The organism is Mesorhizobium sp. BR1-1-4 (assembly GCF_020165375.1).
Lineage (GTDB): Bacteria > Pseudomonadota > Alphaproteobacteria > Rhizobiales > Rhizobiaceae > Mesorhizobium > Mesorhizobium australicum.
The window spans coordinates 517,536-573,457 of record NZ_JAIUIB010000003.1 but is presented as its reverse complement, the minus strand read 5'-3'; the positions used below and the strand labels follow the sequence as shown (position 1 = coordinate 573,457).

Here is a 55,922-nt window from a genome sequence, read left to right as displayed (position 1 = left end):
AACATCGTTCCGCCCAACGCCGCTTCGAGAACATAATGCCGCGGCGCAGGCAATCTGCAGCGCGGCATTGTCACGAAAATACAAGCTCGCAATCCCGTCAAAGCGCCTTCCCATGCCGTTTACGCGAAACCGGCACGGTTTTGTTCGGCCTCCGCAGCCTATCTGATGGTTCAGAAGTAGCGGCGGCGGGTGCGGTTTTCCGTGAGTTCGCGGACCGCTTCGCGGAATTCACGCAGGCTGGCGCGAATCTCTTCGACCGATGCTTGTTCGCCACCCTCCTCGACCGGGGTCGGCCTCGCGGGCGGGGCGGCCGGTGGCTGCGCCGGAGGAGCGGGCGGCGGCGGATACGGCATCTGCGCCGCATAAGGTCCCGCTGAGCTTTGCGTGGAGGGATGGCCCGCTTGCGACCAGGGCTGCGCCTGGGGGTAGCCCAACGGCTGTGCATAGGGAGAGGACGGAAACGGGGGAGCCGGGTACGTTGCCTGTTGCGGCATTAGGGGCGAGCGCGAAGGCAAGGTCATCCTCCGCCCATACCCCGCATCGGGGCCCGGCTGGAAGGGTGACTGCGAATAATCCAGGCCGGCCGCCTGCCGAGGCCCGAAACCGGACTCCGGATGGCCAGGAAATAGCGGAGCGTTGACAGGCCGTCCGTTGTCGGCGAAGGCGGGCAGGCCGAACCCGCTGGAGATGTCGTCGTCGGCTTCGGCGGACGGCTTGCGGGACATGGCCTTGCGCATTCTCGACATAAGTGCGCCGATCCTCCCGGAGCTTTCGGCGGGAGCGGCCTCGGTCCGCGTGACCGGCGGCGGTGGTGCGGGCGGCGGCGGCACAGGCGCTGCCGCCATCGGTGGCTCTGGCGGAGGCTCCGCCCGGAATGCCTGCTCCTCGCGAGGCGCTCTCTGGTCAGCCAACTTGCGTTCGTCCACCTTGCGCTCGCGGCGTGAGCGCGCGCTTGCCGTCTCGCGCAGGCTGTCATAGGTGCCACGCAGAGCGCCAACGCCAACGCCGGCGGCAAGGCCAAGCAGCAGGCCGGCCAGCGCCACCAAGGCCCGTGAGGGTCCATTTGGCTCGAGTGGAGCCTGGGCGGGAGTGATCACATTGATGTTGGTCGTGTTGATGCCCGTCTGTTCACCAGTCTCCTTGGCGCGCAAGAGATATTGTTCGTAGACGGAACGCTTGGCGGTGGCCTCACGCTCCAGTTCCCGCAGGGCAACCAGGTCGCTGTTGACGTCGCCGCTTTGGACCTTTGCCTGGGCCAGCCGGGAAGCGAGGTCCTGTTCGAGCTGAACCGCGCGCTTCAAGTCGACCTGCAGCGAAGAGGCGATGCGGCGCAGTTCAGCCGCGATGCGCTCGCGCGCGCCGGCGATCTGGGCGTCGAGGGCCTGGAGTTCTGGATGACGCGGTCCCAGCCGGACCGCGGCACGATCGGCCTCCTGCTTCAGCGTTGCATATTGCGAGCGCAGATCGCTCATGGCGTTGGAGTTGATCTCTTCCGGCAACGTGCCGGTCAGAACGGAATTGACATCCAGCGAACGCGCCGACGCTGCCCGGGCATTGAGTTCCAGCGTGCGGGCGCGGGCGACCGAGAGCTGCTCGTTGAGCTTCAGCATTTGATCGTCGCTGATCAGATGGCCTTGCGCGTCGACCAGGCCATGCGTGGCCCTGAAATCCTCGACCTTGCGCTCGGCCGCCTCGACCCCCTTGCGCAGATCATCGAGCTTGGACGTCAATTCGTTCGTCGCGCGTCCGGCCATGTCGGACTGGTATTTGGCGGCTTCCTGCTGGAAGACGGTCCTCGTCGTATTGGCAATGAGCGCCGACTTGTCGCCGTTCTGGGTCACGGCGCTGACGGAAATGACAAAAGTCTTGCCGCTGCGTTCGACCGACAGGCTCTTGGCCAGATTGCCGACAGCCAGAGCCTGGCGGCGAACCTCATCGACGCCGCCAGGCCCATCGTTGCGCGACACGATCGAGCGGATGAGCGACATGACGCCGAGGCCGCCGGAGCCCTGGCCATTGAATTCCGGATCGTTGACGAGGTTGAGATTCTTGACGACCTGATCGAGAACGGTGCCCGAGGTGAGCATCTTGATCCGGGTTTCGACGACGGCCAGCGCGGCATCGGGCTGGCCTACCGGTTGGGTGAGATCGCGGTCGGAGAGCTTCAGGTCACCCGGCTCGATGATCAGTTCGGTCGTGGCTTCGTATTTCTTCGGCATCGACAAGGCGATGGCAACGCCAAGTCCAGCGCCCAGTATCGTGGTCGCAACGATCAGCAGCTTCGACCTGGCAACGCCGCGAACGACCAGCATCGGATCGATCAGCGGCTTCCACTGCTGACTGTCCGCCCCGCCATTGGAGGACGGGTCGGCTCTGCCCGCAGCGCGGGACCCGATTGCATCGTGGGCGCCACCCGTGCCCGAAGGTTCCTCGGGGGCGGGCCTTGCTTGCGGCATGTCGGGTGGCAAATCGCCGGTGCCGGTTTCCCCCCGCGAACGCCAGGCGCCCTCGGATACAAACGGCTGCTCCTCGTCCAGGCGAGACCGTTCGGCGTTATCGGCTGCCGACCGAGGCGGGCTCGCCTTCGTCTCGCGACGGGAACGAGCTAGGCGATGGCGCGTGGCGGCATCCTCGCGCCATGAGGGGTCCGCGCGGTCTCCTATCGACACCAGCGAAGCATCGTCCTCGCCACGCACGGCTTCGCCAAGCGCCAGCAAGGAGCGCTCGCGCTTCCAGTCTTCACGGTTTTCCCTGTCGACCATGTCGTGGAGCTTTACTCTTGGCCGCTTGGCAGCGGCGGTCGGCCATTCGTTAAGTCACGCTAAACAGGCATAGGAAACAAAAAGTTAATTTTCGAAAGAGGCGGCAAGAATTCACGCCATGGTTGCAACAATTTTCAACACTACTGAAAGCTTCAGAACGGCGCGTTAAACTTTCCAGCCTATGCATTTTCCTCGACGTATGACTGAGGCCAGCGACATACCGCAAAGGCGGACCTTCGCGCGGATCGGCACCTTGATGGCCGAACGGCGGGGGCTGGTGCGCGACTATTTTTCGGCGATCAGCGGCGCCGGCGGGCGACTGGTGTTTTCACTCGCCTATTTCATCGCGCTCGCCAATACGCTGTCGATCGCAGAGTTCGGCATGTTCGCCACCGCCTCGGCGGCCGGCGTCATGCTGTCGAGGCTTCTCGCCTTCGGTTTCATTTCGGCACTCTACCGCACCGCCACCATCCGCCCCAATCTGATCGGCACGTTCACAGCGGGTTTCCTGCTGCTCGGCGCCGTCTCGCTGCCGCTTTTGGTCCTGGCCTCGTTCGGCGTCTACCTGATCTTCTTTGCCGGCACTGTGCCGCTGTCGGTATTCACGGCCATCGTTTTTGCCGAGGCACTGCTGTGGCGGCCGGTGGAAGTGGCGCTGATCGTCAACAACGGGCTGGGCAAATTCGGCCGTGCAGCCGTGCTGGCGATCCTGGCCACCGCACTGCGGGCGCTTGGCGCGGTGTTGTTCATGGTCTCGCCACAGCATGGCATTTGGATGTGGTCGTGGTTCTACATAGGGGCCAACGCCGCCTCGCTGCTTTTGGCTTTCGGCTGGTTCTATCCACGCCAGCGGCTGCGGCTGCGCATCGAACTCTATCTGCGGCGGCTCGCCGATTCCATCTATGTGGCCGGCGCCGAGGTGTTGTTCTACCTGCAATCGGAATTCGACAAGCTGCTGGTGCTGGCGATCGGCGGCCCGCATTTGGCCGGCATCTATGCCATCATCATGCGGCTCGTCGACCTGACGGCGATCCCCATCCGTACTTTCTCCATGATGCTCGTGCAGCGCATGATGCGCGCGCCGGAGCTGCTGTCGCGCCTTGCGATAAAGAGCGGCATCGAGGGCGGCGTGTTCCTCGTTTCAACGCTGGCGCTGGCAGCGCTTGGCATCGTGCTGCATTTCTTTCCCAACGCGCTCGGCAGGAATGTTTCCGAGGCCGCACCCCTGGTGGCGCTGGCGATCTGCGTGCCTGGACTGCGCAACCTGGTCGAATATCAGGCCGAGCTTCTTTTCGCGCGCGGCCAGACGCTGGTGCGGGCGCTCAATCTCGGCCTGCTCGCCGCCCTCAAGGCGCTGCTGCTGACCTATGTGCTGACCACCATTTCCGAAACATCTGATCTGGTGCTGTCGCTCAACATTGTCTTCCTGCTGCTCTACCTCGCGTCCATGCTGCTGACCTATTCGGCGCTGCGCAGACCGGCCAAGGCAATCTAGGACAAATCAGCGATCAAGCCCGATCAGGCGTCGGATCCGGCCTATATCGGTGCCGATAAAGGACTGCATGCCGATCGCCACCTGCTCTGGCGCCATGCCGGCGACGAAGCGGCGGAACTCGTCGTCCGACAGCGCCTCGCCCGTCCAGTGGACGCGGCAGAATTCTTCCGAACCGTGGAAGTGGCCGGCTCCGTCCAGCAAATCGTCGACGTAGCGTCCGTAGATCATGCATTCGGAGAATTTGCGCGCCGAGCCGATGACCTCGACCCAGTCGCGGCCATGGACCTTTTCGATCCGGCCGCACATGGCAAGCACCGTGTCGCGGCGCCATGCGATCAGCGTCGAGATATAATCATGGACCGATGTCCGGGACGAATCGATGCCAAGCGCCGTTCCGGCATTGCGCGACCACAAGCGATGCTCGTCATGGCCGTCATCGGCGAGCACGCCATCCCGGCGAAACAAACGCGCCTTGCCATCGCGCCAGAAGGCACCGCAATCGAAGGCCTTCAGGAAAGCGACGTCGGAATCGCAGAAGATCAGCACGTCTTCCCCTGCGTGGGCCGATATGGCGATACGGCGCAGCTGCTGCACGTGCCAGCCACGCAGCGGCTGGGTCTTCAGGCTGAGCCAGACGCGGCGGCGAAACAGGCTGAGCGGATCGTCGAAGGCGCGCAGCCAGCGCGGCAGGAGATCCCGCTCATCGACGACCGAACGGCGGCTGGTCTGCAACTGGCGGAAAAGCGCAAGATCGCGATGTTCGACCAGAATGTAGTGGTGCGCGGCACCCGAGACATGCCGGTCAAGCGTTTCGCACAGCAGTCGGCAGCGTTCGAAATCCGGGGCGTAGCTTGCCGTCACAATCGCTGCTGTCGGCGCCTTCGGCAACAGGCCTGGGCCGGCCAGCGGGTCTGGGACGAACCGCTTGTTCAACGAAACTCTCCGGGAGCATCTGCGACGGCCTCGGCGCCGCGCGCCCATTTCTGTTTGACGACCCGCCACAGGAACAGGGGGTTGCCGACCACGTAGCGGCGCCAGAGCCGGCCGGGCTCGACGGCCAGCCGGAACAGCCATTCCAGCCTCAGGCGGCGCATCCACAGTGGCGCGCGCGGCACCGAGCCGCTCAGGAAATCGAGCAGCGCGCCGACCGCGATCGGCAGCGTGCAATGGCGTTCGTCGATGTGACGTTCAATCCACAATTCCTGGCGCGGCACGCCCATCGCGACCAGCAGCATATCAGGCCGTAGCTTTGCGATCCGGTCGATGATCTCCGATTCCTGCGCGGGGGAGAAATAACCGTCGTGAATGACCACGAAGTTGTGCTGTACGGCAAGCGCCGCCAGCTTCACGGACGCCGCCTCGGCGTTGACACGGGTCGCTCCGAGCAGCCCCACCGTCAGCGGCCTCTTGGAAGCCTGCAGGAAGGCCGGCACGAAGTCGGTGCCGTTGAGATTGTCGGGAAACGGCGCGCCGTAGAGAAGCTTCGCGGCGAGATCGACGCCGATGCCGTCCGGCAGGATGAGGAAATCGTCGAGCGCCTCGGCGAACACCGGGTCGGTGTGGGCGATATTGGCATTGTGGGCGTTGAGGAAACTAACCTTGGTGAAGCGCCGCTCGGCGATCAATCGGTTCAGCAAGGCAATCGCATCGTCCCAGCGGATCGCCAGCACCGGAATGCCGAGAATTGCCTTCAGGCTGTCAAAGCCGAACGCGGCACGGGCGGCGTGCATGTTCATGCAAACACCTCCTGCCGCACGGCGCCGATTTTTTCGAGACCGACACGAACCGCGGCGTCGAGCGCCTTGACCTGCCGGCGATGGAAGGTGCTGCCATCGACATCGTTGATGTCGGCCGCGGCTGCCTCCAGGGCCTTGGCGAAGCCGGCCGGATCGTCGGTGACGACGCAATTGTCGGGGCGATGACCGATACCGCGCAGCGACCGGCTGGTGGCGACCGAGGGCAGGCCAAGCTCGAAGGTCTCGATGGTCTTCAGCTGCACGCCGCTGCCCGCGGTGCTGATCAGCGGGATGACGGCCGCGCCGCGCACGAAAGCCCTGGCATCCGCGACACGGCCGACAAACTCGACGCCCGGATGCGCGGAGGTGACGCTGGAAGGCATGTGACCCGCTATGCGGATGCGGAAACCAGGCCGCAGATGCGGCACCACCTTACCCAGGAACCAGTCGAGGCCGATGCGGTTCGGCTGCCAGGTCCAGGTGCCGATCAGGGCCGCGTCACAGTCGATCGCGCGCCGGCCGTTCCGGACTGGCGCCGTGGCGCAGGTCACCAGCGGCAGCACCGCCGAACGATCATCCGAGGCGACGCCAAGTGCCCCGCGATCCTCCTCGGCCAACGTGAAGACAAAACGCGCGCGGCGGCAGAGGCGCTCTTCGACCAGTTTGAGCAGCCTTGCCTCGCGCCGAAACAGCAGGCGCTGGAAAATGCCGGCGGCGGCAACGGCGTTCTCCCGCGCCGAGAGATGCTCGACATTGTGGGCGACGAAAATCGAAGGCCGGTCTTCGAAGACCCGTTCGAAAGCACCGGCGAACTGCACGGAATTCAGCACATAGCCATCGAACGGACCGGCTCGTTCGAGGGCGGCCTGAACATCGTGGCTGGACACCGCACGCAACTTGACCGACGCGAAGGTCAGGCCTGAAAACATCGCCTTGCCGACCCAGACAAGCTTTTGCAGCGGCGAAGCACTTTCGGTGCGCACGTCGACCGCCCCCAGCACCACGGTATTTTCGGGATCGGCCGCGGCTTTTCCGGGCCAGGTGAAGCCGACGACCGTGACGCGCGCGCCGGCGCGCCGCAGGGCGGCGATAATCGCGGCGTTGGCTATCTCGTAGCCCGAGGCGAGAGCACCGTCGGGCACGATCGATGTGGCGAACAGCAGATGCATCTTACCTATCCTGTGGTGTAGCCGGTAGCAAAGCGCGGTGAACCCTTGATTAAACGAGCACGATCAACGCCCCAAAACCCACGTCTGGCGGGCCTCTCCGTGCAAGGTGATTAACGAAACCTTATCATCGTGGTGCTACCAGAACGCGACTCACGACGCGGCTGGACACGGATGATCCCTTTGCCATTGGACGGTTCGGTATCGATCGCGGGACGATCTCGCCTGCTCGACGTGGAGGCCGTCGAAGCGATCGTCACCTTGCCGACGTTCAAGCGGCCGCAACAGGTGCTGGAGACACTGGCGTCGCTTCGCGCGCAGCAAACCGACAGGCGCTTTGCCGTCATCCTCATCGAAAACGAGGCCGAGGCGCGGGAGGGCGCCAAGGCGGTGCTGCCGCTGTTCGAGCGCGGCGAGATACCGGGCATGGTCATCATCGCGCATGAGCGCGGCAATTGCAGCGCCTACAATGCCGGCTGGCAGACGGCGATCCTGCAGTTCCCAAACTTCAAGCATCTTCTGGTCATCGACGATGACGAGACCGCCGATCCGCAATGGCTGGAGCGGATGTGCCACGCCGCCGAAACGCTCGCCGCCGACATCGTCGGCGGCCCGCAGGTGCCCGTTTTTGCCGATCCTGCCCATGCCAAATGGGCCGAGCATCCCGTCTTCGCACCCCCCTACCGGGAGACGGGACGGGTGCCCGCGCTCTATTCGTCCGGCAATCTTCTGGTCGGGCGCAACGTGCTGACCGCGATGGGGCCGCCCTTCCTCGATCTCAGATTCAATTTCATGGGCGGCGGCGATTCCGACTTTCTCAGCCGGTCGGCGCAACGCGGCTTCGTGCTGGGCTGGTGCGCCGAAGCCAAGGTGCGGGAGACCGTTCCGGCCAGGCGGGTCGAGACCGACTGGATCCGCGCCCGCAGCCTGCGCAACGGTGTCATCTCGACACTGGTGGAAAAGAAGAGGCGCGCCGGCATGCCGTTCGCCGGCGCCAAGGTATTCGCCAGGAGCCTGGCGCTGCTTGCCGCCTCGCCGCTTCGCGGCATCATGCGGCTGGCGCGCACGGGATCCCCGGCGGTCGCCATCTACCCCGTCCATGTGGCGCTCGGCCGCGTGCTGGCCGAATTCGGATATGCCAATGAGCAATATCGCCAGCCTGAGAAGAACTGAGCGCGCGCCGCTCAGCGCCGCGTTCACGCGCGGGGGCGTGGCGACCGCGATCGCCGCGCTGCTGTTCACCGTCATCATGGTGTCCTTCCGCCCGTTCCAGCCGGCCGGCGCCGAACTCACCGGCGAAGGGGGCGACATCGTCAATCAGCTCGGCTTCGGCTCGCTCGGCGGGATTTCGATCTTCGCGCTGATGGCCTTCGCCGATCCGCGCGTCGTGCGCTCGCTGCTCAGCCCATCCTGGATACTGATGCTGGGCTTCTTCTTCCTGTCGGTGGTGCTGGCGACCGATCCGCCCTCGGCAATGCGCGCGGCGTCCTTCACCATGATCGGCATCCTGACGATGGCGACGATTCTGGCGCTACCCCGCGACGCGGAGTCCTTCTCCAGGGTCATCATCTTCACCGCGGTCGTGGTCATGGGCCTGTCCTATCTCGGCCTGATCGTCTTTCCGCACGAGGCGATGCACACGGCTGACTCGCAGGAGCCCGAACATGCCGGCTTGTGGCGCGGGGTGTTCACCCACAAGAACATCGCCGGCCCGATCATGGCCTGCTTCAGCTTCGCCGGGCTTTATCTCTACCGGCGCGGCCAGCGCTGGTGGGGCGCGGGTATCTTCTGCGCGGCGATGATCTTCATGCTGCACACCGGCTCCAAGACCACCGCCGGGCTGGTGCCGTTCTCGATCCTGATCGTGATGTTTCCGAGCCTGATGGGCATGCGGCTCGGTACGCCGATCCTGTTCATGCTGGCGATTATCGCCACGGCGGTCGGCACGCTGGGCATCGTCTTCCTGCCGCCGGTGAAGCATCTGGCGGCCATCTACTTCCCCGACCTCACCTATACCGGCCGGACGACACTGTGGGAGTTCGCCGGCTCGATGCTGGCGAAGAAGCCGTGGACCGGCTACGGTTATGAGAGCTTCTGGGGCACGCCGCTGCTGCTCAACCAGGACCAACCCTTCGATCGCCCGTGGGACATCAGGACCATCGTGCACGGCCATGACGGCTATCTCGACATCGCGGTGCTGATGGGCATCCCTGCCCTTTGCGTGGCGGTCTACACCTTCCTCATCGCACCATTGCGCGACTATATGCGCATTCCGCCGCGCAAGGAGAACATCTATCTCGGCGATTTCTTCATGATGGTGGTGCTGTTCACCGCACTCAACGCCTTTCTCGAGAGCTTCTTCTTCCATCGCGGTGATCCGGTCTGGCTGTTCTTCGTGCTCGGCGTGCTGGGCCTCAGGCAAGTGTCGTTGCGGCCGATCGCGGTGCGCACGCCTGTTCAGCGGTCCTGAGAGGGCTTCCCCACCGACCCGCGAGCGTCTATGTCATGGCCTTTCCTCGGAGGGCTCTCGATGACGATCAGGCTTGTTCTCGCCGGTTGCGGCAATATGGGTTACGCCATGCTCTCGGGCTGGCTGAAGTCCGGCAAGCTTGCACCCTCGGCGGTTTTAGTGGTCGAGCCCAATGCCGAGCTGCGCGATCGCGCAGTGGGGCTTGGCTGCGGCTCGGCAGCGGATGCCGGGGCCATTCCGGCGGATGCCGTGCCCGATCTGGTCGTCATCGCGGTGAAACCTCAGGTGATCCGCGACGTCACCGCCGCGTACAAGCGCTTCGGCGATGGACGCACCACTTTCGTCAGCATTGCCGCCGGCACGCCGTCCGCCACCTTCGAGGACATCCTCGGCAACCGCGCCCCCGTTGTGCGGTGCATGCCCAACACGCCGGCGGCCATCGGCAAGGGCATGATGGTGGTGTTTTCCAATCCCTTGGTTTCCGCCGACGCCAAGCGCTTCGTCGCCGACCTTCTGTCGGCCAGCGGCGAAGTGGCCACTATCGACGACGAGGGCCTTATGGATGCGGTGACCGCCGTGTCCGGATCGGGTCCGGCCTATATCTTCCATTTTATCGAAGCGCTGACGGTGGCCGCAGAGAAGGCCGGCCTGCCGGCGGCGACCGCCAGGCTGCTCGCCATGCAGACCGTCTACGGCGCGGCCTCGCTCGCCGCCGAAAGCCGCGAGGACCCGGCTATGCTGCGCAAGCAGGTGACCAGCCCCAACGGCACAACGGCGGCGGCGCTTGGCGTGCTGATGGGCGATGACCGGTTGACCAATCTCCTTACGCAAGCGGTGGAAGCGGCGCGGCTGCGGTCGATCGAACTAGGGAAATAGAGCAGACTCCCTAGGCCAGATCGGTATGCGAGAAGTCGTTGCCTTTGTAGAGCAGAGCAGAGCCGCGGCCCTTTGCGCAAGCATAGGACAGGCAATCGGCCAGGTTGAGTTGGGCGGGATGCCCGCGTCCTTTTCCATAGTCTGAAAAAGCTTGGACCGCGAGCTTGGCGTCGCCGGCGTCGATGGGAACGATTTCGATTTCGGCCTCGCGCAGAAAAGCCTCTATCGCCACTTCAGCGACGAGCGGCTCGACGGCCAGCATAGTTGAAAGCCGCATAGCCGCTTCGAGCACCACCAGCGCGGAAGTAATCCTGCGAGGTGCTACCGCGATGCGGTTGCTCCACTCGCCAGCATCTCCTTCTCCCGAAAGAATTGCGACGACCACCGAGGTGTCGACAAACATCAGGAGTGGCCCCACATCTCATCGATCTCATCCTTGTGTACGGGCCGGCCGCCCTGGCCAGCTCTGGCTTTGAGTTCATCGGCGATGGCAGCCAGCCGCTGCGCCAACGGAGCGCGTCCACTTTCCCGTTTCAGTTCGGACTCAAGAGCTTCGATCACCGCCTCGGTCATCGAAATCTTGCGTTTGGCGGCGAGCCGCTGTGCCAGTTCACGTGCACGCGGGTCCCTGATCTGGAGGTTCATTGGTCGATCCTCGGCGTCATCTGCCATTACAATATAGCGCATCTGTCATGACAGCGCCACAACGGGCTTGTTTCCGTACAGCATCTCGTCCTGCAGGCGGCGCAGCGCGAACAGACTGGTCGTCCGGTCAGGCGCTGCATTGTCGGTGGTCAGCAGTGCACCTTTCCTGACCGGCTTCAGCACCTTGCCGCCCTCAAGCAGGCCGACCGGCACGGCGCGCTGGGAACGCGCGTCGCCGACGGTCATGGTCCAGGAGCGATAGCAGGTCTCGCCGATCGCATCGAAGGTCTCGCCGGCGGCGAGATCGCGCTTGGCGACGGCGCAGACCTCGGCAACCGGCCGCGGCAGCGGCACCATGTCGGGCTTGCCGAACAGCACGATGCGAGCGGCCGTCAGCGGCACCTCCAGTGAGGTCAGATGGTAGGGCCGGAACAGGCTGTAATAGGGACCGCGGCCGATATGCAGGTCGTCCATGCGTTCGATGATGCGCGGATGCGTCGCCTCGACGATGACGAAGACACCGGGCGCCACACCCTTGCCGATGGTGTAGTCGACGACGCCTTTTTTCAGCAGGAGGCCACCATCCTCGCGCGGGATCAGCACCTTGACGAGGTCATCGCGGTCAGCCTTGGGACCATGCATGCCGGGCACGTCGGGCACCAGCCCGGTGGCATTGGCGATGGCGCACATCTCGACCATGGTCTTGGAACCGTCGACGAACTCGACCAGCATGCGCGGGTTCATGTTGCGGCGGGTCGCTTCCTCGCGATAGTCGTCGGGCACCGCGTTGTGATTGAGCGGGTTGTTCTTGCCCTTGCCGGCCGAGACGATGGTAAGGCCGAGTGCGGACGCGAACTCGATCAGTTCCATGCAGCTCGACGGCTCGTCGCCGGCGCCGACCGAATAAACCACGCCAAGCCGGTCGGCCTGCTGCTTGAGGTAACAGCCGATGGTGACGTCGGCCTCGACATTCATCATCACCAGGTGCTTGCCGTGCTCCATCGCCATCAGGTCGAAATCGGCGGCGACGCCCGGCTTGCCGGTGGCGTCGATGACGACATCGATCAGTGGGTTGGTGACCAGCATCTCGTTCGAGGTGATGGCTATTTTTCCAACCTCGATCGCCGCGGTGACTTTCGACGCGGTGTCGGCTTCGACCGCCATCGCCTCGTCACCGTAGGCGATGCGGATGGCGTCACGCGCGGTGTGCGGGCGCCGGGTCGAGACGGCGCAAACCGCAATGCCGGGCATCAGCATGCCTTGCGTGACGAGGTCAGTGCCCATTTCGCCGGAGCCGATGATGCCGATGCGCACCGGGCGGCCCTCGGCGGCACGTCTGGCGAGATCGCGGGCAAGCCCGGTCAAGGCGACATTGGTCATGCGGAATGTCCACAGCTTCTTGGTCTGGACGCGAATTAGCAGGGACCATTCCCCTGTGCCAACAAAACCGCTCGCGACCGGCGATTTCCAACGAAAATGACCCGTGACAAGCGTCGTCGCCTTGGCCGATTGGCCCAAAGGCTTGCCAATTGACATTGTCGCGAACAGTCTCAATAAAAACATTCGTTTGCCAACAAAGGCAAATGTTCATCGAGACAACCGCTCGGAGGGGCACTCGTCTCGCGGCATCTGGGGAGTGCCTTTGCGCTAAGGTGGCGGCAGAGGCTGAGAGAAAGGAGCACCGCGAAGCTTTAGGCTCGGGGCTCCAGGGGAGGAAGAATGGATACTCTACTCGCTGGCCTCAAGGGGGCCATCGACACGCTCGGCGCGACAATCCTGCTGCCGATCGTCATTTTCATCATTGCCGTGGTTTTGGGCGCCAAGGTCAGCAAGGCCTTTCGCGCCGCCGTCACCATCGGGGTCGCCTTCATCGGTATCAACCTTGTGCTTGGCCTGATGTTCACGTCGATCGGCGACGTCGCCAAGGCCATCGTCACCAACACCGGCATTCATCGCGACATTATCGACGTCGGCTGGCCCTCGGCGGCCGCCATCGCCTTTGGCTCCTCGGTCGGGCTTTGGGTCATCCCGGTCGGCATCCTGGTCAACATCGTGCTGTTGCTGACGCGCATGACGCGCACGCTCAATGTCGACGTCTGGAATTTCTGGCACTTCGCCTTCGTCGGCTCGCTCGTCGTCGCCGCCACCGACAATCTGGCCTACGGCATTGCCATCGCGGCCCTGGTTGCGGCGCTGTCGCTGCTGTTCGCCGATTGGTCGGCGCGCGCGGTGCAGCAATTCTACGGCGTTCCCGGCATTTCGGTGCCGCATCTCGCCTCGGCGCAAATCCTGCCGATCGCCATCATCCTGAACTGGATCATGGACCGCATTCCCGGCATCAACCGCATCAACATCAACACCGAAACCATCGAGCGCCGCTTCGGCGTGTTCGGCGAACCGGTCGTGCTCGGCCTGATCATCGGCCTCGTGCTCGGCGCCATCGCCTTCTACAATGCCGGCGATCCCGGCACGGTGCTGGCCAAGGTGCTGGGCACCGGTATGACACTTGCCGCGGTCATGCTGCTGCTGCCGCGCATGGTGAAGATCCTGATGGAGGGCCTGATCCCGGTTTCCGACGCGGCGCAAGAGTTCGTGCGCAAGCGCACCGGCGATCGCGAGCTTCTCGTCGGCCTCGATTCGGCGATCCTGATCGGCCATCCCGCCGCGATCTCGTCGTCGCTGATCCTGGTGCCGATTGCGATCATCCTGTCGGTGATCCTGCCGGGCAATCGCGTCATCCTGTTCGCCGATTTGGCGGTCATCCCGTTCATCGTCGCCATGACCGCGCCGCTGGTCAAAGGCAATGTGTTCCGCATGGTGGTGATCGGCACGGTGACCTTGGCGATCGGCTTCTATGTCGCCAACGCCCTGGCGCCGCTGTTCACCAGTGCGGCCGTCGCGTCGGGCTTCAAACTGCCGGCGGATGCTTTGCAGATCACCTCGGTGGTCGACGGCTTCCTGTGGGTGCCCTATGTGATCATCGAGGCGATCCAGGGACTTGGGCTCATCGGCATCATCGTGATCGCCGTGGTCATCGCGGCGCTGTTCGTGCTCTATCGCCGCAATCCGCTCGGCTGGGAACGGGCGGCGGGCGCCGAGGACGAGCCGGCCGAAGGCACGGCCTGAACGCAAGCGTGCCTTCATCTGAAACGATCGTGCGCCTTCGCCGGGCGCACGATTTATCGACGGAGCAAGACATGTCCGACGCCCTCATGCAGCTTCTGGATCCCGAGGCGATCGTACTCGGGTCGGACGCGTCGACCAATGAGGAGATCATCCGCGTCCTGGCGGGACGGCTCGAGGCCCTTGGCTATGTCAAGAGCTCCTATGCCGACGCGGTCGTGCGCCGCGAAATGACCGTCCCGACAGGATTGCCGCTGGAACGCGCCGACAATGTCGCGGTGCCCCACACCGATCCCGAGCATGTGCTGAAGCCCGGCATCGCAATGGGCACGCTGAGAAAGCCGGTGATCTTCGCCAATATGGAAGACCCCGACGAGAAGCTGCCGGTGGGTTTCGTCTTCCTGCTTGCCATCAATGACAAGGACAAGCAGATTGAAGCGCTGCAGTCCGTCATGGCAACGATCCAGAATCCAGATGCATTGGACGGCTTGAGGTCGGCCAGGACGCTTGACGACGTGCGCACCGTGCTCGGCTGCTAATCAAGGGAAAGCAAAGATGGCCAGACAGAAGACAATTCTCTTTGCCTGCGGCACCGGCATCGCCACCTCGACGGCGGTCAACGTCGCCGTTACCGAGGCGATGAAGATGCGCGGCCTTACCTTCAACGCGCAGCAGGCCAAGGCAACCGAAGTGCCGGGGCTCGCCGATAGCGTCGACTTCATCGTCGCCACCACGCCGATCTCGGCTTCGGTGACCAAGCCGGTCATCAAGGGCCTCGCCTTCCTCACCGGCATCGGCAAGGACAAGGTGCTCGACGAGATCGAGGCGCAACTGCGCAAGTAGGTCGCGGACAATGCGGCTTTCGGTGGGCTTGGCTCAGACCACTCTGACGTAACTCGTCATGCCCGATTTCTGGTGCTCGATGATGTGGCAATGCAGCAGCCAGTCGCCGGGATTGTCGGCGACGAAGCCAAGGCTCACCTTCTCGTTGGGCTGGATGAGATAGGTGTCTGAAATCAACGGCCGCACCGGCCGCGTCGAGGATGACAAAACCTTGAAGCTCATGCCGTGCAAATGCATCGGATGCGATTGCGGCGTCAGGTTCTCCATGTCGATGACATAGCTCCTGCCGAGCTTCAATTCGGCCAGCGGCGCGGTTGGATCGGGCGTATCGCCCGGCCACGGCACCTTGTTGATCGCCCAGAAACTGTAGCCGAGCGAACCGCAGATGCTGTCGCTCGGGACGTTCTCCGCCGTGGCGCTGAGCGACAGGGAGATATGCTGGGCCGAGCCGAGATCCACTTCCGCCACCGGATTCACTTCCAGCGGCGCAACGTCGCGAACGTCCCGCTTGAGCGAGTTGCCCGTCGCGCGCAGCGTCGCCAGCACCTTGGGCTTGGTGCCCCTGACGTCCCGCAGGCTGACGGTCGCGCCCTCATCGTCGGGCATGCGGATGGCGAGTTCCATGCGCTGTCCCGGTCCAAGCAGCAAGGCATCGGGCGCAAAGCGCTCCGGCACCGGATTGCCGTCCAGCGCCATCACCATCGCTTCGGCGCCGTCGACGCGAAAGGCATGGATGCGGGTGACATCGGTAATGGCGATGCGCAGCCGCACCAGCCCGCCGGCGGGCGCGTCATATTGCGGCTGATCGAGCCAGTTGGCGGTACGCACCGTGCCGTAAGTGCCGGTTCTCGCGGCATCGCGCGGCCGGAACTGGTCGATGAACTGGCCGTCGTCGCCAAGGCGCCAGTCGCGCAGGTTGAGGACAAACTCGGCGTCGAATTCCGGATCGTTCGGGTTTTCAACCACGATCACGCCGGTCAGGCCGTGCCCCATCTGCTCCAGCGTGTTGCAGTGCGGGTGATACCAGAAGGTGCCGGCGTCGGGCGGCGTGAAGGCATAGTCGAAATGATCGCCGGTGTAGACGTAAGGCTGCACCAGGAAAGGCACGCCATCCATCTTGTTCGGCAGGCGAATGCCGTGCCAGTGGATGGTCGTCGGATCATCGATGGCGTTGTCGAGGCGCGCGGCGAAGGGTTCGCCTTTTTTCATCCTGAGCACCGGCGGCATTCCCGCTTTGCCGTAAGTCAGCACATTGTTGGTCTGGCCGACATCCATCAGCTTCGCCTGGATTTTCGCCGTCCGCAGCACCACTGGCTCAGGCGCGGACGCCGCCCAGCCGCCAATCCTGCCCATGGCGGCAAGCCCGAGCCCGCTCGCACCGGCAACGGCGGCAGTTTTCAGCAGTCCGCGGCGTGTAAATACGGTCATGTCGCACTCCAACGGAAAAGCTGACTGCTCTCCGCAACTTTGCCGTCATAGCCGGACACGCATGCCTTGCCAACGGCCCAGTCGCGGCCGCCCTCCTCCTGTCAGTGCAATGAGGCCAGCAGGGCTGGACACATTCCGGTCGATGGCGGCTGGTCGGTGCCTTGCGGCGGGTCTATGCCTGATCCACGCTTTCCAGGAAGCGGGCGAAGATCGGGTTGAAGCGGCCGGGAGAATCCCAGAACGGCGCATGGCCCGATTTGTCGAGCAGATGCGCCTTGCCTTCCCACAGGTTGGAGAACTTGACCGCTGAGACAAAATCGGTGTTCACGAAAGGCTCGTCGATGCCATTGAGAACGGCTATCGGAGGCGTCTTGCCGGCGACGATCTCGCGCTGGTTGCGGCCTGTGCCGGCCGCGAATTTCTCGAACATCAGGCGCCGCGCCCGCCCGTCGGTGCGCGCCACCGTGTCGAGGAGGAACGGTTCGAACGGTTCCCCGCAAGTGCTGCGCGCATAGGCCTCGACATCAGCGGCGGTGAAGGCCTCTTGTCCGGCAAGATGCATATGCGGACTCGACTTGAACCCGTTGCCGACCTCCTCGGGCGCTACAGGCGGAGTGCCCGATATCATCAGGCCAAGCAGGCCAGGATAACGGTCGATCATCTCCAGCCCGATATGACCGCCGAGCGACCAGCCGAAGACGATGCCCTTGTCGATACCGAGCAGGCCGAGCACTTCGGTCATCGCATCGGCATAGCCTTCCATACTGTAGGAGCGGTCCGGATCGATCGCATTGCCGGAAGCGCCGTGGCCCGGCAGATCGGGGGCGATCATGTGGTAGCGCTCGCCCAGCGGGCTCTCGAGCTGGTTGCGGAAAACGGCACCGGAAGACGAATTGCCGTGGATCAGCAGGACGGCGGTGCCTTTGCCGCCGGTCTCGCGAACGGCGATCCTGCCGTGACTGGTTTCAAGGGTCTTCTGCGCGATCGTCATCTTTGGCTCCGTCTGGAATCGCCCTGTTTCGAAGCAGTTGCACAACAAAGCGCCGCCGCCTCCCCTAGCCCTGCCATAACATTTTCCCGGTCTCGTGCCGTTGAAAAATCCTTTTCAAATAACAACAATTGTGCGTAGATTGTCAATTATCCAACTCCCGATGAACGGGAGGAAAACAGGGAACGGCACGATGAAATCCAAATTCGCAGGCAACAGACTCCGCCATATGCTGATGACCACGGCCCTGATCGCGGCGTTTGCCACGGCAAGCGCCCCCGCTTTCGCCGATGTCGTCAAGATCGGCCTGCTGGCGCCGATCACGGGCCCTGCCGCGGCGGACGGCCAGGAATTCCAGCGCGGCGTGCAGATGGCAATCGATGAGGCGAATGCCGCCGGCGGCGTTGCCGGCAACACATTCGAACTGGTGGTCGGCGACGTCAAGGATCAGTCCGCCGGCAACGTCACCAGCGCGGTCGAGCGCCTGCTTGGCGATCCCGGCGTGCAATTCATGCTCACCGGCTACGCCAGCCTGACGAATTTCGAGATCGACAACATGGCCGAGGCCGAGATGCCCTACATGCTGGCGGCTACCTCGCAGCAGACCAGGGACATCATCGCGCCGAGCCCAGACAAGTACATGTGCTGTTGGTCGCTAACGCCGTCCTTCGACGCCTACAACACCGACGTCACCTTGTTCGTCGAGAAACTCGCGGCCGACGGCAAGATCACATTGCCGACCAAGAAGGTCGCCATCATCTCCTCCGACAACGCCTATTCGAAGACCATCTCGGAGGGCATGAAGAAGACTTTCAAGGAGAAGGGCTGGACTATCAGCGTCGATGAGATCGTGCCCTTCGGCGAAGTCACCGACTGGCGTTCGATCCTGGCCAAGGTGCGCGAGAATGTTCCCGATGTCGTCATCAACACCGATTATCTGCCGGGCAATTCGGCGGCTTTCCTGAACCAGTTCCTCGAACAGCCGACCAAGAGCCTTGTCTTCCTGCAATATGCGCCGAGTGTTCCGGAATTCGTCGAACTCACCGGCAAGAAGTCGAATGGCGTCATCTACAATCTCCTCGGCGGGGCGCTGACGACGCCGAAGAACCCGCGCGCCGATGAGGTGGCGGCCAAGTTCAAGGCCAAATATGGCGTCGAGAGCGGCACCTATGGCGTCGGCCTCTATGAAATGACCAACGTCTATTTCGACGCGGTCAAGAAAGTCGGCGGCGCATCCGACCACGCCGCGATCATGAAGGCGCTGTCGGAGACCGACAAGCAGGTCGCCGAGGGCCGGCTGAAATTCGATTCCGCCACGCATCTCGCCACGCAGGGCGACGACTATATCCCGATCACCTTCTTTCAGATCTGGGACGGCCAGCGCACGCTGATCTCGCCGGAAAAATACGCCACCGGTGCCTTCAAGCCGCAGCCTTGGATGCAGTGAGGCATGGCCCTGCTTGAACTGGACGACGTATCGAAGGCCTTCGGTTCGCTGAAGGCCGTCGATGGCGTGTCGTTCAAGGTCGAGGCCGGCGAGATCTTTGGCATCGCCGGCCCGAACGGCAGCGGCAAGAGCACGCTGTTCAACATCATCACCGGCATCCCGTTCGGGCCGGACAGAGGCCACATCCGCTTTGACGGGACCGCGATCAACGGCAAGTCTGGACATGCCATCGCGCGCCTCGGCCTTGCCCGCACCTTTCAGCGCGAAACCAGCTTCGACGGCCTGACCGTATTCGAGAACGCGCTGATCGGCGCCAGCTACGGCAGAAAGGAGAAAGCTGCAGCGGCAGCCGCCCGCGAGGCGGCCGCAGAGGCACTGGAGTTTGTCGGCTTGGGTTCAGTGTCCTTCGGGCGGCTGGCCGGCGAGCTTTCCGTCTTCGAGCGCAAATGCCTGATGCTTGCCACCGCGATCGCCATGCAGCCACGTATGCTGTTGCTCGACGAACCGGCATCGAGCTTGACCAAGCCCGAGATCGAGACGTCGATCGGTTTGATCCGCCGCACTGCCGAACGCGGCATCACCATCCTCCTGATCGAGCATGTGCTGACCTTCCTGATGAGCCTGTCGCAGCATCTGCTGGTGCTTAACAATGGCCGCGTGCTCGCCGCTGGCGAGCCGGCAAGCGTGATCGCCGACCAGCGCGTCATCGAGGCCTATCTCGGAACCAGGAGGGCGGTGGCGTGATTCCCATCCTCACCGTCGAAGGCGTCACCGCCGGCTATGGCCGCGTCACCGTGCTGCACGACATTTCGCTGGAAGCTGGCCGCTTCGGCAATGTCGGCCTGTTCGGACCCAACGGTCATGGCAAGACGACCCTGTTGCGCACCGTCTCCGGCCTGCTCCGGCCGAAGAACGGCCGCATCCAGTTCGACGGGCAAGACATAGCAGGCCTCAGCGCCCGCGCCATCGTCGGCGCCGGCCTGATCCACGTGCCGCAAGGCAACCGGCTGTTTCCCGACCTCTCCATCGCCGACTGCATGGCGCTGGGCGCCTATTCGCCGCGCGCCCGTCCGCATGAGGCGGAGAACCGCGAGAAGGTGATCAAACTGTTCCCGAAACTGGCGGAACGCTGGCGCCAGCGCGTGCGCACGCTGTCGGGCGGCGAGCGCCAGATGGTGTCGATCGGCACGGCGCTGATGAGCCATCCGCGCCTCCTGATCCTCGACGAGCCGACGCTTGGGCTGGCCCCCAAGATCAAGGACGAACTCTGCGCCTCCGTCATGGACATTTCGCGCGGCGGGGTGCCGCTGATCGTCGTCGAGCAGGATATCGAGTTCCTGCTGGAACTGACGCAGCAACTCTACCTCGTCAACCACGGCGCGGTGGCGACCGAGATCAAGCCGGGCGAGAGCCTCGACCACGGCGAGATCATGTCGATGTATTTTGGCCACTAGGAACTCGGTATGAGCGCATTGGCGGAAATCCTGTTCGGCGGCCTGTTCCAAGGTTCGCTCTACGCCATGATGGCGGTCGGGCTCGCTTTGGTCTGGACGACGATCGGCGTGTTCAACTTCAGCCATGGCGTGTTCATGATGCTGGGCGCCTATGTCGCCTGGCAATTGGTGGAACTCGGCCTGCCGGCGGCGGTGGCCTTTCCCGTCGCCGTGATCGTCATGGCCGGCGTCGGCTGGATCCTGCAGGCAAGCGTCGTGCGGCCGCTGATCGGCCGGCCCAATATCGTGCTGGTCGTCGTCATCACCACGCTTGCCGCCGGATCGCTGATCGAGAACGGAGCGCTCACCATCTGGGGGCCGCGCTCCAAGCAGATTCCGGCGCTGGTCGACGGCAACGCCATCATCGGCGGCGTCGGCGTTTCGCTGCACCAGATCGCCATCATCGTCATCACGCCGCTGATCCTGGCGGCGTTGTGGATGTTCCTCAACCGTTCGCGTCTCGGGCTGGCATTGCGTGCGGTCGCGCAGAACGAGGATGCCAGCCATCTGGTCGGTCTGAATGTCACCGCGCTCTACGGGCTGGCCTTCGCCATCGCCGCTTCGCTGGCGGGGCTCGCCGGCATCTTCATGGGCGGCTATCGCTTCATGTCGCCCGTGATGGGCTCAGACCCGCTGCTCAAGGCGCTGATCGTCGTCGTCTTCGGCGGCATATCGAGCATATCGGGACCGATCTTCGCCGCCTATCTGATCGGCTTTTTCGAGGCCGCCTGCAGCTATTATTTCGGGCTCTACTGGACGCCGGCATTGCTGTTCGGCGTGCTGATCCTGACCCTGATGGTGCGCCCCGAGGGCATTTTCGCCAGCCGCTCGCGAGGCCTCGCATGACCGACACGACCTCGCCGATCACCCAGATCCGCACAGCGGCGGCAACCCCGATCGCACCTGGCCGCACGCCGTGGAAGCACGAAGCCATCGGCTTCGTGCTCGGTTTCGCCGTGCTGGCGCTGCTGCCGCTCGTCTTCGGCGACACCTATGCCCGTCACATCCTGATCATGGCCTTCATCTACGCCATCGTGGCGTCGAATTGGGATCTCAGCCTCGGCTATGGCGGCGTCTTCAATTTCGGTCATCTGGCGCTCTTCGGCATCGGCGTCTACGCCTACAGCCTGCTGACCAAGCTGGCCGGGCTCGATCCGTGGATTGCGCTGTTTGCCAGCGGCATCATCGCCACGCTTGCCGCGATCGTGGTGACCATCCCGATCCTGCGCCTGAAGGGCATCTATATCATCCTGGTCACCTTCGGCTTCGCGCAATTGGTCATGCAAGTGATCCTCAGCCAGTCCGACATCACCGGCGGCACGCAAGGGATCGTGCGTATCCCCGGCCTCTACTGGTTCGACCACAATATGGTCCGCGACGCCAAATTCGCCTATTTCTACATCGCGCTGGCGCTGCTGGTGGCGAGCACGCTGTTCCTGCGTGTGTTCGTGCGCTCGCGCGCCGGCGCCAGCATCGTGGCGCTGCGCGACAATGAGGAATACGCCGTCAGCCGCGGTGTCTCGATCGTGCACCAGCGCATGCTGACGCTTGCGGCAAGCGCCTTCTTCACCGGCATTGCCGGCGCCTTCTATGCCGCCTACCAACGCAACGCCTCGATCGACGTGTTCGGCATGAGCCTGGCGACCATCATCCTGTCGATGGTGCTGCTGGGCGGCACCAGCACCATCTACGGCGCTATCGTCGCCTCTTTCGTGCTGACGGTTTTCGCCGAGTGGATGGCTGATTTCGGCGCATGGCGCCCGATGATCACGGCGGTTCTGATCATTGGCGTGATGCTGGCCTATCCCAGCGGACTGGCCGGCATGATCAAAGCGGCTTGGGGTGCCGTCGCCGGGCGGATCAACCGCCCGGCGTGACCGCCTGAAAAGCAAGCCCTCTTAGCGCACGCCGCACCAGTCGATGACGGATGCCGCGAGCACCTTGGCGGTCTCGACCACCGATTCCACTTCGACATATTCGTTGGCGCCATGGAAGCCGTCGCCCGACGGACCGAAAATGACACCGTCGACACCGGCGCCGGCATAGTGCGCTGCATCGCACACGGCGACGAAGCCGCTTGTCTGAGGCGCCTTGCCGATCGCCGCCTTGCGTTTCATCAGCGACGTCACCAGCGGATGGTTGACCGGCGTGTTCATCGGCGGGAAATGCAGCCCGCCGAGCTCCCACTGGATGACAGGCGGGTTGTCGCGCAACCAGGCGTCGGTTTGCGCGAAATGATGGACGAAATTCTCGAAATCGCGGCGATAGTCGGCTGAATTCTCATCCGGCAGAAACTTCATGTCGAGATCGAGCACGGCAACATCGGGAATGATGGCCGGATTGGTCATCACCGTCGGCAGGCCGTGTTCGCCAAGGCCCGTTCCGCCATGCATGACACCGATGTTGATCGTGTTCATGCCGACCGGTAGCAGCGGATGGGACTTTGCCCGTGTCCGGTCGAGCTCGTACTGGCGGACGGCGGCAATGAACCGCGCCGCGATCTCGATAGCGTTGACACCCGGCTTCAGCCGGTCCTTGTCGTGCCGTTGCGGGTAGATTTCGTTGTAACGCAGCGCCGAATGCGCGTTGCGACCACGGATCGTCACCCGCGCCCATTCGAGCCCGCCCTCGACCGGGAGGACATCGCCCCAGGTCGGCTCGGCGACAAGCACCGCCTTGGCGAGTTTGCCCTTCTTGACCGCATCCATGGCGCCGAAGCCACCAGCCTCCTCGTCGACGACGGAGTGGACGGCCAACCGGCCTTGCAGTGTGATACCCGCCTTGCGGATCGCGTGCGCGGCGGCGACGCAAGCCGCGACGCCGCCCTTCATGTCGACCGCACCCCGGCCATAGAGCCGGCCATTCGTGATCTCACCGCCAAACGGATCGACCGACCAGTCCTTCATCTCGCCGGCCGGCACGACATCGATATGCCCACACAGGATCAGGCTGCGCTCCTCGTTTCCAGCCCATTCGCCGACCAGATTGGGCCGGCCGGGCAAGGCGTCCCACTGTTCGGTCTTGAAGCCATCGTGCTTGAGGATCGGCTCCAGCAGAGCCTGGACATCCGCCTCGCGGTTGATCGCCGGATTGGCCTCGAATTTGGGATTGACCGAAGGGATGCGGACCATGTCGCGGACCAGCCCGATCAGCCAGTCGCGGTCTCTCTCGATTTCACCCTGCACGGCATCGATGATCGTTTGGGCGTCAGCCATGGTTACTCCTTCCTTGCACCGCCGCGCCGGGCGCATCGATGCTATTTCCTGATGGTTCTTGGTTTGGCGGTTTCGTTGTCGGACGGCGACAAGACGGCATCGAGAGTGACGGCATTGGCGCTGCGGATCTTCTCGATGTCCTCGATGCGCTTGCGCACCCCGGCGCCATGGCCTTCCAGCGCATGGGCGAAAACGGTCTCCATCTGGGCCACGGCGGTCGCCAGCGTGTCGAAGGGCGAGTTGGCGTCGATCGCCGCGACCATCGTCAGGTCGGCGATGTCAGAGATCGGCGACAGCCATACATCGGTGAACAGCAGTACGGAGACGCCGCGTTCCTTCGCCTGCCGCGCAAAGCTAACCACGTCCGACTGGTAGCGCCGATAGTCGAACACGACGAGAAGGTCGCGCTTGCCGAGGTCGATCAGCAAGTCGAAATCCGCCGGGCTCAACGAGCCGATGTCGCGCACGCCGGAGCGGAATTGCAGGAGATAGCCGGCGAGCATGGAGGCGATGTGGCGGCTGAAACGGCCGCCCAGCAGGACGACCTGGCCCTTGGTCTCGAGCAGCAAATTGACAGCGCGTGTATAGGCCTGCAGGGGGACCGCCGTGCGCGTGCGCTCCAGACTGTCGGAAACCGAATGGAAATAGGCCAGTGCCGTGCCCTCGCTGGAGCCGCCCGGGCGCTTGGCCTCCATCATCAGCAACGGCGAATGCAGTCTGGATTCGACTTCCGTCAGCAGCCGCGCCTGGAAATCGGCAAAGCCGACATATCCGAGCTTGCTCATCAGGCGGGTCACGCTCGGGTCGCTGACGCCGGCGCGTCGCGCCAGCCGGGTCGCCGTTCCCAGCCCCGACATCGGATAATCGGCGAGCAGGACCTGAACGATCTTTTCTTCCGCCGACGTGAAAGCCAAGGTGGTGTTGGCCAACTCTTCGCGGATCGACATGGTCATCGCCTCTCGCCAACGGAAAGACGATTATCTTACAATTTCATACAAGATTGTCAAATTTGGAAAATATCTTACAGACTTGCGCGTCGACCTATCTGAATCTGGCGATGGGCAGGAATTTCACAGCGGAGCCGGTGAAGCGGCGGTGATCGGACGTCTGTCCTCGTGGCTGGAAGCCATCGAGATAGACCTGCTCCGGCGCCGTGCGGATGAAATTGGCGGCAATGACGGTCGCCGCTGTCGAGCCGGTTCCGGTGATGCGGCGCCCGGTCTCAACCGATTGGCCGGTCGGCGCCGCTGGCAGAATGACGGCGGTGGCTTCGGGATCGAGACGTGGCTGGACACGGTCGGCCTTGGGGCTGGTCCTGACACGGTCTTCAGGTTTCGATGCAAGGACTGCAATCCGCTGTCCAGCCAGCGAATCGAGGCTGTCATCCACGTGATGCGTGGCCAGCAAGGCACCGATTGCATCGGCGGATTTGGCCGCCTCCGGTTGACGCGCGGGGCCCGTCTGGTCTTGCGGTCGCCATGTCGGGACAGGGATGTTGAGCGCCAGCATGTCCGGACCGGCAATCGCGGGGGCGGCATTCATCCTGGCCACGGGATTTTCGGCACCGGTCGCCGCCGGTTCAACCCGCGCGGTGGATGCGCTGCTGGCTACGCCGAACGGCACGGCTTGCGGGATTGGAATGGTGGCGGCGAACCCGGTGCGCGGTGCGAAAGCGGGTATCGGCACCGTGCCGGGCGGCATCGCCATGACGATCGCTTCAGGCGTCTTTGCAGACGTTTCTTCGGCCGGATCGGCGGGGTCGACCTGAACGTCCGCCCGCTGGGCTGCCTCCGGCGCCACGATAGCAATGCCCTGGCCAGCCGTCTTGGAGTCGCCAGGCATCTTGGGATCACCGGCCGTTTTAGGTTCAACTGACTTGGTCGGCTTGCGTGGCGCAGGCGCCGCTTCCGCGGCATCGTCGGCTTCATCCGCGCCGCGCCCGCCCAAAAGCGTCGCCAGCAGGCCGCGCGCTGGCCTGCGCTGGCCGCGGTCGGCGCTGGCCAGTTCGATGTTGGGCGTGCCGGCGGCCTTGCGTGACTCGTAGGCGGCAAACGCCTGCTCGTAGCCAGGCAACGGTTTGCCGTCGCTCGGCACATGCAGCGTGTTGCCGTTCGGGAAGACCCTGGCGAGCTCCAGGCGGCTGATGCCAGGCCAATGCCGCACATTGCCGACATCCATATGAATGAACGGCGAACCGGAGGTCGGATAATAGCCGACGCCGCCGCCCTGCATCTTCAGGCCGATGTCGCGCAACTTCTTCAGCGGCACGTCAGGCAGGAAGAAGTCCATGGCGCGGCCAACCATGTGCTGGCTTTCGCGGGCCACGCCCTTCGAACGACCGCGCAGCATGGCGTTGGTCGCCGGCGAGCGATAGGCGCTGACCACATGGATATAGGCCGTCGAGCCGCTGGCGCGGTAAGCCTGCCAGACCAGGTCGAGCAGGCGCGGGTCCATCCTGGTCGGCTCGTTGCGGCGCCAGTCGCGCAGCATGAAGTTGATCTTCTTCAGGCCCGCCTGATCGTAGCGCCCATCGCGCTTGAAGACGATCTCGGCCTTCTCGCCCGTATGAAGATGCTGAATCCGCAGGGCGCGCGTCTCGGCGAACGCATCGGTGACACACATGCAAAGCAACGCCATCGCAATGGCCGGCAACCATGTCCAACGACGGGAAGCGCCTAGCGGGTTTTGTTCGCTTTCAATCCCATTCATGCCTTGCACATCGTTCCTGTTTCAGGCGATTTGACGTCTTCGCTCAGATGAGGAGCTTTCGTTCGGCACTATCCCCGGCCATGACTTGAGCAGCCGGACAGGCAGCCGACCGACAACCCGTCATGTCGAAGAACAGCATCTTGGTTAACGAATCGTGTCATGCCGAGCATGCGTTCGACCATGAGGGCGCGCCACCGGCAAGCGCCATAGGCCTGTTCACATTGCCGGCAGCCATCGATTGGTGATGAAATTGTGCTGCCGCGCCTTGTCGGTCGGCCTCGCGGGGACGCCGACCGCGGTGCTCCCCGCCGGAATATTCCTGGTGACAACGGCGCCCGCGCCGATAAGCGAGCGGCTGCCGATCGTGACCTCCTCTACGATGCACACGTTCGGGCCAATACAGACCTCGTTCCCTATCGACGCGGATTTGCCAAGCGTCGCCCCGATCGTCACATACTGGGATATGTTGCAGTTGTTGCCGATCGTTGCCGTATGATGGACCAAGCACGGGCCGCCATGGCCGATGTAGAAGCCAAGGCCGATGCTGGTCTCCACGGGAATTTGTATGCCGAATTTCCTCATCTTCAGCGAGAGGAAGAGACGGGCTATCCGGCACACGACGGAATTGTCCGACTGCGCGATCCGGTGCCCGGCGCATGCCGTGACTTCATCGCCTGTCCGTGCCGGAAAGACGGTGTCACAGGCCGCGTTGTTTGCAGGGTGTCTGGTGCTGCGAGAGAGGATTGAACTCTCGACCTCTCCCTTACCAAGGGAGTGCTCTACCACTGAGCTACCGCAGCCGCTGATGGCGGGGCTTCTGCCATATCGAACCGGCAAGCGCAAGGCCAAGAACAACGCTTCTGTGAATGGCTTTGCCGGATAGCTTTTATTGACATGGCGGCGCCACAATGTTGGCTATCCCTGAAAGCGGGCTGGCTGGTCGCCAGCCGTGGCGGGACAATGAACTACAAGACAAATCAACCGAAGAACAGCGGAACAATCCGCAAGAACCGGCTCGCCGAGCAGTTGCGGGCCAACCTGCAGAAGCGCAAGGCGCAGTCGCGCTCGCGCCGGACAGGCGAGGCCGATCAGCGGCCCGACGGGCTCGGCGCGGCCAAGGAAATGAAGAAAGATTAACTCAAATCGGCCACTCTCAAGCCGGGGTGGGCGAAATCCTATTTCTTGAACCAAATTGGTCAATGGTCTAGACGGGCCGATACTCAAACGATTGAACCGGCCCTTTTCTGGCCGAGAGGGACAGTCTCCAATGGATCGCATCAGAATTGTCGGCGGCAACAAGCTTGCCGGAAGCATTCCGATCTCGGGCGCGAAAAACGCCGCCCTGCCGCTGATGATCGCCTCGCTTCTGACCGACGACACGCTGACGCTGGAAAACGTGCCGCATCTGGCCGATGTCGAGCAGTTGATCCGCATCCTCGGCAATCATGGCGTCGACTATTCGGTCAATGGCCGCCGCGAGAAGCAGAATGAGGGCTATTCGCGCACCATCAACTTCTCCGCCCGCAACATCGTCGACACCACGGCGCCTTACGAACTGGTGTCGAAAATGCGCGCCTCGTTCTGGGTGATCGGCCCGCTGCTGGCCCGCATGGGCGAGGCCAAGGTGTCGCTGCCCGGCGGCTGCGCCATCGGCACGCGCCCGGTCGATCTGTTCCTCGAAGGCCTGCAGGCACTGGGCGCCGACATCGATGTCGATACCGGCTACGTCATCGCCAAGACCCGGAACGGCCGCCTCGTCGGCAACCGCTATGTCTTCCCGAAAGTCTCGGTCGGCGCCACCCATGTGCTGATGATGGCGGCGTCGCTGGCCAAGGGCGAGACGGTGCTCGAGAACGCCGCCTGCGAGCCCGAGATCGTCAATCTCGCCGAATGCCTGAACGCCATGGGCGCCAGAATTTCCGGCGCCGGCACGCCGACCGTCACCATCGACGGCGTCGAAGCGCTTTCGGGCGCGCGCGTGCGTGTCATCCCCGACCGCATCGAGACCGGCACCTATGCCATGGCGGTGGCAATGACCGGCGGCGACGTCGTGCTGGAAGGCGCACGGCCGGAGCTGCTGCAGACGGCGCTCGACGTGATTTCCCAGACGGGCGCGGAGATCACCCAGACCAATTCCGGCATCCGCGTGAAGCGCAATGGCGCCGGCATTTCACCCGTCGACGTGACGACGGCCCCCTTCCCGGCCTTCCCGACCGATCTGCAGGCGCAGTTCATGGGCCTGATGACCATGGCCAAGGGCAAATCGCGCATCACCGAGACGATCTTCGAAAACCGCTTCATGCACGTCCAGGAACTGGCCCGCCTCGGCGCCCACATCACGCTTTCGGGCCAGACGGCGATCGTCGACGGCGTGGCGAAGCTGAAGGGCGCGCCAGTCATGGCGACCGATCTTCGCGCTTCCGTCTCGCTGGTCATCGCCGGCCTGGCGGCCGAAGGCGAAACCACGGTCAACCGTGTCTATCATCTCGACCGCGGTTTCGAGCGGCTGGAGGAAAAGCTATCCAACTGCGGCGCGGTGATCGAACGTATTTCCGCCTGACGATCGGACGGCGGTAGCTTCTGGAAAGGGCGGCTCACAGGGCCTCCGCCCATCTGCCCGCACCGCAAACCCGAGGCAATGCCTCGGGCGGACGTCGTGGGGTGGTTGCACCGGCCGGAAAGACCGCCTAACAGAGGCTGAAACCAACCTGTAGGTCGAAAATCCGGATGACCGCCCTCAAGCTTATCGCGCTCGACGACCAGGATCTGAGCATCGTCTCGGCCCATCTCCAGGACGCCGTGATGAAGGTCTCGGACCTCGAATTCCTGCCCAAGGCCAAACGCTTCGTCCTGACCATGAACCGTTTCGTGTGGGAGGCCAAATCCGGCCTGTTTCGCCAGCACAATGAACGACGGCAGGCCGTGCTGCATTTCGACCGGGTGCTGGGCGCCAAGACCAACGGTATCGCCCGCGACAAGCCCGCCGAAATTCTCTCCTTGCTGGCGATCAGCTTTATCGAGATCAGCAAGCCCGCGGGCATCGTCGAACTGATCTTTTCGGGCGGCGGCACGATCATGCTCGATGTCGAATGCATCGAGGCCCGCCTTGCCGATATTGGGGGCGCGTGGGAAGCCACGTCGCGCCCCATCCACAGGGCTTGAGCATACGATGGCCATCACGCTTGCCCAGTCCGACACCGATTTCGAGCAGCGTTTCGCCGCGTTTCTCACGACCAAGCGCGAGGTGTCGGCCGACGTCGACGCCGTGGTGCGAGACATCATCGCGCGCGTGCGTGCCGAGGGCGATGCGGCACTGATCGACTACACGAGGAAATTCGGCGGAGGCGACCTCGCCAAGCTCGGCATTGCCGTCTCGGCGGAAGATATCGCCGGCGCCTATGCCGAGGCCGATCCGGCCACGGTCGAGGCGCTGAAATTCGCACGCGACCGCATCCGGTCCCATCACCAGCGGCAAAAGCCTCAGGACGAACGCTACACGGATCCCGCCGGCGTCGAGCTCGGCTCGCGCTGGACGGCGATCGAGGCGGTCGGGCTCTATGTGCCGGGCGGCACGGCAAGCTATCCGAGCTCGGTGCTGATGAACGCCGTGCCGGCCAAGGTAGCCGGCGTCGAGCGCATCGTCATGGTCGTGCCGGCACCGCACGGCGTCGTCAACCCGCTGGTGCTGGTGGCGGCGGATATATCGGGCGTCTCCGAAATCTACCGCGTCGGCGGCGCGCAGGCGATCGCGGCACTCGCCTATGGTACGCAGACGATAAAGCCCGTCGCCAAGATCGTCGGTCCAGGCAATGCCTATGTCGCCGCAGCCAAGCGGCAGGTGTTCGGCACGGTCGGCATCGACATGATCGCCGGCCCTTCCGAAGTGCTCGTCGTGGCGGACGGCGACAACGATCCGGACTGGATCGCCGCCGATCTGCTCGCCCAGGCCGAACATGACGTGTCGGCGCAGTCGATCCTGATCACCGACGACCCGGCATTCGGCAAGGCGGTCGAACGGGCGGTCGAACGCCAGCTGCGGAGCCTGCCGCGCGCGGAAACGGCGGCCCAGAGCTGGCGCGATTTCGGCGCCGTCATCGTGGTTCCGACGGTCGAGGCCGCGCTGCCGCTGGTCGACCGCATCGCCGCCGAACATGTCGAGCTGGCCATCGAGGATGCCGAAGGCTTCCTGGCGAAGATGCGCAACGCGGGCGCGGTTTTTCTCGGCCGCCACACGCCCGAGGTCATCGGCGACTATGTCGGCGGCTCCAACCACGTGCTGCCGACGGCGCGCTCGGCGCGCTTCTCGTCGGGCCTGTCGGTGCTCGACTTCGTCAAGCGCACCTCGGTCCTCAAACTCGGACCGGAGCAGTTGCGCGTGCTGGCACCGGCGGCGATCGCACTCGCGCAGGCGGAAGGGCTTGACGCGCACGGCCGCTCCGTCGCCATACGGCTGAACATGTAGGCCGGTATGACGGGCTCCGGTCAAACCCGCGCAAAACTGATCGATGTCGAACTCGATGAGTCGATCGGCCGTTCGACGCCCGATGTCGAGCATGAGCGGGCGGTGGCGATCTTCGACCTGATCGAGGAGAATAGGTTTCAGCCTGTCAACGACAGCGGTGCGGGTCCCTACCGGCTGAAGCTGTCGCTGGCCGAGTCCCGCCTGGTCTTTGCCGTGGCGCGCGAGGACGGCACCGCCGTCGTCACCCACATCCTGTCGCTGACGCCGCTCAGGCGCATCGTCAAGGATTACTACATGATCTGCGAGAGCTATTACGACGCCATCCGCTCCTCGACGCCGAGCCGTATCGAGGCGATCGACATGGGCCGCCGTGGCCTGCACAATGAGGGCTCGCAGACGCTGATGGATCGGCTCTCCGGCAAGATCGACATCGACTTCGACACGGCGCGACGGCTGTTCACGCTGGTCTGCGTGCTGCACTGGCGGGGCTGATCCTGGCCCCCGGCGCCCTGCCCCGCTCGGTTCTGTTCCTGTGCGGCATGAATGCCGTCCGCTCGCCGATGGCCGAGCAGCTGGCGCGCCGCATGCTGCCCGCCACCGTCTTCGTCGCCTCGGCCGGCGTGCGCGCCGGCGAGCGCGACCCGTTCGTCGATGCCGTGCTTGCCGAGGACGGGCTGTCGCTGGGTGAGCGTCATCCAAGGACGCTGAACGATCTCGAGGACGACTATTTCGACCTGATCGTGACACTGGCGCCGGAGGCCCACCATGCCGCGCTCGAACTCACCCGCTCGCTTGCCGTCGAGGTGGAATACTGGCCGACGCCGGATCCGACCGATGCCGGCGGCACGCGCGAACACATCATGGCCAGCTATCGCGACGTGCGCGAGCGGCTGAAAGCCCGGATCTACAGCCGGTTCACCGTTCCGAGGCCTGGCGATTAAGCGTGTTCACAAGCGACAGATTATCATATAGGTTCCGCCGAAATTCCAGCCGGGGCGCTGGAACTGCCATCCAAGCAAAGGTATCGAATGCCGAAGGAAGAAGTCCTCGAGTTTCCGGGTATCGTCACGGAATTGTTGCCCAACGCGATGTTCAGGGTGAAGCTCGAAAACGAACACGAGATCATCGCCCATACCGCCGGCCGCATGCGCAAGAACCGCATCCGCGTGCTGACCGGCGACAAGGTTCTGGTCGAGATGACGCCATACGACCTGACCAAGGGCCGCATCACCTACCGCTTCAAGTAAGATCAAGACCCGGCCGGTAAAGCGATGAGCATTTTGCAAAAGCTGGTGCTTGCCTCGGGTTCGCCGCGCCGCATCGAACTCCTGCAGCAGGCCGGCATCGAGCCGGACCGCATCCTGCCAGCCGATATCGACGAAACGCCGCTGCGTGCCGAGCATCCGCGCTCGCTGGCCAAACGGCTGTCGAAGGAAAAGGCCGAGAAGGCGTTCGCGTCGCTGAAGTCCGAGACGGACCATGCGCCGAGCTTCGTGCTGGCGGCCGACACAGTGGTCGCCGTCGGGCGGCGCATCCTGCCCAAGGCCGAGACGCTGGATGACGCCGCCAACTGCCTCGGGCTGTTGTCCGGACGTTCGCACCGGGTCTATTCCGGCATCTGCCTGATCACGCCGGGCGGCAAACTGCGCCAGCGACTGGTCGAGACGCGGGTGCGTTTCAAGCGGCTGCCGCGCGAGGAGATCGACGCCTATGTTGCGTCCGGCGAATGGCGCGGAAAGGCCGGCGGCTATGCCGTGCAAGGATTGGCCGGCGCCTTCGTCGTCAAGCTCGTCGGCTCCTACACCAACATTGTCGGCCTGCCGCTCTACGAGACGGTGGCGCTGCTGTCGGGCGAAGGTTTCAAGACGCATCAAAACTGGTTGTCCGCGCGACCATGAGCCTCGACGACAAGGTCACGCCCCTGCGGCCCAAGCGCCCGTGCCCGGAATGCGGCAAGCCATCGGCGCGCGAGACCTATCCATTCTGCTCGACGCGCTGCAAGGACATCGACCTCAACCGCTGGCTGAAGGGTGCCTATGTCATCTCGGCCCGCGACGACGAGGAAGAACCGGACGCTGACGAGCCGAAGTAGACGAGCGCCGGTCAGGCGGCTTCGTTCTTCCGTTTGACGCGCGCCCAAGCCGGCAGCCAGTCGCCATGTGCGGCCAGGAGATCATCGACCAATGACCAGATCTGGTCGAGATCGAGTTCGGCCGCGGTGTGCGGATCCATCATCGCCGCGTGATAGATGTGTTCGCGGTTTTCGCTCATCAGCGCCCGCACCGTCAGTTCCTGTACGTTGATGTTGGTGCGGATCAGCGCCGTCAATTGCGGCGGCAGGTCGCCTATATAGGTCGGCTGGATGCCGGACGCATCGACCAGGCACGGCACTTCGGCGGCGCAATCACGCGGCAGCGAGGTGATGCAGCCATTGTTGCGCACATTGCCGTAGATGACCGACGGTTCGCCGGTCCAGACCGAATTCATGATCGAGGAGGCATATTCCTTCGACTCTTCGACCTCGATGCGCTGGGCCGAGCGGTAGGCCTGCGCCTGGTCCTTCCAACGCTCGATCTGCTCGACGCAGCGCTTGGGGTATTCATCGAGCGGAATGCCGTATTTCTCGATCAAATCGGGGCGGCCGTCCTTGATGAAATAGGGCGTGTATTCGGCGAAATGCTCCGAGCTCTCGGTGACGAAATAGCCCAGCCGCGTCAGCATCTCATAGCGCACCTTGTTCGGACAGCGCGGATTCCAGCCGGGTTTCGGCGCGCGGCCTTCGCGATAGGCCCGCACGAGATCGGGATAGAGGTCGCGATAGGATCCGTCCGGCTGGCGATGCTCGAACTGCAGGTAGAAGGCCATGTGGTTGATGCCGGCCGAGCGGTAGCGGATCTCGTCATAGGGAAGGTCGAGATCGTGTGCCAGCTCCATCGCCGTCCCTTGCACCGAATGGCACAGCCCGACCTGCCTGATCTCGGGATATTTCTCCGAGATCGCCCAGGTGTTGATCGCCATCGGGTTGACATATTGCAGCATGATGGCCCGCGGGCAGACGGCAAGCATGTCCTCGCAGATCTTCCACAGATGCGGCACGGTCCTGAGGCCGCGCATGATGCCGCCGACGCCGAGCGTGTCGGCGATGGTCTGGCGCAGGCCATATGTCTTCGGCACCTCGAAATCCGTGACGGTGCAGGGCTCATAGCCGCCGATCTGGAAGGCGACGACGACGAAATCGGCGTCCGCCAGCGCCTTGCGCTGGTCCGTGTAGGTCTCGGCCATCGCCTTGACGCCGAGTGTGGCGATCAGTTTGTTGACGACGACGGCGCTTTCTTCCAGCCGCTGCGGATTGATGTCCATCAGCGCGATCGTGGCGCCCGAAAGTGCCGGGCGCTGCAGCACGTCGCCGACGATGTTCTTCATGAACACCGTCGAGCCGGCGCCGATGAAAGTGATCCTGGGATGTCTTGCCACGTTAACCTCCGGCATCTGTTCAGGCCACGTCGAAAGCGGCCCTGACGAGCCGTTCGGTGTAGGCGGTCTTGGGATTGGTGAGGACCTGGTCGACGGGTCCCTGCTCGACGATCTTGCCGTGCTGCATGACGATGACGCGGTGGCACAGCGCGCGCACCACCTTGAGGTCGTGCGAGATGAAGAGATAGCTCAGGCCGCGCTCGTCCTGCAGCTTGCGCAGCAGGTCGATGATCTGCGCCTGGACGGAGAGATCCAGCGCCGACGTCGGCTCGTCGAGCAGGATGAATTCGGGTTCGAGCGCGATGGCCCGGGCGATGGCGATGCGCTGCCGCTGGCCGCCGGAAAATTCATGCGGAAACCGCGACAGGATATCGCCCGGCATGCCCGCGCTGACCAACGCCTCGCGCACCCGTTCGACCCGCTCGCGGCGCGTTGCGCCGATGCCGTTGACGACCAGCCCTTCCTCGATGATCTGGCCGATCGTCATGCGTGGGTTAAGCGAGGAGAACGGGTCCTGGAAGACGATCTGCATGCGCGACCGCAGCGGCCGCATCTGCGTTCGCGACAGGCCATGGATCGGCTGGCCATCGAAGCGGATCTCACCGCGTTTCGCTTCGGTCAGCCGGAGCAGCGCCTGGCCGAACGTGGTCTTGCCGGAGCCGGATTCGCCGACCAGCCCAAGCGTCTCATGGCGGCAAAGCTTGAGGTCGAGGTCGTCGACCGCGACCAGTTCACGCCAGTCCGGCTTCAAGAACGTGCCGTGGCGCAGCATGAAGCAGACGCGCACGCCATTCGCTTCGAGGATGGTGCCAGAGCCCGCGGGCAACGGTTGCGGCCGTCCTCTTGGTTCGGAAGCAAGCAATCGCCTGGTGTAGGGATGCCGCGGATCGGCGAACAAGCGTTCAGTGACGTTGTGCTCGCACATTTCGCCATGCTGCATCACATAGACGTAGTCGGAAAACTTGCGCACCACGGTGAGGTCGTGGGTGATCAGGATCACCGCCATCCGCAGCTCTTTCTGCAGATTGCGGATCAGGTTGAGGATCTGCGCCTGCACCGTGACGTCGAGCGCGGTCGTCGGCTCATCGGCGATCAGCACGTCGGGATCGTTGGCGAGCGCCATGGCGATCATCACGCGCTGCCGTTGCCCACCCGAGAGCTGGTGCGGATATTGCTTGAGCCGCGCCTCGGGCTCGGGAATCTGCACATGCCGCAGCAGTTCCAGCGCCCGCGCCCAGGCTTGCTTGCGGCTCACCTTGCGATGCACCCGGATTGCTTCGACGATCTGGCTGCCGACTGTGTAAATCGGGTTGAGCGAGCTCATCGGCTCCTGGAAGATCATCGAGATGCGGTTGCCGCGCAGCTTGCGCCGGGCGCTCTCGGGAAATTTCAGAATGTCCTGTCCGTCATAACAGATGCTCGATTTCGGTGACACCGTTGCGCGGCGCGACAGCAGGCCCATGACGGTGCGCGCCGTCACCGACTTGCCGGAACCGGATTCGCCGACGATCGCGATCGTCTCGCCGCGATAGAGCTGGAACGAGATGTCCTTGACCGCCTCGACGGTACCGTGCTCGACCTTGAAGGCGACCTCGATGTTGCGGGCGTCGATGACGGGCTCTCCCTGGCGCCCATCATGATCGAGGCGAAAGGCTGGTGCGAAGGGCTCGGCGAGTACGACGGTCATTCCTGTCCCCTCAATACGGATCGACGGCATCGCGCAGGCCGTCGCCGAGCGCGTTGAAGGCGAAGACGGTGACCAGCACGAAACCGACCGGCGACAGGATCCAGGGATAGGTACCGATGACGGAATAGGTCGCGGTGTCCTGAAGCATCAGCCCCCAGGAGATCAGGGGCGGCTTGACGGCAAAACCGAGGAAACCGAGGAAGGATTCGAGCAGCACAACCGTCGGGATGGCCAGCGTCACGGCGACGATCACGTGGCTCATCACATTGGGGAAGATGTGCTGCAGGATGATGCGCCGGTCGGTGGAGCCGACCGCCATGGCGGCGCGCACATATTCGATGCGCGCCAGCGCCAGTGTCTTGCCGCGCACCTCGCGCGACATCTGCGCCCAGCCCAACGCCGACATGACGATGATGACAAAGCCGAGGAACACATTGGTCGGCGCGGTGACAGGGATCAGCGTCGTCAGCGCCAGATAGAGCGGCAGTTGTGGGAAGGCGAGCACCAGTTCGACGAAGCGCTGCATCCAGACGTCGAACCGGCCGCCGAAATAGCCCGACACCATGCCGACAGTGGTACCGATGACCGTGATGATGAAGACCACCGTCAGCGCGATCATCAGCGAGACGCGCGAACCATGGATGGCGCGCGACAGCACGTCCCGGCCGAATTTGTCGGTGCCGAGGAAATGCACCGGCTGGCCGTCCGTCGAGGCGAACAAGTGCCGGTTCGCCGGGATCAGCCCGAAGAGCTTGTAGGGCGCGCCCTCGACGAAGAAGCCAAGCAGCCTCGGGTGGTCGTAGTCGGGGCCGACGATGGGCTGGAAGGTGACCGGATCGAGATCGGCCGAATCGGCCAGCGCATAGACCCTAGGCCGCGCGACGAAATTACCATCCTTGTCGTGGAAGGACGGCAGCTGCGGCGGGGCGAAGCCGACATCGGTCGCCTTCGGATCCATCGGGGCCAGGAATTCGGCGAACACGGCCATCACCAGCAGCAGCACGACCAGCCAAAGCCCAGCCATCCCGGTCCAGGAGCGCTTCAGCCGGCGCCAGACAAGCGCCATGTAGCTCTCATTGCCGCGTGCGGGCGCTACTGTGGCTCGCTCGGCCGGCAGTGGCGGTGGTGAAGGCTCTCGCGCCAGCATCTAGCCCTCCCCGAACTGGCGCACGCGCGGATCGAGCAGGACGAGCAGCATGTCGGCGATGATGTTGCCGACGATCAGCGTCGCCGACAGCACCATCATGAAGGTGGCTGTGACATAGACGTCGCCGACCGCCATCGAACCGACGATCGCCGGGCCGACGGTCGGCAGCGCGAAGATGATCGCCGTCTCGATCTCGCCCGTCAGCATGTATGGCAGCACCACGCCCTGGTACATGACGAGCGGATGCAAGGCATTGGGCACGGCGTGGCGCATGACGACGGCGCTGCCCGTCAGGCCCTTGGCCTTGGCTGTCTCGACATATTGCGCGTTGAGCGTGTCGAGCAGATTGCCGCGCATGACGCGCATATTGTAGGCGAGGCCGCCGAAGGTGGCGATCGCCACCACCGGCCAGACATGCTTGACCAGGTCGACGAATTTGGCCCACGACCATGGCGCGCCGCCATATTGCGGCGAGAAGAATGAGCCGATCTCCGACACGTTGAACTGGAAGACCAGGAGATAGACGATGATCAGCGCCATCAGGAAGCGCGGCACCGTCATGCCGAGAAAGGCGATGGCCGACAGCGTGGAATCGATCCAGGTGTATTGCCGGGTCGCGGCCCATATGCCGAAAGTGATGCCGAGCACCGAGGCGAGCAGATGGCAGACCAGCGCGAGCAGCAGCGTGCGCGGTAGGCGCTCGCCGACAACCTCGGCCACCGGCTTGTTGTAATAGAGGCTGTAGCCGAAATCGCCGCGGGTGACGATGCCGCCGATCCAGTTGAGATACTGGACGGGCAGCGGCTTATCGAGGCCGTGTTCGACGCGGTAGGCCTGGGCCTGCGCGTCGGCCTCCGCGAAGGAGGCTCCGCCCTGGTTGATCAGCTGCGAGCGGATGTAATCGGCATAATCGCCAGGCGGCGCCTGGATTATGGCAAAGGTGACGAGGCTCAAAATAGCGAGAACCGGGATTGCCGACGCTATGCGCGTGAGCAGGAATCGCAGCATGGACGGTCCGCTTCCTCATCTCGCCGGACGCTCCCTGGAGGGGCGTTCGGAGGGTTGGTTTGTCCCGGCCGCGCCATCGACGCGGCCGGGTGTCTCTCAGTCAGGGAGGGTAAACTTGCATCGGCCCTTAAACTTACATCGGGCCCTTGTCTCCAGGCTTGCCGGGAAGCTCTTCGGGGAACAATTCGTATTTCGCCTGTTTGTCGGCCGCGACGAAGACCCGTTCGCGGATGATCGAATCCTCCGCCCAGTTAAACATGAAGATCGGCGTGCCCTGCGGGATGTTGGAGAAGCGCTTGTTGACGATCAAGGCGCCGGGATATTCCGTCAGGCCGACATTGTAGACGTGCTCGGTCGAGACTTTCTGGAAGTCCCGCATCAGACTGGCGCGCTGGTTGTTATCCGCCGACGAGACGAACTTGTTGACGATGTCGACGAGGTCCTTCTCGAAAGGCATCAGGTCGACCTCGCCGCTTTCCGGCGCGCGGTGATCCCAGCTGGTCTTGGGGCCGACCGGAGCGAGTTGCACGGTGTTCTGCACCACGGAGGTCAGCTCCTGCTCATTGCGCCGGATCAGCCAGTCGAAGCGGCCTGAATATTGCGTGGCATCGCGCTGGGTGCCGTTAAGCCCGTTGAGCACGATCCGGAGGCCAAGCTTCTCCATCTGCGCGACCACGCCTTCGGCGAGGCTCTTGTCGGTCGTGTAGTCGTTGTTGACCAGCATCACGATTTCGACGTTCTTGCCGCCGGCGGTCGCGGCCGGAAAGTTGACGATGCCGTCGCCGTCTGTGTCCTTCAGACCGGCCTTGGCGAGTTCGGCCTTGGCGCCCTCGAGGTCGAAAGGATAGTAGACGGTGGATTTACGGTCATAGAAGCTGGTGCCCGAGGAGAGGCCGCCTGGATAGATCGCGGTGAACGGCCCCTTGACGAGGGAATCGCCCAACGCCTTGCGGTCAAGCGCCATGGTGACGGCCTTGCGGAAATCCTCGTTGCGGTTCAGTTCGCGGATCGCCTGGCCGCGCTCGTCCGGATTGCCCCAGCCATTGGCGGAGAAGTTCAGGCGCAGATTGTAGCCGATCAGCCGCGGGCCGAAGGCAAGGCGCGCCGGCGCGTTCGCCTCCGCCGCGCGCTTCAGCGAGGCGACGAAGTTTTCCGGCTGCTCGAGGTTGGAGAAGTCGCCGGCGCCGGCGACCGCCTGAACGTCGCGGTCGGCCCAGGTCGACAGTTTGTAATGCAGCTCGTTGAGATAGGGCAGCTGGTTGCCCTTCTCGTCCACCTTCCAATAGTAGGGATTGCGGCGCATGACGATGATGTCGTCGGCCCGATATTCGACCGGCACCCAGGCGCCCATGACAGGCATGTTCATATATTCCGGCGGGAAGGCGTTCTTGAACTGGTCGTAGGTGTTCTTCGAATATTTCGGGTGCTGCGGCTTCAAGATATGCGCGGGACCGGGGCAGAAGGTGCCATAGGCCATTGCATAGAGGTGCTGTTTCGGGAAGGCGTCCTTGAAGGTCCACTCGACGGTGTAGTCGTCGATCTTCTTCAGCGTCGTGCCGACGCCGAAGGTTTCCTGGGTGGCGCCATTGAGCGGCGAGACGTTGGGATCCATGACCTCGTCGTCCCAGTAGAACATGACGTCGTCGGCGTTGAATGGCACGCCGTCCGACCATTTGGCGCCTTCGACGAGATGCATGGTCAGCTTGTGGCCATCGGCTGACCAATCCCAGCTTTTGGCGAGATTGGGCAGCGGCTCGGTGTCCTTCGCCTCGACCTGGAACAGCGGCGCGGTGCGCGTCAGGCACTCGGAAAGGCCGATGTCGATGCCGCCCCACCCTTGGGTCTGGCCGGCGCCGTAGTTCCAGCCTTCGGGCCTTCCGCCGATGACATGGCGCATCGTATCGCCGTAGACGCCGACGCCGTCCGGCATGTTGGCGGTCTTGAAGACAAGCGGCTCTTTCGGCAGCCGATCTTTCACCGGCGGCAGCTTGCCGGCCTTGACGTATTTTTCCGTGACCCAATCGGGCTCGTGATAGTCGGGCAGCGCCTTGAACTCCAGGATGGAGTCGCGCGGCACGTACTTGATCTTGCCCTCGGCCGGAAACGTCGCCGGAACCGGTGGGACGGTCGGCTCGGAAGCGAAAGCGTCGAGCGCCGGAACGGAGACGCTCAGCGCCAGTCCGGCGGCGATGCCAATGCTGCGTAGGTTCCTCATTGTCTCCTCCCTCGTATTCAGACGTTTGCTGCTGCTCGTATTTGGCCTGGCGGCAGGCTGCGGTGGATCCGCCTCCCGTGGATCCGCCGCCGCGCCCGGTTCTCAGACGGCCTGTTTCAGCGCGGCCTTTTCGGCGCGCAGTTCCTCGATCGAGCGCACGCTTCGCCGCGCGGCACCGGCCCATTCCCGCGTCTTGACCGTGGATTTCGACAGCCTCTCCTTGGCTGCCGGAACCGCATGGGCATATTGCGGCAGCCATTGCGCCTGGGCGACGACCATTTCGTCGACCATCTGCCAGACCTCCTCCGGCGTCGACACCGCGCCGACCAGCGGATCATGCAGCACGGCAAGCTTCAGAAGATCGATGTCGCCAGATATGGCCGCGTGGACCGACATGCGCTGGACGTTGATCGAGGCCATGCAAGTAGCGGCACAGGCTTCCGGCAACGTGATGCCGGCGGCCATGTTGATGCCGAAACGATCGACGAAACCGGGTGACTCGATGATGGCGTCCCGTGGCAGATTGGTGATCACGCCGTCATTCCTGACGTTGAAGTGGCCACGATAGACGCGGTTGGTTTCCAGCGCCTCCAATATGTGGCTTGCATGCTCGTTCGAGCGCTTTGAAGCGTCTATCGGTTTCGACGCCGCTTCGAGGAATTGCGGATATTCGGTCTCGAACCAGTTGCGGGTTTCCGTGGAATAGCGGAGGTAGCCGCCGGTCTCGCCATGGATCCAGTCGGACATGTCGATCCAGCGCGTGATCTCGTCGGGGCGCTTGCGGTACCAAGGCAGATATTCGGAGAGATGGCCGTTGCTTTCGGTCGAATAGACGCCGAAGCGCTTCAGCACATCGATGCGCAGCTTTTCCTGCTGGGAATAGACCGGATGTGCCTCGAAGGCGGCAATTAGCTCATCCCTATCAATCTTGCGGCCGTTCAGCCGCAAATCGATGAACCAGGTCTGGTGGTTGATGCCGGAACAGACATAGTCGAGTTCCTGCGGCGATTTCGCGCCCAGCACCTCGGCGATCTGTTCGGCTCCGTGCTGGACGCCATGGCAGAGACCGACCGTGTCGACCTTGCCGTATTCGATCGCCGCCCAGGTGTTCATCGCCATCGGGTTGGCATAGTTGAGGAATTTGGCGTTGGTATCGGCGACTTCGCGGATGTCCTTGCAGAAATCCAGGATCACCGGAATGTTGCGCTGACCGTAGAGAATACCGCCGGCGCAGATCGTGTCGCCGACGCATTGGTCGATGCCGTATCTCAAGGGAATGCGGATATCATCGGCATAGGCTTCGAGGCCGCCGACCCGCACGCAGCTGATGATGTAGCGCGCGCCCTCGAGCGCCTTGCGGCGGTCGGTCGTCGCGGTCACCCTCGTTGGCAGATTGTTTGCCTCGACAATTCTGTCGAGGATCGCCTTGATCATCGCGAGATTGTGCTCGCTGACGTCGGTCAGCGCGAATTCAATGTCCTTGAATTCCGGCACGCACAATATGTCGGTGAACAGCTTCTTCGTGAAACCGACGCTGCCGGCGCCGATAATAGCGATTTTGAAACTCATCACCTTCACCTCGGTCCAATCGAATGCTAGGCAAGGAGCAGCAAGGGAAGAAAGATGGCCACACGCCTTTTGGGCGCATGCCATTCAAGCCGGAATCCGGCTTTTCTCTCCTCCCGCCCGCTCCTCGTTCGCGGGCTATTCGCGTTCGTCGAGGCGCGATTATGCGCTTATTCGCGGGCGCGACCAGAGAAGGATTATGCTTTCAGGGGTAATTTTGTGCTGCGGGATTTGATCGCCAACGGAGAGTCGATGCGGACCGTCTCGCTGCCGCGCGGCCGCCAGCGCCTGCATGCCATGCCGACGAGCACGGGCTATGAGGTGCGCGAGGACGTGACCTATGACTGGGACGGGCGAAAGCGCGGTCAGACACCGTTCACCGTCCTGCAGCATACGATCGGCGGTACCGGCCGGTTGCGCTACGAAAACCGCGATTACCGCCTGCAGACGAACGATACGCTGCTGGTGCTGGTGCCGCACAACCACCGCTACTGGCTGGCCAGGGGCGAGCGCTGGGAATATTTCTGGATCTCGATGAACGGTGAGGAAGCGTTGCGCGTCCACAAGTCGATCCTCGACGTGTCGGGACCGGTCTTTCGGCTACAGCCGGCGACGATCGATCATCTCGCCGATTGCAGTCTGCGTCTTATCAAAGGGGCCGCTTCTCCAGGCGCTGCTTCGGCCATCGCCTACGAGGCGGCGATGGCGCTCTACGACGATGTGTTCGGCTCGCACGCCTTTGCCGAAAAACAGAGTGCCATGCAGCCGGTCATCGATCATATCAACGCCAATCTCGACAAAGCCCTGCCGGTGGCGGACCTGGTCCAGATCAGCGGGCTGAGCCGGGCTCATTTTTCGCGCTGCTTCGCCGAAAGCGAAGGCCTGCCGCCCGCCGAGTTCGTGCTGCAGCAGCGGCTGCAGCGGGCGGCGAAATTGCTGACCAAGGCGGATTTCCTGCCGGTGAAGGAAGTGGCAATTCTATGCGGTTTCGAGGATGCGAATTATTTTTCGAAGGTCTTTCGCCGCCTCTACGGCACGACGCCCAGCCAGTTCCGCACCACCGGCATGTATGCCAGCTTGCGAACGCCGGCCAGGCGCGGCGCCAAGGTGTCGGACGACGAGACCTGACGCCGCTTGAGACCTAATCAGGCCGCGTGCAGGCTGCCGCCGTCCAGCCACTCGAGTTCGGCCGGCGAAAGCGCGATGTCCAGCGCCCGCAGGCTGTCGTCCAGTTCGCCCAGCGTGCGCGGCCCGATCAACGGGACCGATGGGAAAGGCTGGTTGAGGACATAGGCCAGCGCAATATGGATCGGGCTCTTGCGCAGCCTGGCGGCGAGTTCGATCGCCCGGTCGCGGCGGCCGAAATTGCGCTCGGAGTACCAGACCCGCACCAGTTCCTCGCTGTCCAGCCTGTCGCGCCCGGCGCGGTCGGTGAAGAAGCCGCGTCCCTGGCTCGACCAGGCGAAATTCGGCATCTGCCTGGATGTCAGCCAGGCTTTCCAGTCGTCGGTGGAGGAGGTGATGCAGCCGGCCCAGATCGGCTCCAGCATTTCGGCCAGCGAAAAATTGTTGGAGAGCGCGCCGGGCTTCTGCTTGCCAGTGCGCTCGGCATAGGCAATGGCCTCGTCCATGCGCTGCATCGTCCAGTTGGAGCCGCCGAAGGGACCGCGAATACGCCCGGCCTTGACCTCCGCGTCCATGGCGTCGACGAACTCGCCGACCGGCACGTCCGGATTGTCGCGATGCATGAAATAGATGTCGACATGGTCGGTCTGCAGACGGTCGAGCGACTGGGCAAGCTGCTTTGCGATCACGTCGGGATAGCAGAGCGGCGAGTGCGCGCCTTTGGCGATGATCACCGACTGCTCGCGCACGCCACGGTTTCTCAGCCATTGGCCGAGCAGCGTCTCGGTGTAGCCGCCGCCATAGACGTAGCCGGTGTCGAACAGATTGCCGCCAGCCTCGAAAAAGGCATCGAGCAGGATCGACCCGGAGGAGAAGGTGCGGAAATCCTCGAAGCCGAGCGCCACCACGGAGGTCGGTTTCGGCAGGCCCGGAATGGTGCGCTTGCCTATCGCGGTGCCGCCGGGCCGCAGAGGTCGGCCGGAGATGGTGTTGGTGCGCAGCGAGGCCTTCTCGATCTCGTACTCCAGCCCCACCGCCGCGCGCCATCTGTCTAGCACGCGCAAGGTGCCGAGGCTGTCGGCCCAGCCCATCCCCGGCCAGGCGAATTCCTGTCGCCCGGCGCGGATCGCCTCGCCGGCGGCATCGACCTCGAAGGAATAGACATGGCGCTTCTCGTTGACGCTGATGGTCTCTTGCGCGCCGTCGGCGCCGATCACGTCGATCCGGCCGAGGCCGACATCGCGGTCGCCGCCGGCGAACCAGAAGTCCGGCACCTCGATGCGGCCCTTGGTGCCGAAGATGCGCAGGACGTTGTCCTGGTTCAGCGAGATACTGCAGGAAACCTCGGCGACGATGCCACCGGGGAAATGCAGGACAGCGGAGGCCCATTCGTCGACGCCGGACTGGCCAAGGTGGGCGCCGCCCACCACCTTGTCGGGTTCGGCGAATGGCTTTCCCGCGGCAGCGCCGGCAATGAGGCGCACCATCGACACGGGATAGCCGCCGACGTCGAGGATGCCGCCGCCGGCGAGGTCGTTGGCATAGAGCCGGTGCTCCGGCATGAAATCAGGCATGGCGAAGCCGAAGCTCGACTTGATCATCCTGATCTCGCCGATGACGCCGGACTTGACCAGGCCCACCAGTTGCTGCGTCTGCGGGTGCAGACGGTACATGAAGGCCTCGCCGAGAAAAGTGCCGGCCTTCCGCGCCGCATGCATCATGGCGTCGGCCTCGAACGCGGTCAGCCCCAGCGGCTTTTCGCAAAGCACATGTTTTCCGGCTTCCGCCGCCCGGATCGCCCATTGCGCGTGGCCGGGATGCGGGACCGCGATATAGACCGCGTCGATTTCCGGATCGGCGAGAAGAGCGTCATAACCGTCGAGGATGCGGGCGCCGGGGAAGCTCTCGGCCAGACCCGGCTTGCCGGGGTTGCGCGCGCCGATGGCGACCAGTTTCCCGGTGCGGGAACCGGCGACGCCGCCGGCAAAGGCCTTGGCGATGCCGCCCGGCCCAAGAATCCCCCAGCGAATGGGCGTTGATGCAGTCATGTAATTCTCCTTGCGGGCTTGGAAAGGGGCGGCCGGTCAGCGCAGCCGCAGCCCCTTTTCGTCGAACAGGTAGGATTTGCGGATGGAAACGGTGACCTCCGAGGTGTCGGGAACCTTTGCCGCGTCGCGCTGGATCACCACATCCTCGCCATGGGTCGTTCGGGCATAGAGGAAGCTCGTGCCGCCGAGGTGCTCGACCACGTCGATGGCGGCGGTGAGGTCGGCGTCGCCTTCACCGGCGCTGCCAAAATGTTCCGGCCGCACGCCGACGATGACTTTGCTACCCAGTTCAGGCCCTGCGCATTTCAACGGTTGCGTGATGCGGGTTTTCTCCTCGCCGGCCAGCTCGACCACGACCCCTTTTTCATCACGCCCGACAATATGGGCCTTGATGAAATTCATCTTCGGCGAACCGACAAAGCCGGCCACGAACATATTGTCGGGATTGTCATAGAGCTCCAGCGGCCTGCCGATCTGCTCGATATGGCCGGCGCGCAGCACGACGATTCGGTCGGCCAGCGTCATCGCCTCGGTCTGGTCGTGGGTGACATAGACCATGGTGGCGCCGAGTTCCTTGTGGAGCCTTGAAATCTCGACCCGCATCTGGACACGCAGTTCGGCATCGAGATTGGAGAGCGGCTCGTCGAACAGGAACACTTGCGGCTCGCGCACGATGGCGCGGCCGATGGCGACACGCTGGCGCTGGCCACCAGAAAGTTTTTTCGGACGACGATCCATCAATTCGCTGATGCGCAGGATCTCGGCCGCGCGCTTCACCCGCCGCTCGGTGTCGGCCTTGGGGTTGCCGGTCATGCGCAGCCCGAAGGAGAGATTCTGCTCGACGCTCATATGCGGATAGAGCGCGTAGGACTGGAACACCATGGCGATGCCGCGGTCGGCCGGCTCGACATCGTTGACCACCTTGCCGTCGATGGCGATCTCGCCGCCGCTGATGTCCTCCAGCCCGGCGATCATCCTGAGCAGCGTGGACTTGCCGCAGCCCGACGGGCCGACGAAGACGACGAACTCGCCGTCGGCGATGTCGATGTTGGCGCCGTGGACGACTTCGAACGCGCCGAAGCGCTTGGCGACATTGGTGAGGATAACGGTTGCCATTCTGCCCCTTACTTGACCGCGCCGGCGGCGATGCCGGCGATGAAATGACGCTGCAGGAGCACGAAGACGACGAGCATCGGCACGGTCAGCATGACCGCGCCCGCCATGATGCCGCCCCACGACACTTTGGTCAGGCCGATCAGCGTGCCGAGCGCCACGGGTGCTGTCATCGAACCCGGCTGGCTGTTGATCAGAAGTGGCCACAGATAGTTGTTCCAGGAGGCGAGGAACAGGATGATGCAGAGCGCCGCCAGCATCGGCCGCGCCAGCGGCAGGGCGATGAAGACGAATATCCGCCACTCCTTGACGCCCTCGACGCGGGCGGCATCGAACAGATCGTCCGGCATCATCGAAAAACTCTGGCGCATGAACAGCACGCCCAGCGAATTGAACAGCGGCGGCACGATCAGCGCCACCCAGGTGTTGGCAAGCTTGAAGTCGCGCGCCACCATGATGAATTGCGGGATCAGCACCACCGCATAGGGCAGCGTGATGGTGCCCAGGATGATGGCCACGACCACGCTTTTACCGAAGAACTGGTAGCGGGCCAGCGCCCAGCCGGCCATCGAGGTCAACAGCACCGACAAGACGGTGTAGGTCACCGCCACGCAAACGGAAATGACGATGGCGCCGACGAAGTCTGTGTCGCGCTGCAGATTGTTGAAATTGTCGACGAAATTGCCGCGCGGCAGCAGTTCGATGCCCGGGCTGAATATGCCATTGTCGGGCATGGTCGAGAACACCACCATCATCCACAGCGGAAACAACCAGATCAGCGCCAGCGGCGTCAGGAAGAGGTGCAGTGCGATGCTTCGTTTCAGTCTTGCCGATGAGAGCGAGCTCATTTCGGTTCCCTCGTCAGCCATAGCTGCACCAGTGTGATGGCGATCGCCAGCCCGGCCATGGTGTAGGCGACGGCAGAGGCATAGCCGAAATTGAGCGAGCGGAAGCCCTGGCGGTAAAGCAGCAGACCGAGCGTCTCGGTGCCGCCGCCCGGCCCGCCGCGCTCGGTGATCAGGAACGGCTCGGTGAACAATTGCATGGTGCCGATGATCGACAGCACCGCGCAGAAGACGATGACCGGCTTCAACAGCGGCAGGGTGATGTAGAAGAATTGCTTGAGCTTGCTCACCCGGTCGAGCGTCGCTGCCTCGTAGACATCCTCGGGAATGGACTGCATGCCGGCCAGCAGGATGATGGCGTTGTAGCCGGCCCAGCGCCAGGTGACCGCGATCATGATCAGAGCCATGGCCGGCGTGACATTGGAAAACCAGTCGACCTTGGGCAGGCCGATGCTGTTCAGCAGCTTGTTGACGATCCCGAAATCGAGGCTGAACATCAGCCGGAACACCGCCGAATAAGCGACCTCGCCGACCACCACCGGGGCGAAGAAGGCGAAGCGGTAGAGGCCGCGCGCCTTGAGCAGCGGCGAATTCAGAAGCACCGCCATCACCATGGCCAGCGCGATCATCACCGGAACCTGAATGACGAGGATGAGCAGCGTGTTCTTCAGCGCGTTGAAGAAGGCGGGGTCGCCGACCAGCCGGCCCCAGTTGAAACCGGGCGCGAAGCGCCACGGCACGGTGCGCGTCGCCTGGAACGAGATCAGGAATGAGGAGATGATCGGCCACACCCAGAAGATGGCGAAGATCAGGAGATAGGGCGTAAGGAAGCGATAGGCCGTGGCATTGCGGGCGCGCATCTTTTGTCCTCCTTCATCCCTGGTGTTGAAAGCAAGCGTGCAAGCGGCGGGTCCAGGACGACATAGCTGCCGTCCCGGACCCCGTCCTGGGAGTTCAGGACTTGACAGGCAGCCCAGTCGCCGAGGCGATCTGGCTGGCGGCATCGTCGAGTGCCGCCTTGGCGTCGGGATATCCGCCAGCGAGGTATTTGGTCTGCACGGCGCGCACGATGATCTCGGCATCGCTCTGGAACTGCGTGCCGCGGCTCGGAACGACCTTGGGCAAGGTGCCCAGAATATCCTTCCACACCGCTTGGCCGCCCCAGTAGGGCTGGCCCTGGCTGACGTAAGGGTCGTTCAGGGCCGAGACCAGTGATGGGACGAGGCCGAACTCCTTCAGCATGGTGATCTGGCCTTCATTGGTGCCGAGCGTGTATTTCAAATACTCGTACGCCGCTTCCTTGTTCTTCGACGCCGAGGTGATGGCGAGCGACGAGCCGCCGAGATTGGCGGCATGCGGCCCGTCCGCGGTCAGGCTTGGCATCAGGTAGACGCCCCATTTGCCGTTTTCGCCGGCCGATTCGGTGCGGATGGTGCCTTCGTACCAGCCGCCATAGACCTGGGTGGCGACGGTTCCGGCGGTGTTGTTGGTGATCTTGGTGCCCCAATCGGCCGACGAGACGATGCCCGCGTCCTTCATCTCCTTGACCTTGGTCATGGCGTCGACGCATTTGGGCTGGTTGACCGTGATCGACTGGCCGTCCTCGGCGAAATAGGCGCAGCCCTGTTCGTTGGAGATCATGCGGAAGAATTCACTGTCGCCGTTGAAATCGGCATTGGTCATCGAGACCCCTGGATTGGCGGCCTGGATCTTCTTGCCGGCGGCGATGAAATCGTCCCAGGTCTTGATCGATGCCGGATCGACGCCAGCCTTTTCATAGAAGTCGCGGCGATAGAAGGCGGCGACCGGGCCGGAATCCCACGGCATGGCATAGGCCTTGTCGCCGACTTCGAGTTCGGTACGCTTGAAATCGGGGAATTTCTTCTGGTCTTCCGCCGTGTAGCCCAACGTGTGCAGGTCGACGAAACAGTCGGGGAACTGGCTCCAGTAATTCTCGGCCTCGCCGTTCTCGATGGTCACGATATCGGGCAGGCCGACGCCGCCGGCCGCGCACCCGGCGATCGACTTGTCATAGGTCGGCTGGTTGCCGAGATCCTGGACCGTGACCTTGATGTCGGGATGGACCTTGTTGAAACCGGCAACCGTTGCCTTCAGCGACGAGGCGGCGATGTTCCAGCTCCAGATGGTGATTTCGCCGGATTGCGCGAAGGCCGGGGCTGAGCCCAAGGCAAGCGCGAGCGCGGCGCAGGACAGTGTGATGCGCATTGAAATCCTCCCATTTCATTTGCTCTCTCTGCGAGCCTGGCTAGACTAGGCACCGGCAAAGGCCTGTCCCGGACAAAGGGAATACGAAATTGGCGGAAAGTAAGATGCCCGAACGGCCGTTTTACCAGCCTGGTGCCAGCAGTGTGGAAGGCCTGCCGCTGCTGTTGCAGATGTTCCACACCAATCCGCTGGTGATGCTGAAGCCGCATTGGCATGCCCAGGTCGAGGTGAATTTCATCGTCCGCGGCTCCGTCCACTACCGCATGAACGAGCACGAAATCTCGCTCTCGGCCGGCGAGATGTGCCTGTTCTGGGGCGGCCTGCCGCACCAGATGGACGATTTGAGCGACGACGCCGTCTATGCCGGCGCGCACCTGCCGCTGGTGCATTTCTTCCGGCTGCACCTGCCGGCGGATATACGCCACCGGCTGATGACGGGCGCGACGCTGGTGACCAGCGCCACCGATCAATCCGACAATGACAATTTCGCCCGCTGGAACCGCTACGCCCGTTCGGGCGACCCGGCCAAGACCGAGCATGCCGTCAACGAACTCCTGCTGCGGCTGGAGCGGGTGCGGTTCGAGCCCTATCGGCTGGTGCCGGAAAACGCCGCCGGGCAGGAGGCGGGCAGCCCCTTCGACCAGCAGTCCTCACGCAATGTCGGGCGCATGTGCGATTTCATCGCCGAAAATTTCCTCTACGAGATCGATTGCATGAACATAGCGGCCGCGGCCGATATCCACCCCAAATACGCCATGAGCCTGTTCAAGAAATCAACCGGCATGACGCTCAACGAATATGTCAACCTTTTGCGGCTGAGCTACGCGCAGGCGCTTCTGATGCATCAGGACGCCAATGTGCTGCGGGTCGCCATGGACTCGGGCTTCGGCTCGCTCAGCGCCTTCAACAAATCCTTCCGCAAGCTGGCCGGCATGACCCCATCCGACTTCCGCAAGGGGCTGCCAAGCGCCAGATAGGCGGGCGCACGACATGGAAACCGACCCATCGGGCGACATTTCTTTTCCTGCGGGAAATCCACATCTGGGCGCTGGACAGGCCGGATTCCCATGCTATAACCCACGCGCTTTCAAGGGGCGCCCACGGTGCCTTCATGAAATCCGGAGCGCGAGTTTTCGTTAGCCGGAACAGGCCCAGATAGCTCAGTTGGTAGAGCAGCGGACTGAAAATCCGCGTGTCGGTGGTTCGAATCCGCCTCTGGGCACCATTCCCCTCCCGGAAAGCCGTATTTCTCAACGATTTCAGCGCTTGGCGTTTCCTAGCGGTCCACATTCCGGTACACCGGAGGTCCACAATGGGGCTGATATTGAAGCACGTAGTCCAGACTAAGGCCGGCACTTGGCATTACCGGAGAAGGCTCCCACGAGACGTAGCTGCGCTCGTCGGGAAGAATGAGTTCAAGCGCCTGCTTGGCTCTACAGAGCGAGAGGCTCTCCGCAATTACCCGAAGGTCAATGCCGAATTTGAAAGAGTGGTGGGGGATGCGCGTAGGGGGGACAATTCGTCGTCCCCTGCCGGCGCTACGCCCCTTGAGGTGCACCGAAGGGCAGAGCTGCGGGCGAGAGAACTGTCGGCCATGACCGTCCACATCGGGGGCCGTTCGCTGCCCGGTAGCGACCCGGACGCCATCGACGTGATCCGAGAGAGCTTCCTGTCTAGGCGGAGTGACGAGGCAGGGGAGGAGGTCGAGGGCCGCGCCGTGGCTATCTTGTCCAGCGGCGGGATGCTGTCTCGCCCTGCCCCCACAATCGAGGATGCCAGGAAACTCTATCTGGAGGAGCGCGTCCGGGGTGACATAAACGAGACCGCGAAGACGGCCCGACTTAACCGCGCAATGGAGCATTTGGCCGGAGCGTCTATCGGCAAGGACCGGGCGTTGACGAGCCTAACCAGAGAGGACGCCCGAAACGTTAGGGACCACCTGGAGCGTGACCGCAACGTCAAGAAGGCGACGGTTCGTCGCTATATTAACGACCTTACCGCGCTCATCAATCTCGGCATGACAGAGTTCGGCCTTCGGGACGCCATGTCAAACCCGTTCCAGAACCTGTCCATTCGAGGGGTGGATGCAGCAGCGACAGCAGCCCGCGATGAGCGGAAGCCCGTACCGGAAGCGATGATCGCCCCACTCCGGAAACGCATTTCGGCACACGCTGGAGAGGACCTATGGCGCATATGGCGGATTCTCGAAGGGTCGGGATGCCGTCTTGGCGAGGTAACGGGACTTCTCCTTCCCGACGTGGTGTTGGACAATGCTGTCCCCCACATCAACCTTGTTCCGCATCCCCACAGGCGCCTCAAGACCGCCGGTTCGGTCCGATTGGTGCCATTGATCGGTGACGCGCTAAAGGCAGCACAAGAGGCCGTCAAAGCCGCTGGCAAGGGGCCTGCGCTGTTCTCCAGTTACGGCCGGTTGCGCGGCGCTGATACCGCGTCGGCCTCTCTTATGAAGCACGTCCGCGCGATCACCGACGATCCCAAGATCGTTGTCCACTCTCTCCGGCATCGCATGGAAGATCGCCTAACGCTTGCCGGCGTGAGTGAATTTGACCGGAACCTGATATTGGGGCATTCCAGCGGGGGCATGAGCGAACGCTACGGTGGCCTTGACGCTCGCCTCAAGGTAGCCGAACGCGGGCTCAAGGCCGCGCTCGGTGTTGCTGGCAAGCGCCGATAGCCGTTGTTCAATGTCCGGTGACGCGGTTTGAGTGGCGCTGCCGGATGGAGACCCGCTCAAACGCGATCGGATGGAACGCTCTTGTCATTCCGACGACGCCGCAGCGATAGGCTGATCTCCGAAAGGGTGCCCAGAGCAATAGAAAGCAGTAGGGCGAAAACAGCTCGGTCAATGACAGAGCCGGCCGACGAGCGGCCCGTGTACCGTGACAGCGCGTCGGGATTGTCAGCGAACGAGAACGCCACCGCGATCTGCATTACACCAAGCACCAAGGCGAGCACGGCCACGATCCGTGCCATATAAGTGAATAGCATTTTGAAACCCCTCTCCCACGAAACGCCTAGGGAAGGATAGCTGTCGCTAATGGAACAGTCTAGCATGGCTGCAAGCGGCTTGAAATGGATGCCTGCATGATGCCCCAGCACATCGCTGCGCCGGGGGCTGATACATACTACTCTTCGGGTGTTAGCCGCCTTGGGGCTGTTGCAGAGCTTGTACCGCAGCGGCATTAGCAAGCGCGTCGACCTCCTCGTTGTAAGGGTCACCGGCATGGCCTTTCACCCAATGCCAAGTGATCGTGCGGCCGGTGGCAAGCGCGGCAAGCTCCTCCCAAAGGTCCACGTTTTTGACAGGCTTCTTGGCCGCCGTTCGCCACCCTCGGGCAATCCAGCCCGAGAGCCATTCGTTCATCCCCTTGCTTACCATCTCGTTGTCGCAGAAGACTGCGACGGGGGTGCCATCGTTTTCCGGAAGTGCGCGGAGGGCTCCGATGGCTCCGCTCATTTCCATACGGACGTTGGTCGTCTTCGCCGGTTCCGACCCGACGACCTCTGTCCGGCTGATCTCCTGATCGCGGTCCATGAGTTTGATGGTTGCAGCCCAGCCACCTGGACCGGGGTTGCCAATACAGGCGCCGTCGCAATGGACGACGAGCCGGGGGCCTGAAGACCCCTCGGTAAAAGTGCTCATACGTTTACTCCTCGTGGGACATGTATTGAAGGTGTTGTGGGCTTGGGTAATATGTCTATGTACGTCACGCCTACCCACTCGGTGGTCTGATCTAGGCAGCAATCCGCTGCCACTCGTGCCACCTGTCTCGCTGGGCTTGCCGTATCCCGGCAAACTTGCTGACAAGCTGCTGACTGACTTCAACAATGGAAGCGATTTCCGACTGTGACAGAGACGGAAAGTGGTCAATCAACCAGCAGATTTCGTGCTGGGTTCTCATGGGGTATAACCGTCCGGCTTTGAACTGCTGAAGGGCATAAGCGGCCGACCCGCCCTCCCCCTCCAAGGTCTTGGCGTGAAGCTTGTCCACTGTCTCGACCCAGCGTTCAGCAATCCACTGTTGCGCTTCAGGACCGATTACGTCGAACGGGTATCGGCCTTTGGGCTCGTGTCGCTTCCCCCATCCACGTTGGACGACCCAACGTGCAAGGCGCTGTCTACAATGACCACCACGGTCTTCAATCTGTAGAACGCCCATCTCTCGGAGAATGGCTCGCGCTTTCCTCTTGCCAACTCCGAAGCTTGTCGCCATCTCGGTTATAGTGATCCATTCACCTTTGCTAATCCGGACAAGCTCTCCGGTCTTTCGGTCGAGTACCTCTTCAAAGTACTCCAACGCCTAGCTGTCCCTCCTACTTTCAATGGCAGTCACACCAGCTCCCGGAGGGCTTGGTTGATTTCGTCGGTCATTGCTTGTTTCCTTTCTTGGTCACGTTTTTCGAGTTCGGCGAGTTGTAATCCGGCGCCCCCGAAGGCGGCGGTCAGGTCACGGGCAACGATCATGCCCGCCTTGGGACTAAGCTCCCGGTAAACGCGCTCCTGCTTGCCCGTGCGGTGATCGTAGCGGAGCCCCGAGTGCCTACTGGAGAGCGACCGGACCCGCTTCACGAGCTGAAGGCGGAAGGCAGCGTCGGACAGGAACCGCTCCGGTCTCTCGCTCCAGAACAGGAACATCGCCATCGCAGTCACGGCTATGTCCCGTGCAGAGCATTCGGCGTCGAGGTTCAGCACCTCATGCGCCGCTTGCCGCTGGTATCGGCTCTGAACCCGGTTGCCAGCGGTGTTCTTTGCCGAGGTCGCCAGAGCAGCCCACCGGGCATCCAAGTGGCCCCAAAGGGGATTGTGGGCGTTCTTGGCGATGCGCTCCCGGACGAGGGAGACGTAGAGCGCAAGCTCACTCTGCCTGATGGCAGTCTGCTCGACATCGCCCTGGCGCCGCAGTCGGCTCTTGTGTCGCCGACAGTGCGGGCTGAAGCGGGAAGATGTAGGTGCGCCGCAATGTGCAGCGCGACATGTTCGCATTCAATTCTCCTAATATTTGTATCCGCCCCTAAGCACAGAGGGACGGAAGAGTTGAAAACGGCCGGGACTTCCCGACCATCGATTTGTTGATTGTGTCTTTGCCGCCGGGTGTCGTCCTGACCTGCCCGGTTCACGGCTCCCCCTCGGGGATGACCCCTTGGTTCCGCTTCCGCTCCGGGAGCTAATCCGGATTGGCGGCTGATGCGGTGCTTGCACGTCCGGCAGTGCGCCGGTCCCGTGTGCAAGTCCGCTGCCAGTCTATGGTTCGGCCGGGGATCATCGTCTTGCCCCGTACGGTCCCGCTACCGGCCCCTAGAGGCACGTCAGGCATGGCTGCAATCGACCGGGCTGTCAGGAAGGACAGCCGACTGGTTTTGGAAGGGAGGCTCTTGGGGCCGAATGGCCTTCGAGCGGGTTGGTCTTCGGGGTTCAGCGGTCAGGTCAAGCCCACCACTCGGGTATGCGTAAGGCGCATATCGGTCACCGCGACACTTGTGTCAACAGCCAGATTTCAGGTTACCTTTCAATGAGATAGGCACTAGATACCTAATCCAGTGCGAGGCCTTGTGGCTCAAGGCATTCCAAGGCATATGTGCCCGAGCTGTGCCTGAAAAAAGTTTTGGTGGCGAGGACGACTTGCGAGCAGTCTTGGGGATAGATGCCGCTTGGACGGCGGCCCAGCCGAGCGGTGTCGCGTTGGCCATCGAGGAGCGCGGAGGCTGGCGGTTGCGGGCGGCGGCATCCTCATACAGCGCCTTCTGTAGCCTTTCAGAGGCAACGGCGCGACCCGGCTTGACTGGCGGAGCTTCCGAAGCACTGGAGGCGGCCAATGCCTTGGTGGGCTTCTCAGTCGATCTGGTCGCGGTCGACATGCCGCTTTCGCGGACACCAATTGTAGCTCGCCGCGCCAGCGATGATGCGGTCTCTCGCGCGTATGGGCAGCGGTGGGCGGGGACACACACCCCGAGTGCCGTCCGTCCTGGGCGTGTAAGCGACAAGCTACGGGAGAGCTTCGAGTTGAAGGGCTACGAATTGCGAACCTCTGGGCGGGTTGTTAGGGGCCTTGTGGAGGTCTATCCACACCCAGCTCTGATTGAGTTCGCTTCAGCCGAGCGGCGTCTCCCCTACAAGTTCAGCAACCGGCGGAACTACTGGCCCCAAGAGCAGCCGAAGGTCCGGTCCCTGAATATCCTGCGGGAGATGAGGGCCATTGCTTCCCTGATGGAAAACGAAATCGCGGGCGTGGAAGCAGCTATGCCAGAACTCGATTGCGAGAGTGCGACTGGGCGAGAGTGGAAAGCCTACGAAGACATGCTTGACGCTGTCGTCTGTGCGGCGGTCGGCATTTGCGTATTGGAAGGTCGGGCGGTGCCCTTCGGTGACGACCAGTCGGCGATTTGGATACCAAAGCCGGGGTCTGCAAAGCACCAGGTCGAAATAGGCTAGTGTTTCCGATTATTTGAAGGCAATGGAGGAACGTGTGGGCAAGGTTCAAGTTCTCATTCTTGGATGGGTCGGCCTTTTGTTGGCGGGACTATTGATCCTCCAAGTTTTTCTGGGAGAACGCCATGGCGGCGGCTTCCTCTGGGCCGCGATGATCGGCTT

At 63.2% G+C, this 55,922-nt stretch carries 53 protein-coding genes and 2 tRNA genes (1 of these 55 only partly in view); 27 read left to right on the top strand and 28 right to left on the bottom strand.

Features of this window, described 5'->3' with window-relative positions; all coding sequences use genetic code 11:
* Positions 1-170 precede the first annotated feature (170 nt).
* Complete coding sequence (locus LB571_RS08960) at positions 171-2,762, bottom strand: GumC family protein (RefSeq protein ID WP_224593794.1); 2,592 nt, start codon at positions 2,760-2,762, stop codon at positions 171-173.
* 199 nt (positions 2,763-2,961) lie between these two features.
* Between LB571_RS08960 and LB571_RS08955 the strand changes: the two genes are divergently transcribed.
* Entirely contained in the window at positions 2,962-4,257 is a 1,296-nt protein-coding gene (locus LB571_RS08955) for a lipopolysaccharide biosynthesis protein (protein ID WP_015316293.1), read from the top strand.
* Positions 4,258-4,263: 6 nt separating this feature from the next.
* On the opposite strand, the gene LB571_RS08950 is transcribed toward LB571_RS08955, so the two are convergent.
* The 3 genes from LB571_RS08950 to LB571_RS08940 are packed head-to-tail and all read right to left on the bottom strand — an operon-like array spanning position 4,264 to position 7,162.
* Positions 4,264-5,190 (bottom strand): DUF6492 family protein, encoded by a 927-nt coding sequence (locus LB571_RS08950; RefSeq protein WP_015316292.1) that lies wholly within the window; start codon positions 5,188-5,190, stop codon positions 4,264-4,266.
* Complete coding sequence (locus tag LB571_RS08945; RefSeq protein WP_224593791.1) at positions 5,187-5,993, bottom strand: WecB/TagA/CpsF family glycosyltransferase; 807 nt, start codon at positions 5,991-5,993, stop codon at positions 5,187-5,189. Before LB571_RS08945 ends, LB571_RS08950 begins: the two co-directional genes overlap by 4 nt.
* A complete protein-coding gene (locus LB571_RS08940; RefSeq protein WP_015316290.1) occupies positions 5,990-7,162 on the bottom strand; it encodes a glycosyltransferase family 4 protein in 1,173 nt (390 codons plus the stop codon). The genes LB571_RS08945 and LB571_RS08940 overlap by 4 nt, the downstream gene beginning before the upstream one ends.
* Positions 7,163-7,333: 171 nt before the next feature.
* On the opposite strand from LB571_RS08940, the gene LB571_RS08935 reads away from it, so the two are divergent.
* Genes LB571_RS08935 through proC form a run of 3 tightly spaced genes read left to right on the top strand, consistent with a single transcriptional unit; the run spans position 7,334 to position 10,505 of the window.
* Positions 7,334-8,332 (top strand): glycosyltransferase family 2 protein, encoded by a 999-nt coding sequence (locus LB571_RS08935; RefSeq protein WP_224593789.1) that lies wholly within the window; start codon positions 7,334-7,336, stop codon positions 8,330-8,332.
* Positions 8,301-9,629, top strand: coding sequence for an O-antigen ligase family protein (locus LB571_RS08930; protein ID WP_224593788.1), 1,329 nt, complete (start codon positions 8,301-8,303; stop codon positions 9,627-9,629). Before LB571_RS08935 ends, LB571_RS08930 begins: the two co-directional genes overlap by 32 nt.
* Positions 9,630-9,689: 60 nt before the next feature.
* Positions 9,690-10,505 (top strand): pyrroline-5-carboxylate reductase, encoded by an 816-nt coding sequence (proC, locus tag LB571_RS08925; RefSeq protein ID WP_224593786.1) that lies wholly within the window; start codon positions 9,690-9,692, stop codon positions 10,503-10,505.
* A 10-nt stretch (positions 10,506-10,515) separates the two neighbouring features.
* Here proC and LB571_RS08920 read toward each other — a convergent pair whose 3' ends face one another.
* From LB571_RS08920 to LB571_RS08910, 3 genes are read right to left on the bottom strand one after another with little or no spacing between them, the layout of a single operon-like run.
* Positions 10,516-10,908, bottom strand: coding sequence for a type II toxin-antitoxin system VapC family toxin (locus LB571_RS08920; RefSeq protein WP_015316286.1), 393 nt, complete (start codon positions 10,906-10,908; stop codon positions 10,516-10,518).
* Positions 10,908-11,150: a type II toxin-antitoxin system VapB family antitoxin gene (locus tag LB571_RS08915; RefSeq protein ID WP_015316285.1), complete on the bottom strand. Its 243-nt coding sequence runs from the start codon at positions 11,148-11,150 to the stop codon at positions 10,908-10,910. The genes LB571_RS08920 and LB571_RS08915 overlap by 1 nt, the downstream gene beginning before the upstream one ends.
* Before the next feature lie 45 nt (positions 11,151-11,195).
* On the bottom strand, positions 11,196-12,530 hold the full coding sequence (locus LB571_RS08910) for an NAD(P)H-dependent oxidoreductase (protein WP_015316284.1): 1,335 nt from the start codon (positions 12,528-12,530) through the stop codon (positions 11,196-11,198).
* Between the two features lie 339 nt (positions 12,531-12,869).
* Here LB571_RS08910 and LB571_RS08905 point away from each other — a divergent pair, with 339 nt between their 5' ends.
* From LB571_RS08905 to LB571_RS08895, 3 genes are all read left to right on the top strand, one after another.
* Complete coding sequence (locus LB571_RS08905) at positions 12,870-14,276, top strand: PTS galactitol transporter subunit IIC (protein ID WP_015316283.1); 1,407 nt, start codon at positions 12,870-12,872, stop codon at positions 14,274-14,276.
* 71 nt (positions 14,277-14,347) lie between these two features.
* On the top strand, positions 14,348-14,812 hold the full coding sequence (locus tag LB571_RS08900) for a PTS sugar transporter subunit IIA (protein ID WP_224593785.1): 465 nt from the start codon (positions 14,348-14,350) through the stop codon (positions 14,810-14,812).
* A gap of 16 nt (positions 14,813-14,828) precedes the next feature.
* Positions 14,829-15,116 (top strand): PTS sugar transporter subunit IIB, encoded by a 288-nt coding sequence (locus LB571_RS08895; protein ID WP_015316281.1) that lies wholly within the window; start codon positions 14,829-14,831, stop codon positions 15,114-15,116.
* Positions 15,117-15,149: 33 nt separating this feature from the next.
* Here the strand turns inward: LB571_RS08895 and LB571_RS08890 are convergent, their stop codons facing one another.
* Both LB571_RS08890 and LB571_RS08885 read right to left on the bottom strand, forming a co-directional pair.
* The gene (locus tag LB571_RS08890; protein WP_224593784.1) at positions 15,150-16,544 is read right to left on the bottom strand and encodes a multicopper oxidase family protein; all 1,395 of its coding nucleotides are present in this window, start codon (positions 16,542-16,544) and stop codon (positions 15,150-15,152) included.
* 172 nt (positions 16,545-16,716) lie between these two features.
* Positions 16,717-17,535, bottom strand: coding sequence for an alpha/beta fold hydrolase (locus LB571_RS08885; RefSeq protein WP_041163341.1), 819 nt, complete (start codon positions 17,533-17,535; stop codon positions 16,717-16,719).
* A gap of 190 nt (positions 17,536-17,725) precedes the next feature.
* Between LB571_RS08885 and LB571_RS08880 the strand changes: the two genes are divergently transcribed.
* Genes LB571_RS08880 through LB571_RS08860 form a run of 5 tightly spaced genes read left to right on the top strand, consistent with a single transcriptional unit; the run spans position 17,726 to position 22,349 of the window.
* Positions 17,726-18,979: an ABC transporter substrate-binding protein gene (locus LB571_RS08880; RefSeq protein ID WP_224593782.1), complete on the top strand. Its 1,254-nt coding sequence runs from the start codon at positions 17,726-17,728 to the stop codon at positions 18,977-18,979.
* Between the two features lie 3 nt (positions 18,980-18,982).
* On the top strand, positions 18,983-19,723 hold the full coding sequence (locus tag LB571_RS08875) for an ABC transporter ATP-binding protein (protein WP_140614675.1): 741 nt from the start codon (positions 18,983-18,985) through the stop codon (positions 19,721-19,723).
* Positions 19,720-20,433 carry an ABC transporter ATP-binding protein gene (locus LB571_RS08870; protein WP_140614676.1) on the top strand — a complete coding sequence of 238 codons (714 nt, stop codon included), beginning with the start codon at positions 19,720-19,722 and terminating at the stop codon, positions 20,431-20,433. Before LB571_RS08875 ends, LB571_RS08870 begins: the two co-directional genes overlap by 4 nt.
* 9 nt (positions 20,434-20,442) lie before the next feature.
* Positions 20,443-21,318, top strand: coding sequence for a branched-chain amino acid ABC transporter permease (locus LB571_RS08865; protein ID WP_140614677.1), 876 nt, complete (start codon positions 20,443-20,445; stop codon positions 21,316-21,318).
* Positions 21,315-22,349 (top strand): branched-chain amino acid ABC transporter permease, encoded by a 1,035-nt coding sequence (locus LB571_RS08860; protein ID WP_224593769.1) that lies wholly within the window; start codon positions 21,315-21,317, stop codon positions 22,347-22,349. The genes LB571_RS08865 and LB571_RS08860 overlap by 4 nt, the downstream gene beginning before the upstream one ends.
* 21 nt (positions 22,350-22,370) lie before the next feature.
* Here LB571_RS08860 and LB571_RS08855 read toward each other — a convergent pair whose 3' ends face one another.
* From LB571_RS08855 to LB571_RS08835, 5 genes are all read right to left on the bottom strand, one after another.
* Complete coding sequence (locus tag LB571_RS08855) at positions 22,371-23,687, bottom strand: M20 family metallopeptidase (protein ID WP_224593766.1); 1,317 nt, start codon at positions 23,685-23,687, stop codon at positions 22,371-22,373.
* Between the two features lie 41 nt (positions 23,688-23,728).
* Positions 23,729-24,634, bottom strand: coding sequence for a MurR/RpiR family transcriptional regulator (locus LB571_RS08850; RefSeq protein WP_224593762.1), 906 nt, complete (start codon positions 24,632-24,634; stop codon positions 23,729-23,731).
* Positions 24,635-24,728: 94 nt separating this feature from the next.
* Positions 24,729-26,396, bottom strand: a complete 1,668-nt coding sequence (locus LB571_RS08845; protein WP_224593759.1) for a DUF882 domain-containing protein — start codon at positions 26,394-26,396, stop codon at positions 24,729-24,731.
* Positions 26,397-26,612: 216 nt separating this feature from the next.
* Positions 26,613-27,014, bottom strand: coding sequence for a serine acetyltransferase (locus LB571_RS08840; RefSeq protein WP_224593755.1), 402 nt, complete (start codon positions 27,012-27,014; stop codon positions 26,613-26,615).
* 107 nt (positions 27,015-27,121) lie between these two features.
* Positions 27,122-27,196: transfer RNA gene (locus LB571_RS08835), tRNA-Thr, on the bottom strand.
* A gap of 160 nt (positions 27,197-27,356) precedes the next feature.
* On the opposite strand from LB571_RS08835, the gene LB571_RS08830 reads away from it, so the two are divergent.
* The 9 genes from LB571_RS08830 to yacG all read left to right on the top strand — a co-directional run bounded on the left by LB571_RS08830 (position 27,357) and on the right by yacG (position 32,950).
* Positions 27,357-27,533: a hypothetical protein gene (locus LB571_RS08830; protein ID WP_224593750.1), complete on the top strand. Its 177-nt coding sequence runs from the start codon at positions 27,357-27,359 to the stop codon at positions 27,531-27,533.
* Positions 27,534-27,663: 130 nt separating this feature from the next.
* Positions 27,664-28,956, top strand: a complete 1,293-nt coding sequence (gene murA / locus LB571_RS08825) for a UDP-N-acetylglucosamine 1-carboxyvinyltransferase (protein WP_023772782.1) — start codon at positions 27,664-27,666, stop codon at positions 28,954-28,956.
* Between the two features lie 167 nt (positions 28,957-29,123).
* Positions 29,124-29,558, top strand: coding sequence for a DUF2948 family protein (locus LB571_RS08820; protein ID WP_015316268.1), 435 nt, complete (start codon positions 29,124-29,126; stop codon positions 29,556-29,558).
* A 7-nt stretch (positions 29,559-29,565) separates the two neighbouring features.
* Positions 29,566-30,858 carry a histidinol dehydrogenase gene (gene hisD / locus LB571_RS08815; protein WP_224593747.1) on the top strand — a complete coding sequence of 431 codons (1,293 nt, stop codon included), beginning with the start codon at positions 29,566-29,568 and terminating at the stop codon, positions 30,856-30,858.
* A 6-nt stretch (positions 30,859-30,864) separates the two neighbouring features.
* Positions 30,865-31,350: a UPF0262 family protein gene (locus LB571_RS08810; RefSeq protein ID WP_224593744.1), complete on the top strand. Its 486-nt coding sequence runs from the start codon at positions 30,865-30,867 to the stop codon at positions 31,348-31,350.
* Positions 31,338-31,799 (top strand): low molecular weight phosphatase family protein, encoded by a 462-nt coding sequence (locus LB571_RS08805; RefSeq protein WP_140614683.1) that lies wholly within the window; start codon positions 31,338-31,340, stop codon positions 31,797-31,799. Before LB571_RS08810 ends, LB571_RS08805 begins: the two co-directional genes overlap by 13 nt.
* 87 nt (positions 31,800-31,886) lie before the next feature.
* On the top strand, positions 31,887-32,105 hold the full coding sequence (gene infA, locus LB571_RS08800; RefSeq protein WP_006329283.1) for a translation initiation factor IF-1: 219 nt from the start codon (positions 31,887-31,889) through the stop codon (positions 32,103-32,105).
* A gap of 24 nt (positions 32,106-32,129) precedes the next feature.
* On the top strand, positions 32,130-32,756 hold the full coding sequence (locus tag LB571_RS08795) for a Maf-like protein (RefSeq protein WP_015316264.1): 627 nt from the start codon (positions 32,130-32,132) through the stop codon (positions 32,754-32,756).
* A complete protein-coding gene (gene yacG, locus LB571_RS08790) occupies positions 32,753-32,950 on the top strand; it encodes a DNA gyrase inhibitor YacG (protein WP_023772777.1) in 198 nt (65 codons plus the stop codon). Before LB571_RS08795 ends, yacG begins: the two co-directional genes overlap by 4 nt.
* A gap of 11 nt (positions 32,951-32,961) precedes the next feature.
* On the opposite strand, the gene LB571_RS08785 is transcribed toward yacG, so the two are convergent.
* From LB571_RS08785 to LB571_RS08760, 6 genes are all read right to left on the bottom strand, one after another.
* Positions 32,962-34,332, bottom strand: a complete 1,371-nt coding sequence (locus LB571_RS08785) for an alpha-glucosidase/alpha-galactosidase (RefSeq protein WP_140790436.1) — start codon at positions 34,330-34,332, stop codon at positions 32,962-32,964.
* Positions 34,333-34,351: 19 nt separating this feature from the next.
* On the bottom strand, positions 34,352-36,019 hold the full coding sequence (locus LB571_RS08780) for an ABC transporter ATP-binding protein (RefSeq protein ID WP_140876797.1): 1,668 nt from the start codon (positions 36,017-36,019) through the stop codon (positions 34,352-34,354).
* Between the two features lie 10 nt (positions 36,020-36,029).
* Positions 36,030-37,166 (bottom strand): ABC transporter permease, encoded by a 1,137-nt coding sequence (locus tag LB571_RS08775; RefSeq protein ID WP_015316260.1) that lies wholly within the window; start codon positions 37,164-37,166, stop codon positions 36,030-36,032.
* A complete protein-coding gene (locus tag LB571_RS08770; protein WP_140876799.1) occupies positions 37,167-38,174 on the bottom strand; it encodes an ABC transporter permease in 1,008 nt (335 codons plus the stop codon).
* A 133-nt stretch (positions 38,175-38,307) separates the two neighbouring features.
* Positions 38,308-40,389, bottom strand: a complete 2,082-nt coding sequence (locus tag LB571_RS08765; protein ID WP_224593742.1) for an ABC transporter substrate-binding protein — start codon at positions 40,387-40,389, stop codon at positions 38,308-38,310.
* Between the two features lie 102 nt (positions 40,390-40,491).
* A complete protein-coding gene (locus tag LB571_RS08760) occupies positions 40,492-41,958 on the bottom strand; it encodes an alpha-glucosidase/alpha-galactosidase (RefSeq protein ID WP_224593739.1) in 1,467 nt (488 codons plus the stop codon).
* A 249-nt stretch (positions 41,959-42,207) separates the two neighbouring features.
* Here LB571_RS08760 and LB571_RS08755 point away from each other — a divergent pair, with 249 nt between their 5' ends.
* Entirely contained in the window at positions 42,208-43,083 is an 876-nt protein-coding gene (locus tag LB571_RS08755) for an AraC family transcriptional regulator (RefSeq protein ID WP_140614689.1), read from the top strand.
* 17 nt (positions 43,084-43,100) lie between these two features.
* Here the strand turns inward: LB571_RS08755 and LB571_RS08750 are convergent, their stop codons facing one another.
* From LB571_RS08750 to LB571_RS08730, 5 genes are all read right to left on the bottom strand, one after another.
* On the bottom strand, positions 43,101-45,128 hold the full coding sequence (locus tag LB571_RS08750; protein ID WP_140790426.1) for an aldo/keto reductase: 2,028 nt from the start codon (positions 45,126-45,128) through the stop codon (positions 43,101-43,103).
* A gap of 36 nt (positions 45,129-45,164) precedes the next feature.
* Positions 45,165-46,244: an ABC transporter ATP-binding protein gene (locus tag LB571_RS08745; protein ID WP_224593736.1), complete on the bottom strand. Its 1,080-nt coding sequence runs from the start codon at positions 46,242-46,244 to the stop codon at positions 45,165-45,167.
* An 8-nt stretch (positions 46,245-46,252) separates the two neighbouring features.
* Positions 46,253-47,089, bottom strand: coding sequence for a carbohydrate ABC transporter permease (locus tag LB571_RS08740; protein WP_015316253.1), 837 nt, complete (start codon positions 47,087-47,089; stop codon positions 46,253-46,255).
* Positions 47,086-47,946 (bottom strand): carbohydrate ABC transporter permease, encoded by an 861-nt coding sequence (locus LB571_RS08735; RefSeq protein ID WP_015316252.1) that lies wholly within the window; start codon positions 47,944-47,946, stop codon positions 47,086-47,088. Before LB571_RS08735 ends, LB571_RS08740 begins: the two co-directional genes overlap by 4 nt.
* Before the next feature lie 94 nt (positions 47,947-48,040).
* On the bottom strand, positions 48,041-49,312 hold the full coding sequence (locus LB571_RS08730; RefSeq protein WP_140660714.1) for an ABC transporter substrate-binding protein: 1,272 nt from the start codon (positions 49,310-49,312) through the stop codon (positions 48,041-48,043).
* A 104-nt stretch (positions 49,313-49,416) separates the two neighbouring features.
* Here LB571_RS08730 and LB571_RS08725 point away from each other — a divergent pair, with 104 nt between their 5' ends.
* From LB571_RS08725 to LB571_RS28865, 3 genes are all read left to right on the top strand, one after another.
* Positions 49,417-50,289, top strand: coding sequence for a helix-turn-helix domain-containing protein (locus LB571_RS08725; protein ID WP_224593732.1), 873 nt, complete (start codon positions 49,417-49,419; stop codon positions 50,287-50,289).
* 172 nt (positions 50,290-50,461) lie between these two features.
* Positions 50,462-50,537: transfer RNA gene (locus LB571_RS08720), tRNA-Phe, on the top strand.
* A gap of 87 nt (positions 50,538-50,624) precedes the next feature.
* The gene (locus LB571_RS28865; protein ID WP_411969685.1) at positions 50,625-52,007 is read left to right on the top strand and encodes a DUF6538 domain-containing protein; all 1,383 of its coding nucleotides are present in this window, start codon (positions 50,625-50,627) and stop codon (positions 52,005-52,007) included.
* 56 nt (positions 52,008-52,063) lie between these two features.
* On the opposite strand, the gene LB571_RS08705 is transcribed toward LB571_RS28865, so the two are convergent.
* From LB571_RS08705 to LB571_RS08695, 3 genes are all read right to left on the bottom strand, one after another.
* Complete coding sequence (locus LB571_RS08705) at positions 52,064-52,321, bottom strand: hypothetical protein (protein WP_224593729.1); 258 nt, start codon at positions 52,319-52,321, stop codon at positions 52,064-52,066.
* 151 nt (positions 52,322-52,472) lie between these two features.
* The gene (rnhA, locus tag LB571_RS08700; protein WP_224593727.1) at positions 52,473-52,976 is read right to left on the bottom strand and encodes a ribonuclease HI; all 504 of its coding nucleotides are present in this window, start codon (positions 52,974-52,976) and stop codon (positions 52,473-52,475) included.
* Between the two features lie 687 nt (positions 52,977-53,663).
* The gene (locus LB571_RS08695) at positions 53,664-54,317 is read right to left on the bottom strand and encodes a hypothetical protein (RefSeq protein WP_224593724.1); all 654 of its coding nucleotides are present in this window, start codon (positions 54,315-54,317) and stop codon (positions 53,664-53,666) included.
* Positions 54,318-54,920: 603 nt separating this feature from the next.
* Here LB571_RS08695 and LB571_RS08690 point away from each other — a divergent pair.
* Positions 54,921-55,763 (top strand): DUF429 domain-containing protein, encoded by an 843-nt coding sequence (locus LB571_RS08690; RefSeq protein ID WP_224593887.1) that lies wholly within the window; start codon positions 54,921-54,923, stop codon positions 55,761-55,763.
* A 34-nt stretch (positions 55,764-55,797) separates the two neighbouring features.
* Positions 55,798-55,922, top strand: partial view of a hypothetical protein gene (locus tag LB571_RS08685; protein WP_224593722.1) — the 5' portion only. The gene runs 88 nt beyond the window's last position; 125 of the gene's 213 nt are visible here — the first part of the coding sequence; the start codon lies at positions 55,798-55,800; its stop codon lies beyond the right edge, outside the window.

Bases quoted from the DNA above. Each gene is read 5' to 3' on its own strand.
- LB571_RS08960 (WP_224593794.1), bottom strand. From the start codon at position 2,762: ATGGTCGACAGGGAAAACCGTGAAGACTGGAAGCGCGAGCGCTCCTTG.
- LB571_RS08955 (WP_015316293.1), top strand. From the start codon at position 2,962: ATGACTGAGGCCAGCGACATACCGCAAAGGCGGACCTTCGCGCGGATC.
- LB571_RS08945 (WP_224593791.1), bottom strand. From the start codon at position 5,993: ATGAACATGCACGCCGCCCGTGCCGCGTTCGGCTTTGACAGCCTGAAG.
- LB571_RS08940 (WP_015316290.1), bottom strand. From the start codon at position 7,162: ATGCATCTGCTGTTCGCCACATCGATCGTGCCCGACGGTGCTCTCGCC.
- LB571_RS08935 (WP_224593789.1), top strand. From the start codon at position 7,334: ATGATCCCTTTGCCATTGGACGGTTCGGTATCGATCGCGGGACGATCT.
- LB571_RS08930 (WP_224593788.1), top strand. From the start codon at position 8,301: ATGAGCAATATCGCCAGCCTGAGAAGAACTGAGCGCGCGCCGCTCAGC.
- proC (WP_224593786.1), top strand. From the start codon at position 9,690: ATGACGATCAGGCTTGTTCTCGCCGGTTGCGGCAATATGGGTTACGCC.
- LB571_RS08920 (WP_015316286.1), bottom strand. From the start codon at position 10,908: ATGTTTGTCGACACCTCGGTGGTCGTCGCAATTCTTTCGGGAGAAGGA.
- LB571_RS08915 (WP_015316285.1), bottom strand. From the start codon at position 11,150: ATGAACCTCCAGATCAGGGACCCGCGTGCACGTGAACTGGCACAGCGG.
- LB571_RS08910 (WP_015316284.1), bottom strand. From the start codon at position 12,530: ATGACCAATGTCGCCTTGACCGGGCTTGCCCGCGATCTCGCCAGACGT.
- LB571_RS08905 (WP_015316283.1), top strand. From the start codon at position 12,870: ATGGATACTCTACTCGCTGGCCTCAAGGGGGCCATCGACACGCTCGGC.
- LB571_RS08900 (WP_224593785.1), top strand. From the start codon at position 14,348: ATGTCCGACGCCCTCATGCAGCTTCTGGATCCCGAGGCGATCGTACTC.
- LB571_RS08895 (WP_015316281.1), top strand. From the start codon at position 14,829: ATGGCCAGACAGAAGACAATTCTCTTTGCCTGCGGCACCGGCATCGCC.
- LB571_RS08890 (WP_224593784.1), bottom strand. From the start codon at position 16,544: ATGACCGTATTTACACGCCGCGGACTGCTGAAAACTGCCGCCGTTGCC.
- LB571_RS08885 (WP_041163341.1), bottom strand. From the start codon at position 17,535: ATGACGATCGCGCAGAAGACCCTTGAAACCAGTCACGGCAGGATCGCC.
- LB571_RS08880 (WP_224593782.1), top strand. From the start codon at position 17,726: ATGAAATCCAAATTCGCAGGCAACAGACTCCGCCATATGCTGATGACC.
- LB571_RS08875 (WP_140614675.1), top strand. From the start codon at position 18,983: ATGGCCCTGCTTGAACTGGACGACGTATCGAAGGCCTTCGGTTCGCTG.
- LB571_RS08865 (WP_140614677.1), top strand. From the start codon at position 20,443: ATGAGCGCATTGGCGGAAATCCTGTTCGGCGGCCTGTTCCAAGGTTCG.
- LB571_RS08860 (WP_224593769.1), top strand. From the start codon at position 21,315: ATGACCGACACGACCTCGCCGATCACCCAGATCCGCACAGCGGCGGCA.
- LB571_RS08855 (WP_224593766.1), bottom strand. From the start codon at position 23,687: ATGGCTGACGCCCAAACGATCATCGATGCCGTGCAGGGTGAAATCGAG.
- LB571_RS08850 (WP_224593762.1), bottom strand. From the start codon at position 24,634: ATGTCGATCCGCGAAGAGTTGGCCAACACCACCTTGGCTTTCACGTCG.
- LB571_RS08845 (WP_224593759.1), bottom strand. From the start codon at position 26,396: ATGAATGGGATTGAAAGCGAACAAAACCCGCTAGGCGCTTCCCGTCGT.
- LB571_RS08830 (WP_224593750.1), top strand. From the start codon at position 27,357: ATGAACTACAAGACAAATCAACCGAAGAACAGCGGAACAATCCGCAAG.
- murA (WP_023772782.1), top strand. From the start codon at position 27,664: ATGGATCGCATCAGAATTGTCGGCGGCAACAAGCTTGCCGGAAGCATT.
- LB571_RS08820 (WP_015316268.1), top strand. From the start codon at position 29,124: ATGACCGCCCTCAAGCTTATCGCGCTCGACGACCAGGATCTGAGCATC.
- hisD (WP_224593747.1), top strand. From the start codon at position 29,566: ATGGCCATCACGCTTGCCCAGTCCGACACCGATTTCGAGCAGCGTTTC.
- LB571_RS08810 (WP_224593744.1), top strand. From the start codon at position 30,865: ATGACGGGCTCCGGTCAAACCCGCGCAAAACTGATCGATGTCGAACTC.
- infA (WP_006329283.1), top strand. From the start codon at position 31,887: ATGCCGAAGGAAGAAGTCCTCGAGTTTCCGGGTATCGTCACGGAATTG.
- LB571_RS08795 (WP_015316264.1), top strand. From the start codon at position 32,130: ATGAGCATTTTGCAAAAGCTGGTGCTTGCCTCGGGTTCGCCGCGCCGC.
- yacG (WP_023772777.1), top strand. From the start codon at position 32,753: ATGAGCCTCGACGACAAGGTCACGCCCCTGCGGCCCAAGCGCCCGTGC.
- LB571_RS08780 (WP_140876797.1), bottom strand. From the start codon at position 36,019: ATGACCGTCGTACTCGCCGAGCCCTTCGCACCAGCCTTTCGCCTCGAT.
- LB571_RS08775 (WP_015316260.1), bottom strand. From the start codon at position 37,166: ATGCTGGCGCGAGAGCCTTCACCACCGCCACTGCCGGCCGAGCGAGCC.
- LB571_RS08770 (WP_140876799.1), bottom strand. From the start codon at position 38,174: ATGCTGCGATTCCTGCTCACGCGCATAGCGTCGGCAATCCCGGTTCTC.
- LB571_RS08765 (WP_224593742.1), bottom strand. From the start codon at position 40,389: ATGAGGAACCTACGCAGCATTGGCATCGCCGCCGGACTGGCGCTGAGC.
- LB571_RS08760 (WP_224593739.1), bottom strand. From the start codon at position 41,958: ATGAGTTTCAAAATCGCTATTATCGGCGCCGGCAGCGTCGGTTTCACG.
- LB571_RS08755 (WP_140614689.1), top strand. From the start codon at position 42,208: ATGCGGACCGTCTCGCTGCCGCGCGGCCGCCAGCGCCTGCATGCCATG.
- LB571_RS08750 (WP_140790426.1), bottom strand. From the start codon at position 45,128: ATGACTGCATCAACGCCCATTCGCTGGGGGATTCTTGGGCCGGGCGGC.
- LB571_RS08745 (WP_224593736.1), bottom strand. From the start codon at position 46,244: ATGGCAACCGTTATCCTCACCAATGTCGCCAAGCGCTTCGGCGCGTTC.
- LB571_RS08740 (WP_015316253.1), bottom strand. From the start codon at position 47,089: ATGAGCTCGCTCTCATCGGCAAGACTGAAACGAAGCATCGCACTGCAC.
- LB571_RS08735 (WP_015316252.1), bottom strand. From the start codon at position 47,946: ATGCGCGCCCGCAATGCCACGGCCTATCGCTTCCTTACGCCCTATCTC.
- LB571_RS08730 (WP_140660714.1), bottom strand. From the start codon at position 49,312: ATGCGCATCACACTGTCCTGCGCCGCGCTCGCGCTTGCCTTGGGCTCA.
- LB571_RS08725 (WP_224593732.1), top strand. From the start codon at position 49,417: ATGCCCGAACGGCCGTTTTACCAGCCTGGTGCCAGCAGTGTGGAAGGC.
- LB571_RS28865 (WP_411969685.1), top strand. From the start codon at position 50,625: ATGGGGCTGATATTGAAGCACGTAGTCCAGACTAAGGCCGGCACTTGG.
- LB571_RS08705 (WP_224593729.1), bottom strand. From the start codon at position 52,321: ATGCTATTCACTTATATGGCACGGATCGTGGCCGTGCTCGCCTTGGTG.
- rnhA (WP_224593727.1), bottom strand. From the start codon at position 52,976: ATGAGCACTTTTACCGAGGGGTCTTCAGGCCCCCGGCTCGTCGTCCAT.
- LB571_RS08695 (WP_224593724.1), bottom strand. From the start codon at position 54,317: ATGCGAACATGTCGCGCTGCACATTGCGGCGCACCTACATCTTCCCGC.